This window comes from Nonomuraea recticatena (assembly GCF_039533245.1).
In the GTDB taxonomy this organism is placed as follows: Bacteria; Actinomycetota; Actinomycetes; order Streptosporangiales; family Streptosporangiaceae; genus Nonomuraea; species Nonomuraea roseola.
In genome coordinates, this window is record NZ_BAAATE010000010.1 from 225359 (window position 1) to 267104 (window position 41746).

Genomic DNA, 41746 nt, shown 5'->3' on the forward strand with positions numbered 1-41746 from the left:
GAGATCAACGAGGCGTTCGCCTCGGTCGTGCTGGCCTGGCTCAAGGCGACGGGCGCCGACCCCGCGGTGGTCAACCCCAACGGGGGCGCCATCGCCCTCGGGCACCCTCTCGGCGCGACGGGCGCGGTGCTGGCGGTGAAGCTGATCCACGAGTTGGAGCGCGTGGGCGGGCGCTACGGGCTGCAGACCATGTGCGAGGGCGGCGGCCAGGCCAACGTGACCATCATCGAGCGCCTCTGACTTGTGCCAGGCGGAGAAGAACGTTTTAATCCGCTGACGTCACACTTCGACGCAGAGGAGCTCACGTGATCGTCTACGGCGGCGACTGGAACCCCGAGCAGTGGCCGGAGGAGACCTGGTCCGAGGATGTCGTCCTCATGCGCGAGGCGGGGGTCACCCGGGTGAGCGTCGGCATCTTCGCCTGGTCGCACCTGGAGCCCGAGGAGGGCAGGTACGACTTCGCCTGGTTCGACAGGATCCTCGACCTGCTGGGCGAGCACGGCATCGAGGCCTGCCTCGCCACCCCCACCGCCGCCCCTCCTCCGTGGTTCGGCCACACCTATCCCGAGGCGCTGCCCGTGGACAGGGACGGGCGCAGGGTTCACCACGGCAGCAGGCAGGGCTTCTGCCCGAGCTCGCCGATCTACAGGGACAGGGCGCTGCGCATCGCGGAGAAGGTCGCCGACCGCTACCGCGACCACGAGGCCGTGGTCATGTGGCACGTGCACAACGAGTACGGCTGCCACAACGCGCGCTGCTACTGCGACGCCTCGGCGGAGGCCTTCCGCGCCTGGCTGTGTGAACGCTATCAATCGCTGGACGCGCTCAACGACGCGTGGGGCACCGCGTTCTGGTCGCAGCGCTACTCCGACTGGGCGCAGATCCTGCCGCCGAGGATCACGTCCTTCCTCACCAACCCCGCGCACGAGCTCGACTTCAAGCGCTTCTCCTCCGACGCCCTCGTCAGCCTCTACCGGGCCGAGCGCGCCCTGCTCGGTCCCAAGCCGGCCACCACGAACCTGATGGCGGGCGCGCACTGGGACATGGACTGCTGGAGCTTCGCCGAGGCCGTGGACGTCGTCGCCACCGACCACTACCTCATCGGCGAGCACCCCCACGAGGACCTCGCCTTCGCCGCCGACTACGCCCGCTCGCTCAACGGCGGCAGGCCGTGGCTGCTGATGGAGCACTCGACGAGCGCGGTCAACTGGCAGGGCCTCAACCTGGCCAAGGACCCTGGGGAGCTGCGCCGCAACTCCCTCGCGCACCTGGCGAGGGGCGCCGACGCGATCATGTTCTTCCAGTGGCGGCAGTCGAGGGCGGGCGCGGAGAAGTGGCACTCGGCGATGCTGCCCCACGCGGGCACCGACACCAAGATCTGGCGCGAGACCGTCGCCCTCGGCGCGGAGCTCAAGTCGCTGCGCGACGTCTCGGGCAGTACGGTCGCCGCCGACGTCGCCATCCTGCTCGACCACGACAGCGTCTGGGCCCAGGACCACCCCGCCCAGCCGACGGACCGCCTGAAGCCCGTCGAGGTGATCAAGGAGTGGCACGCCGCGCTCTGGCGTGCGGGGATCACCTGCGACATCGCCAGGCCCGAGCACGATCTGTCCGGCTACCGGCTGGTCGTGGCGCCCTCGCTCTACCTGGTCTCCGACGAGGGCGCGGCCAACCTGGAGAACTTCGTCGCGGCGGGCGGCGTGGCGCTGGTCGGGCCGTACTCGGGGATCGTCGACCCCCATGACCGCGTCAGGCTCGGCGGCTACCCCGGCGCCTTCCGCGACCTGCTCGGGGTGAGCGTCGAGGAGTTCTTCCCCCTGACCGAGCCGATCGCGCTGGCGGGGGGAGGCGTGGGCAGGATCTGGAGCGAGCAGGCCCGCCTGACCACCGCCAAGGCCCTGGACACCTACCGCGACGGCCGGCCCGCCTGGACCCGCAACGAGTGGGGCGGCGGCACCGCCCACTACCTCACCACCCTGCCCGCCGACCTGTCCCCGATCATGGCCAGGGTCTGCGAGGAGGCGGGCGTCACCCCTGCGGCGCAGGCCCCTCCGGGGGTCGAGGTCGTCCGCCGCACCCACCCCGACGGCCGCTCCTACCTGTTCGCCATCAACCACACCGACGAGGACGCCGTGGTCGAAGGGGTAGCCGTCCCCGCGGGCGACGTGGTGGTGACAGGCCCCTGACCGCTACTGGGTCCAGGGCCGACGGGGTAGGACCAGCCCGGCCCGATGCCGTCATCCAGGATGTTGCTGATGCCCCAGCCGTGTCCGTTGACGTGCTCGGTCATGGACTTCTGGAAACGGCTCAGCGGACGTCGACGGGCCGGCAGATGACGCACAGGCAGGGGAGGCTCAGTCACCCGCGTCAGTATGCCGGGCGCTCAGGGGCTCGCCGGAGCGCATGGCCTCTTGGGCCTTGTGCATGGCCGAGGCCATGGTCGTCAGCTCCTGCCTGGAGAGGAGGTCGATCAGGAATCTGCGGACCACCTCGACGTGCCCGGGGGCCGTCTTCTCGAGGTGGCGCATGCCTTCGGCGGTGAGCACCGCGAGCACGCCCCTGTCGTCGCCGGGGCAGGTGGTGCGCTCGACCAGGCCCCGCTTCTCCAGCTGGGTGACCTGGTAGGTGAGCCCGCTCTTGGAGACCACCACCCTGCGCGCCAGCTCGGTCATCCGCAGCCGGCGCTCGGGTGAGGCCGACAGGATGGCCAGGATCTCGAACTGCGGGTGCGTCAGCCCCGCCGCGCTCTTCAGCTGCTCCTCGATGCGTCTGTCCAGCAGGTGTGAGGCGGTGAGGAACGCCTGCCACGCCGACATCTCCTCGGCGTCCAGCCATCGCGACTCGCTCACCTTGTCAGTGTATGACTTGTTCGAAGTTGAACGACCGCTTATGGTTGTTGTTCAAACTCGAACGAAATTGTGAGGAACCAATGGCTCGATCCATCACGCTGCTGCTCGCCAGAGTGGCTGTGGGAGTGACCTTCCTCGTCCACGGCTGGATGAAGTTCACGTCCATGGGGATCTCGGGGACGACGGCCTTCTTCGAGCAGGTCGGCATCCCGCTGCCGGGTCTGGCCGCGCCCGCCGTCGCCGTGCTGGAGGTGGTCGGCGGCATCGCGCTCATCGTCGGCGCGGCGCTGCCCGTCTTCGGTGTCCTGCTCGCCCTGAACATGGTCGGCGCCATCGTCTTCGTCCACCTCGCCAACGGCTTCCTGGCCGACAAGGGCGGCATCGAGTTCCCGATGGCCCTCGCGGCGGCCTGCCTCGCTCTGGCGTTCACGGGCGGCGGCGCGCTCGCCGTCGACCGTCTCTGGCAGAAGAGCAGGGCCGACGTCGCCGCCTGACTAGCATCGGAGGATGCCGAATCCGTTCACTCTGGGGGTCGCGTCAGGCGAACCCCTACCGGATGGCGTGATCCTCTGGACCAGGCTGACCGGTCTGTCCCGCCCCGCCGACGTGCGGTGGCAGGTGGCAGAGGACGACCGCTTCGCCAAAGTCATCAGGCAGGGTGTCGCGAGGGCGCAGCCCGCATGGGCGCACAGCGTCCACGTGAAGGTCGAGGGGCTGCGGGCCGCGACCGACTACTTCTACAGGTTCAGGTCCGGCGGCGAGCTCAGCCCCGCCGGACGTACCAGAACGGCCCCCGGCCCGACATCCACGCAGCCGGTCAGGTTCGCCGCCGCGAACTGCCAGCGCTTCGAGCACGGCTGGTACACCGCCTACAGGCACCTGGCCGACGAGCGTCCCGACGTGGTCTTCCATCTCGGCGACTACATCTACGAGTACGCCAGACCCGCCCACGGCGTGCGCCGCGTCGACCCCGCAGACGAGACCACCACGCTGGCCGGCTACCGCGCCCGCTACGCCGGCTACAGGAGCGACCCCGACCTGCGGGCCGCCCACGCCGCCGCCCCCTGGGTGCCGGTCTGGGACGACCACGAGGTCATGGACAACTACCACGGCAGGGGCGACGGCTCCGACCGCTTCCTCAGGCGCAGGGCCGCGGCCTACCAGGCCTACTACGAGCACATGCCGCTGCGGGTGCGCCCACGCGACGGCGGCCTGCAGATGTACCGCAGGCGCACCTACGGCGTGATCGCCGACTTCATGGCCCTGGACGTGCGGCAGTTCCGTGGCCCTGCCACCATGCTCGGCGCCGAGCAGGAGGCGTGGCTGGTGGCCAGGCTGGCCGCCACGCCCGTCAGGTGGCGGGTCCTGGTCCAGCCGCTCTTCTTCACCAGGAGGTTCGTGCCAGGCCCCGCGCCCAACCTGCGCAAGGAGTCGTGGGACGGCCAGCCCGAGCAGCGCGCCCGCCTGCTCGCCGCCGTCTCGCAGAACCTCGTGGTGCTCAGCGGCGACGTGCACAACGCGTGGGCGGGCGACATCGTGACCGGCGCGGGCGTGACGGTCGGCGCGGAGTTCGTCGGCTCGGCGATCAGCAGCAACCCGCCGGTCACCGACGGCCCGGGGGTCCTGGCGGCCAACCCGCACCTGCGCTACTTCGACGCCCACCGCGGCTACCTGTCAGGTACGGCGAGCGCCACCGACTTCCGGGTCGCCTTCCGAGGGGTGGACCACGTCGACAGGAAGGGCGCCCCCGTCCGCACACTCGCCGAGTTCGTCACGGAGGGACGTGGAATCAGACGCGTTGACGTCTGAAAATGCCTCTAGAAAATAGGAAACTTTCCTATTAGATTTCGGTCATGCCCAAGCCTGGCCGCGACTTGCTTCGCCTTGCCGACTCCGTCATCCTTCCGGGTTTCGTCGGGACGGCGCCCCCCGACTGGCTCCGCCGCCGACTGTCAGAAGGGCTGGCGGGGGTGGTGCTCTTCTCCCGCAACATCACAGGGCCCGCCCAGGTGGCCGAGTTGACGGCGGCGCTGCGCGCGGAGAACCCCTCGGCGCTGGTGGGCGTGGACGAGGAGTCGGGCGAGGTGACCAGGCTGGAGGTCGCCAAGGGCAGCAGCCGCCCCGGCAACTACGCGCTGGGCGTGGTGGACGACGTCGCGCTCACCGAGGAGCTCGCCCGCGACCTCGGCAGGGACCTGGCGGCCGCGGGGATCAGCATCGACTTCGCGCCCTCGGCCGACGTGAACTCCAATCCGGGAAACCCCGTCATCGGGCTGCGCGCGTTCGGTGCCGACCCCGAGCTGGTGGCCAGGCACACCAGGGCCTTCATCAGAGGCATGCAGGCGACGGGCGTGGCGGCGTGCGCCAAGCACTTTCCCGGCCACGGCGACACCTCCGTCGACTCCCACCACGGGGTGCCGGTGGTGGCGGGGGAGATCGAGGAGCATCTGCGCCCTTTCCGCGCGGCCATCGAGGAGGGTGTCAGATCGATCATGACGGGACACCTTCTCGTGCCCCGCTACGACCCCTCGACCCCCGCCACGCTCAGCCCGCACGTGCTGACCGCGCTGCTCCGTGACGAGCTGGGCTTCGAGGGCGTGGTCATCACCGACGGGATCGAGATGGCCGCCGTCTCCGGCGCGTACGGCGTCGGCGGCGCCTCGGCGATGGCCGTCACGGCAGGGGCAGACGCGATCTGCGTGGGGGGCGAGCGGTCGGACGAGGCGACGGCCGCCGAGGTGCGCGACGCGATCGCGCTGGCGGTGATGGAGGGCAGACTGCCCGAGGAGCGCCTGGCCGAGGCCGCCGGCCGGGTGACAGGGCTCGGCGCGTGGTCGGCCGCGGCCCGCGCCGCCCACGCCCAGGCCGCCCGCGAAGGCGACGGACGCGTGGAGGGCGAGATCGGGCTCATCGCCGCCAGACGGGCGGTCAAGGTCACCCGCAGGTCCTCCGCGCCCGTCCTGCCGATCACCGTCGCCGCCCAGGTCGTGGAGTTCGCCCCCGAGATGAACCTGGCCATCGACAAGGGCACCCCGTGGGGCGTCGGCGAGCCGCTGGGCAAGCTGCTGCCGGGCACGACCGTCGCCCGCCTCACCGCCGAGGAGTCACGCGCCGCCGTACTGGAGGATCTGCTGCGGTCCTCTGCCGACCGCCCGCTGGTGATCGTCGCGCGCGACGCGCACCGCTACCCGTGGCAGGCCGAGGCGATCGGCCACCTGCTCAGCGCCCGCGGCGACGCCGTGGTGGTGGAGATGGGCCTGCCCGAGCGCTCCGACCTCGGCGCGGTGCACATCGCCACGTACGGCTCGGCCCGCGTCTGCGGGCAGGCCGCCGCCGAGGTGATCACGGGTACGCTCTGACGTCGTGAACTTCGACGGCGAGGACCTCTCCGGCACATCACTGACCGAGCGGCTGAAGGGCGACGAGCCACACGTCTTCCGCGAGTGCGACCTCACCGAGACCGACCTGTGGGGAGCGTCGCTCGCGGGGGCCAGGTTCGAGTCGTGCGTGCTGGAGCAGACTGACTTCCGCAAGGCCGACCTCGACGGCGCGGTGTTCACGGGCGGCGGCGGGCTGCGCACCAGGTTCACCGACGCCGACCTGCTCGACGCCGCCTTCACCGACGTCGACCTGTCCTCGGCGCACTTCGGCGGCGCGCTGATGACCGACGCCTCGTTCACCGGCTGCCGGATGATCGGCGCCTCGCTCACCGGATCGAGGGGCACGGGCTTCCGTCTCTCCCGCTCCAACCTGATCATGGCCAACCTCGGCGGCTGCACGCTGCGCGGTCAGCTGCTCGAAGGCATCAGGTTCGACGACGCCGACCTGTCGGGCTGCGACTTCACCGAGGCGGTCTTCAGCGACTGCCGCCTGACCGGCACCAAGGTGCTGAGGGCGGTGTTCGCCAAGGCCGACCTGCGCGGCGCCGACCTCGGCGAGCCCGACGACGCCAAGGTGCGCGCCCTGGCAGGCGCGGTCATCAACCAGGCGCAGGCCAACGCCATCCTCGGGGCGCGCGGCCTCACGGTCGTGTGATGCGCCCCAGCGTCGCCTCCGCCTCGGCCATGATCCTGGTGATCAGCTCCTCGCACGAGGGCAGGTCGTCGAGCACGCCGACCACCTGACCCGAGGCCATGACGCCGAGATCGGTTCGGCCCTCGACCATGGCGGCCCTGAGCAGCACGGGGGTGTTGGCGGCCTGCAGCACCTGGGCCCAGGTCAGCTCCCTGCCCCGCCGCATCCTGCGGCCCTCGCCGATCAGCTGCGCCCAGGTCAGCCCGGACAGCCGTTTGAAGCGGGCCCCGTTGACCACCGCGCGCAGCAGCCTCGTGCGTTCGAGCGAGGCGACGAACGGAGTGGCGAGCACCCGGTGCGGCACGCCGTCCACCTTGCGGGTCACCAGGGTGTCGGTGGAGTCGAGGTAGAGCCGCTTGACCGCGTCGGGGACGGGGGAGTCCCGGGTGAGCAGGAAGCGGGTGCCCATGGCGATGCCCGCCGCGCCGTACGCCATGGCCGCCACAAGGCCGCGGCCGTCGAAGAAGCCGCCCGCCGCGATGACGGGGATGTCGACGGAGTCGACGACCTGGGGCAGCAGCAGCGTGGTGGGGATCGGCCCGGTGTGCCCGCCGCCCTCGCCGCCCTGCACGATCACCGCGTCCACGCCCCATGCGGCGACCTTCTCCGCGTGGCGGCGCGCGCCGACGGACGGGATGGTGACCACGCCCGCCTCCTTCAGCCGCGCGATGAGCTCCCTTCGCGGGGCCAGGGCGAAGGAGGCCACGCGGACGCCCTCGCGGATCAGCACCTCGACCCGCTCGGCCGCGTCGGCGGCGTCGGAGCGCAGGTTGACGCCGAAGGGCTGGTCGGTGCGGTGCTTCACCTCGCGGATCGCCGTCGTCATCTGCTCGAGCGACATGGTCGCGGCGGCGATGACGCCGAGCCCTCCCGCGCGGGAGGTGGCCGCGGCCAGGCGGGCGCCCGCGACGTAGCCCATGCCGGTCTGGACGATCGGATGGCGGCAGCCGACGAGGTCGGTGAGCGCGGTCCTCACATCGCCTCGCGCAGGTTGCCGGGGTCGAGCGCCTCCAGGACGCGCAGCTCCTCCTCGGTGGGGCCGCGGGTGGTGGGCACGTCGGGCGGGATCACCAGCTCGAAGCCCGTCGCGTCGACCACCTCCTCGACGCTCACCCCCGGATGGACCGAGACCAGCCGCATCGAGCCGTCGGGCGTGCGCAGGTCGAGCACCGCCAGGTTCGTCACCACCCTGCGCAGCAGCGGCCCTCCCACGCCCGAGACCATGTCCACCCTCTCGACGAAGACGCGGGGGGAGTGGCGGGGGATCCAGTAGCTCGTGGGACAGCACACCGTGTTGCCCGGCGCCCCCCGCACGCCGAGGAGCTGCGCCTTCGGGCGCTCCCACGCGCCGATGCAGGAGATGTTGGTGTTGCCGGACCTGTCGATCTGCGAGGCGCCCATGAACACGTGCCGCCTGCCGGTCAGCACCAGCCACAGATGGTCGCGGAAGGGCAGCCAGCCCTCCGTCACCTGGGGATCGTCGCCCGTCAGGTGGCAGACCCCGTCGGTGGTCAGCAGGTCGGGCTCGAACGTCATCCTGGCCAGCCGCGCCCCCAGCGTCGTGATCGGCCCGCCGATCCCCGCCGCGAGGATCTCCCCGTCGCCCCTGAACGCCTCCGCGCAGGCGACGACGCACACATCAGCCCTGCTCATCGTGGTACTCCAGCCATGGGGTCGTCGCGTAACGCCGCTGTTCGGCCTCGTCCCTGCCGTAGTCGGGCTCGCACGAGGTGAACCCGGCCCCTCCGGGCGCCTCGACCACCCCCGTGACGAACGTCCTGCTGATGAGCAGCGACTGGACGGGCCCCTCCTTCAGCAGGTCCGCGCTGTCCACGACCCGCTCGCAGGAGACGTAACAGCTCGTGGCTGCCTTGGCGTACAGATCGTCGAAGTAGGGGTCGGGGCCGAGGTACTGCGCGTTGCCCCGCCGGTCCGCCCTGTTGAGGTGCACCAGCGCCACGTCCATGGTCAGCGCGGGCACCGCCACCAGGTCCTCCTCCGTGTACGGCGAGCGCACCGTTCTCAGCCCCCGGTTGACCCGCATGACGTCGGAGCCGAGCCCTGCCCTCGTCGGCAGGAACGGCAGCCGGTGCGCCGCGGCGAGCAGGCCGAACATGAACATGCCCTCGTCGTACTCCACGAACTCGATCGAGCCCTGCTGCCGTGCGGCTCTGAAGTGGGGCTCCAGCGGGATGGTGTCGAGGGTGACGAAGGGGGCGACGACCCTGCGGACCCTGCCCGCCGCGCACAGCATGCCGACGTCGGCGCCGCCGTACGAGATGATCGTCAGGTCGGTCACGGGGGTGTCGAGCAGCGCTCTGACCAGGGCCATCGGCTTGCGGCGCGAGCCCCAGCCGCCGACGCCGACGGTCATCCCGCTCTCGATCCGCGCCGCCACCTCGGCGGCCGTCATGACCTTGCTCACCCGAGGAACCTCTCCCTGTGCTCGTCGCCCGCGCCCACGAGGTTGAGCTCGAAGGTGAGGCCCTGCTCGAATCGGTAGCTGCGCTTGACGTCCACAGGGTCGATGCCGTTGAGCGACTCCTTGGCCCGGCGGATCACGTAGGGGTCCTTCTCGGCGATGACCCGCGCGACGGCCAGAGCCGCCTCGCGAAGTCTGTCGCGCGGGGTCACCTCGAGCACCGAGCCGAAGGCGTGCAGTTCATGGGCGGTGACGTTCCTGCACGTGTAGACCATGGCGCGCATGAGGTGCTGCGGCACCAGCCTGGCAAGGTGCGTCGCCGCGCCCAGCGCGCCCCTGTCCACCTCGGGCAGCCCGAAGTAGGCGTCCTCGCTGGCCAGCACGATGTCGGCGTTGCCCGCCAGGCCGACCCCGCCGCCCAGGCAGAAGCCGTGCACCGCGGCCACCACCGGCACCTCGCAGTCGTAGACGGCGGCGAAGGCCCGGTAGCAGCCCCTGTTCGCCTCGACCAGCGCGGTGTGGCCCCGCGTCGCCTGCATCTCCTTGATGTCGACGCCCGCGTTGAACCCGCGTCCCTCCGCCCGCAGCACCACGACTCTGGTCGAGGGGTCCTGCCCCGCCGTCTGTACGGCACGGGCCAGGTCGTTCCAGTCGCGCACGCGCAGGGCGTTGACCGGGGGGACGTCGACGACCACCTCGGCGATCGGCCCGGAGTGCGTCGTGATGGCCATGGCGCTCCTGTCGATACCTAACGCTTGCTTGGTACCGTAGCATCCGTGATCGCCTTCGACTACACCGGCAAGGTCGTCCTGGTGACGGGTGGGACCAAGGGGCTCGGCAGGGGGATCGCCCGCGCCTTTCTGTCCGCGGGGGCCACCGTGATCGTCTGCGCCCGTACCCCGCCCGACGCGCCCGTCACCGCCCCACTGCATCCGCGGGCCCCGGCTCCCGCGTCGGACGACCGCACCGGCGTGGCCCGGTTCGTGCGGGCGGACGTACGCGATCCCGAGGACCTCGAACAGCTCTTCACGGGCCTGGACCGCCTCGACGTGGTGGTCAACAACGCGGGCGGCGCGCCGTACGCGATGGTCGCGGGGACCTCGCCCCGCCTGCACGCCCGCGTCATCGAGCTCAACCTCATCGCCCCCCTGCTGGTCGCCCAGCGCGCCCACCCGCTCCTGGCCGCCACCCGGGGCACGGTGATCATGATCGGCAGCACCAGCGGCACCCGCCCCTCTCCCGGCACCTCCGCGTACGGCGCGGCCAAGGCGGGCCTGCACCACCTGGCCGCCTGCCTGGCCGCCGAGTGGGCCCCCGACGTCAGGGTGAACACGGTCGTCGTCGGCCTGGCCGAGACGGAGAACGCGGCCGAGCACTACGGGGGCAGGTCGGAGCTGATGAGCGCGACCATTCCCGCAGGGCGGATGGCCGGGCCGTCCGACGTGGGTGAGGTCTGCCTGTGGCTGGCGGGCTCCGGTTACGTGACGGGCGCGCAGATCCTCGTGCACGGAGGCGGCGAGACCCCTGCCTGGAAGTGGGTCGCATCTGATGGAATCTCCCGATAACCAAGGCGCAGGAGGCCGTGTGACAAGGATCTGCGAAGGCCGGGTCGTGATCGTGACGGGCGCGGGCCGCGGCATCGGAAGAGAGCACGCGCTGGAGTTCGCCAGGCAGGGCGCCAAGGTGGTCGTCAACGACCTCGGCACGGGCCGCGACGGCGGAGGGCGCTCGGGCGCGCCCGCGCTCGCCGTGGTCGAGGAGATCCAGGCGCTCGGCGGGTACGCGGTGGCCAACTGCGACGACGTGGCCGACTGGGACGGCGCCGCGAGGCTGGTGAAGATGGCCGTCAGCGCCTACGGAAGGCTCGACGTCCTGGTCAACAACGCCGGCTTCCTGCGCGACAGGATGCTCGTCTCGATGACCGAGCACGAGTGGGACGAGGTCATCAGGGTCCACCTGAAGGGCCACTTCCTGCCGTTACGCCACGCCGCCGCCCACTGGCGCGAGCGCTCGAAGGCGGGGGAGCGGGTCGAGGCGAGAGTGATCAACACCTCCTCGGGCGCGGGCCTGCTCGGCAGCGTGGGCCAGGGCAACTACTCGGCGGCCAAGGGCGGCATCGCCACGCTCACCCAGGTCGCCGCCGCGGAGCTGGCGCGCTACGGCGTGACGGTCAACGCGATCGCCCCCGCCGCCAGGACCCGGATGACCGAGGAGGTGTTCGCGGGCGAGATGGCCAGACCTGATACCGGCTTCGACCCCATGGACCCCGCCAACGTGGCCCCGCTGGTCGCCTGGCTCGGCTCGACGGAGTCCGGGCACGTGACGGGAAGGGTCTTCGAGGTGGAGGGCGGCAGGATCTCCCTCGCCACGGGCTGGGCCCACGGTCCCGGCGTCGACCGCGGCGCCCGCTGGGACGCCGCCGAGGTGGGCGAAGCGGTGTCGAGACTCATGGCCGAGGCTCCGGACCCGGAGCCGGTGTACGGAGCGTCAGGAGGGCCAGGAGGGCCAGGCGCAGAATAATCTTCTGATTACTCACTGCTACCTTTTCCCTACCCTCAGTTATATGCTCGCTTTGGCTTTGACCCCACCGGGTCAAGCGGAGTCAAAAGGGCAGTCGCGCGCAGGGCCCCACGCGCGCCTCTGCCCGCGACGCCACACTGGCGAAGGAGCTGAAGTGATCAAGAAGCTGTGCGCGACCGGTGCCGTACTGGCAGCGGCCACGGGCGTCACCCTGGTGGGGACCCCGGCACACGCCGACGACTGGACCAGCAACTGGAGCCGCAACATCGGCTCCTCGCAGTCCGGCAACAACTTCGGGAACGTGGCCGCCGTCAACCGCGGCGCCAGCGGTTCCACCAACGTCAACAACATCAACGGCATCGCGACGACTGCTTCCGACAGCAGCATCTCGGTGACCTACATCTTCTACTAAGCCGCCACGCCTTCCCCATACCTTCCCCGCCCGCCGGCTCCGCCGTGCGGGAACGCTCCACCACCCGTGATCTGGAAGGAAGTCGAGATGCTCAAGAAGCTCTGCGTCACCGGAATCGTCGTCGCCGCCGCCGGCGCCACCCTCATGAGCGCTCCCGCGAGTGCCGACACCGACACGCGCAACGCGAGCCGCAACAGCGAGGCGTCGCAGTCCGGAAACAACTTCGGCAACGTGTTCGCCGGCAACGTGGGCACGAGCCGTTCGACCAACGTCAACAACATCAACGGCAACGCCGTCACCGGCACCAACCGGAGCTGGGTCGGCGTCAGGGTCGCGATTGACGACTGACCGATCCCGATGAGCGTGCGAGCCGGGTCGTCCCAGGCCCGGCTCGCGCCGTTTGTCCGGCCCCGTACCATCCGTTGAGTGACTATCTGTGCATACGTAACCTTTGATGACCCTGATGGCAACGACGACGAGCGGGAGCTCGTCCTCGCCTCCTGGCGGGAGGCGGGCATCGAGGGCAGGGCGGTCAGGTGGGACGACCCCGAGGCCGACTGGAGCGCGTTCGACGCCGCCGTGGTCCGCTCGGTGTGGGACTACGTCGAGAGGCGGGCGGAGTTCGTCGCCTGGGCCCATCGGGCCGGCAGTGTGACGAAGCTGCTCAACCCGGCGGCGGTGATCGAGGCCAACACCGACAAGACCTACCTGCGTGACATGGGCGTGCCGATCGTGCCGACCCACTGGTCCTCGGGCGACTTTCCGCAGTGGGACGAGTACGTGGTCAAGCCCGCGATCTCCGCCGGCGCCAAGGCGACGATCAGGACGAGCGACAGGGCCGCCGCGAAGGCGCATGCCGCCAAGCTCGAGGCCGAGGGTCGCACGCCGATGATCCAGCCGTACCTCGACATGGTGGAGGCCGAGGGCGAGACCTCGCTGCTCTACTTCAACCGCGTCCTCAGCCACGCCGTACGGCGCAACCCCATGCTCGCTCCCGGGCAGACCCAGGCCGACCTGGCCCGCGCCGAACTGCGCACGCCCGCTCCCGACCAGCTCGAACTGGCCGAGAAGGTGCTCGCCGAGGTGCCGGGCGACCTGCTCTACGCCAGGGTGGACCTGGTCAGGCTCCCCGACGGCAGGCCCGTGCTGATCGAGCTGGAGCTGACCGAGCCCTACCTGTTCCTGAGCCACAGCGAAGCCGCGGTGGGCAACCTGACCAGGGCCCTGGGCGAGCTCCTCTGAGAAAACCCGTTGCGGCGGGCGGGCTCCGGTTGGTTGACTGCGGGCGAGCCTTCGAAGGGGGAATGTTGATGACCGCGCGCCACGAGGTCGCCGTCACGCGCCCTCGAGCGGAGCCGCACCCCCGCCGGAGCATCCGGCGGGGCTGAGCCCGCCTGGCGTGGTGACGGCACGCGTCGTCCCGTCCGTCATCGCCCGAAGGTGTTACTCCGTTGCCTCGTCAGAGCTCGTTCCGCTGTGTCAACTGCCGCCTCGACGTCTCCATGGACGCTCCAGGCACCCGCCACCGCAACCACTGCCCGACCTGCCTGTGGTCGCGCCATGTCGACCGCACGCCGGGCGACCGCGCCGCCGACTGCTCCGCGGGGATGGCCCCCATCGCCATCCACGTACGGCAGGGCGGCGAATGGCAGCTCATCCATCGCTGCACCTTCTGCGGCGAGCTGGACGCCAACCGCATCGCCGGTGACGACAACCCGCTCACCCTGATGCGCCTGGCGGTCGCCCCGCTCGCCCAGCCGCCCTTCCCCCTCGACTGGTTCGCCAGCCTGTGAGAGCCGTTCAGGCGGTGATCCCGCCGTCGACCGGGATCACCGTGCCCGTCAGGTAGGCGCCCGCCCGCGAGGACAGGAAGATCGCCGCCCCGGCCATGTCGTCGGGGCGGCCGATCCTGCCGAGCGGCACGCCACCCGCGACCAGCTCGCGGGTGGCGGGGTCGTCCAGCGCGAAGGCCATCATCTTCGACTCGAACGGCCCTGGCGCGATCGCGTTGACCGTGATGTGCTCGGGCGCGAGCTGCCTGGCCAGGTGCCTGGTCAGCATGTGCACCCCGGCTTTGGTCGCCGAGTAGGCGTAGCTCTCCAGCGCGGGCACCCTGATGCCGTCCACGGAGCCGATGTTGATCACTCTGGCGGGATCGTCAGGGGTGGCCGCGGCGCGCAGGCGGGGGAGCAGGCGCTGCGTCAGGTGGAACACGCCCTTCACGTTGATGCCCCACAGCTTGTCGAAGGCGTGCCCTGGGTACTCCTCCAGCGGCGCGCCCCAGGTCGCGCCCGCGTTGTTGACCAGCACGTGCACGGGCCCCTCGACCGCCTCGGCCAGCGCGTCGACGCCCTCGGGCGTCGACAGGTCGGCGGGCACGGCGGTGCAGCCGAGTTCGGCGGCGGCCTTGTCGACCTCGGCCGTCTTGCGGGCGGAGATGTAGACCGTGGCGCCCGCCGCGACGAACCCGGCCGCGATCATTCGCCCGATGCCCCTGGAGCCGCCGGTGACGACGACCGTCTTGCCTTCCACGGAGAACAGAGTCATGTTCTGGGAGCATGCCATACCGACCGGTCGGTCGCCAGAGTCGGCATCTGTCAGAGCCCGGGGATGCGACCGTTCCTGAACAGGTCGACGAAGGTCTGGTGGTCCTGGCGAGCCTGCGCGCCGTACCGGTGGGCGAAGTCCACCAGCATCCCGACGAAGCCCGGCCTGTCGCCGTCGACGACCGCCACGATCGCTTCCTCGGTCGAGAAGTCGACCAGGTCGTGGCTGGACTCGTCGTCGGCGACCGAGTGCATGCGGGCCACCGCCCTTCCGAGGTCCAGCATGATCGAGCGCAGCTCGCCTGGCTCGTTGACGTCCTCCCAGTCCAGGTCGGCGGAGTACGGCGAGACCTCCGCCACCAACTGCCCCACCCCTTCGAGGGTCGTGTAGCCGAGCCAGGGATCGGCGTAGGCCTGCAGGGCCCGCTGCGACTCGGCCGTCCTGTGGCCCTGGTGCCTGAAGTAGGCCGCCACCCTGGCGTCGTCGATGTGCCTGGCCACGGCGGGCACCTGGGCCTGCTTCATGTAGAGGATGACGTCGTTCTCCAGCGCCTGCGAGCGTCCCTCCAGGAGCAGGTTGTAGGAGGGCAGCCCCGCCGAGCCGATGCCCACGCCCTTGCGCAGCGCCACGTCCTTGATGAGGTGCCCCATGGGATCGGCCTGTCCCGGCAGCGTGCCGAGGTAGTCCTCGAAGGCGTCGAGCACCGCGGCGCGCGTCCTGGCCGAGACCGGTTCGCGTCCGTCCATGAACGCGAACCGCCGGTCGTAGTCGTCGATCACGGTCTCGACGTCGAGCATGGCCACGCGGGTGTTGAGCCTGGCCGTCTGCAGCACCCTGTGCAGCACGCCCGAGGTGGTGGCCAGCGTCAGGGAGCCGATCGCGTCGTCGCCGCCCTTCGCGATGCCCGTCAGCTCGGTCAGGTAGGCGTCGCCGAAGTCGGTCACGAGGCGGGTGATCGCCTCGTCCGAGAGCGCCTTGCCGTAGCCGATCAGCGCCACGCTGGCGGCGAAGCGCTTGAGGTCCCAGGTGTAGGGGCCGACGTAGGCCTCGTCGAAGTCGTTGACGTTGAAGACCAGGACGCCCGAGGCGTTCATGTAGGTGCCGAAGTTCTCCGCGTGCAGGTCGCCGTGGATCCACACCCTGCTGGTCGGCCCGTCGAGGAAGGAGTCGTCGGCGTGGTCGCCGGTCAGGTCGGCGTAGAAGAGGGCTGCGCTGCCCCGGTAGAAGGCGAAGGCCGAGCCCGCCATCTTCCTGAACTTGCGCTGGAAGGAGAGCGGGTCGCGCTCGATCGAGGGGCCGAACTCGGTCAGCAGGACATCGAGCAGGTGGGACGCGCGGCTCTGTGACGCCATACCTCGCACAGTAGGCCGCGCGTCCCCGCTCTGACTAGGCGGAACGTCCCTGACCGACCCCTGGGACGCCCTCGACGCGCGGGAGGGCGCGCATGGCCGCGACGGTGAGCGCCACGGCCAGGACGGCGAGCACGGCGGCCTGGGCGAACATGGTGAGGGCCATCGCCTGGACCCAGGCTCCTTGGGCGCCGAGGTAGTCGAAGGGAGCCCTCAGCACGATCATCGGTACCGCGGCGATGGCCAGGGCCAGCAGGAGGGAGGGGTGGGCGCGCCTGGTCAGGCACACCATCCCCGCCACCAGGAGCGCGGCGATGGCCACGCCCTGCGGGTCCAGCCACGGCGCCAGCCATCCCATGGTTTCGACGGGTGAGTCCGCGACGCGCGGCCCGACGGTCAGGGCGAGCGCCTGGTAGAGGACGGCCACCCCCAGAGGCGCCGCGGTCAGCGGCACGGAGGGCCGCACCGGCGGCGCGTCCGCGTGGTAGGCGGTCAGCAGGGCCACGACGGGCAGCGCGGTGGCGAACAGGAACGCCAGGAGGCTCCAGTCGAGGGTCTCGGGCGTCATCATGCCGAGGACGGCGTACATGAGCACCGAGGCGGCAAGGCCCGTCACCGCGAGCACCTTGGCGGGCCGCACCCTGGCGAGCGCGAGCATGGCGAACGCCGCCGCCCACACCAGGCCCTGCGCGACCGACAGGAGGGCCCATACCCACTGCCCCGCGCCGCTGTAGACGTAGTCGGGCTCCGAGCCGACCAGACCGAAGGCGGCGAGCCGCGCGGCCAGGCTGTCCCAGGCCAGCGCGGCGTGGTGGCCGAGCCCGAGCAGCGCGAACAGTCGGACGGCGTCGCCCGTCGCCCTGGCGCGGGGCGGGGCGCCGAGGCCGCCGATCCTGGTCCTGACCGCCAGCCCGGCGACGGAGGCGACCTCCGGCAGACCGGGCCTGAGGTTGTCCTCGTCGCGGACGTCTCCAGCGGCGTCGAGGAAGGCGTCGACCATCTCCTCCTCGCGCTCTGCCCTGTAGGAGGCGGGCAGCATGCGCAGGACGAAGCGGTAGCGCTGTTCGAGCAGGCTCATGCGGCGCCTCCGGCGATCGAGGGGCGGACGGCGACGGCGCCCCTGCGGGCGCTCAGTCGTTCGGTGGCGGTCTGCAGGGTTCCCGCCAGCCTGGACACCTCCGACTGCAGGGCGTGCTCGCCCGAGTCGGTGAGGCGGTAGTAGCGGCGCAGCCGGCCCGACTGCACCTCCTCGCGGTCGAGTTCGACGAGGCCTTCGGCGGCCAGCCGGTCGAGGACGCCGTAGAGAGTGCCGATCTTGAGCTGCACCTTGCCCTCCGACAGCCGCTCGACCTCCTGGACGATGCCGTAGCCGTGGCGCGGCTCGTCCACCAGGGCGGTCAGAGCCAAGAACATGGGCTCCGTCATATTCATGGCTCCACTATACCCTGCCAAGCAAGATATCAGGCGCGCTGGCTCGAAACGGAGACGACCTCTCCCGTCATGTAGCCCGAGTAGTCGCAGGCCAGGAAGACGATCACATTGGCCACCTCCCACGGCTCCGCCGCCCTGCCGAACGCCTCCCTGGCCGTCAGATCGTCCAGCACCTCCTCGGTGGTGACCTTGGCGAGGAACGGGTGCATGGCCAGCGAGGGCGCGACCGCGTTGATCCTGATCCCGTGCTCGGCCGCCTCCAGCGCGGCGCACCTCGTCAACGCCATGACCCCTGCCTTGGCCGCCGCGTAGTGCGACTGGCCGCGCTGGGCCCGCCAGCCGGCCACCGAGGCGTTGTTGACGATCACGCCGGAGCGCTGCGGCGCCATGTGCCGCAGCGCCGCACGGGTGCAGCGCATCGTGCCCGTCAGCGTCACGTCGAGCACGGCGTGCCACTGCTCGTCGGTCATCTCGCTCAGCTCGGCGGTGCCGCCGAGGCCCGCGTTGTTGACCAGCACGTCCAGGCGTCCGTGGGTTTCGAGCACCGCGTCGAACAGCGCGCGCACCTGCGCCTCGGAGGTGACGTCGCACGGTACGGCCAGCGGCTTGACCCCCGTCAGCTCGGCAAGCGCCTCCGCCGCCTGCGCCAGGCGGCGTTCGTGCCGGTCGGAGACGACGATCGTCGCGCCCTCCTCCGCGCAGCGTCTGGCGGTCGCGTAGCCGATGCCGGTGCCCGCCGCGGCCGTCACGAGCGTGACGCGGCCGTCGAGCAGGCCGTGCGAGCGAGGGTAGGGGGGCTGCGGGGTCATCGGGGCTCCGTCCTCGGCTCTTTCGGCAGTCCGAGCGCGCGCTCGGCGATGATGTTGAGCTGGATCTCGCTCGAGCCCGCGTAGATGGTGTCGGCGCGGCTGAACAGGTAGAGCCGCTGCAGGTCGTTGAGCTCGCCGACCAGGCCCTCCTTGCCGAGCACGTCCTGGGCCAGCTCGCCGAGGCGCTGGTGCCATCGCGACCAGTAGAGCTTGGCGATCGTCGGCTCGGTGTCGGGCCGCAGCGCGTTGAGCCGCATGATCCGCAGCTCCAGCCACGAGCGGGCCAGGCCGTCCCTCACCAGCGGGTCGTCGAGGGCGCCGGTCCTCCTCGCGGTCTCGATCACCTTCGTGAGCTCGCGCTGGAAGCCGAGCTGCTGGCCGAGGGTGGAGACGCCCCGCTCGTAGCCGAGCGTGGCCATCGCCACCCGCCAGCCCTCGCCCGGCGCGCCGAGGATGTTGCCCGCGGCGGTCCTCGCGCCGTCGAAGAAGACCTCGTTGAACTCCGAGGTGCCGGTGAGCTGCCTGATCGGGCGCACCTCGACGCCCGCCTGGCGCATCGGGACCAGCAGGTACGACAGGCCGTGGTGCCGCCTGGAGCCCGGCTCGGTACGGCACAGCACGAAGCACCAGTCGGCCACATGGGCCAGCGACGTCCACACCTTCTGTCCCGTGACCACCCACTCGCCGCCTTCGAGCACCGCCCTGGTCTGGACGCCTGCCAGGTCCGAGCCCGCCTCCGGCTCGGAGTAGCCCTGGCACCACAGCTCGTCGCCGCGCTGGATCGGCGGAAGGAAGCGGTCCTTCTGCGCCTGGGTGCCGAATTCCAGGATGGTCGGGCCGATCAGCCCCTCGCCGATGTGGCCGACGCGAGCAGGGGCGTCGGCCCTGGCGTACTCCTCGTGGAAGGCGATCTGCTCCTCAAGGGAGGCGGCGCGGCCGCCGTACTCCTCGGGCCAGCCGAGGCAGGTCCAGCCCGCCCTGCCGAGATGGCGCTCCCACGCGTGCCGTACGGCGTGCCCCTCGTGCTCGCGGCCGGGGCCGCCGAGCCCCCTGGCGTGCGCGAACTCACCGGCCAGCGCCGACTCCAGCCAGGCCCTCGCCTCCTGCCTGAGCGTCATGGGATGAAGCGCCCGTAACCGCCGCGGTAGAACACCAGCGGGCTGCCGTCGGCGTTCGCGTCGAGCTGGTGGACCCTGGCGACGACGATCACGTGGTCGCCGGCCGGGTGCTCGGCCTCGATCGAGCACTCGAGCCAGGCCAGCGCGCCCTCCAGCAGCGGGTTGCCGCCGGGGGAGCGGGACCATGACAGCCCCGCGAACTTGTCGCCCCCCTTGGCCGCCAGCTGCGCGCACACCGGCTGCTGGTGCTCGGCCAGCACGTTGACCGTCACCGTCTTGGCCGCTCGAAGCCTCGGCCAGCTGGTGCTGGTGTGGGCCACACAGAAGGCGACCAGTGGCGGGTCGAGGGAGACCGAGGTGAAGGAGTTGGCGGCGAGGCCCGCGGGCTCGCCCGTGTCGGGGTCGAGAGCCGTGATGGCCACCACGCCGGTGGCGAACCTGCTCAGCACCGACCTGAAACGCCGCCCGTCCAGATGGCCGTTCCCCTGCATCGCGGCTCCGTTGACGGTGTGGTGCGGCATGACAGGCAGCCTGCCGTCACAGCTGTCCACCGCGATCAGCCGGGCAGCGTGTGTGCTCATGGGCGCCTCCTGTCCACCACTGTAGATTACCAAGCGCTTGCTTGGCGCGGTAGGTGTCTTCTCGAGAACGCGCGTTGACAGTCGCGCGGCGGCCCGCATAGCGTCGAGATTGTGGCCAAGCGCTTGCTTGAATTCCGGAACGCCACCGCCCTCGTGGGCATCGGCTACACACCCTTCTCCAAGGACTCGGGCGTCAGCACGCTCACCCTCGCCTGCAGGGCGGTCATGAGCGCTCTCGACGACGCCGGCCTCACCCCCGACGACGTGGACGGCATCGCCACCCACAGGGTCGGCGACTCGGCGGCGCCCTCGCTGGTCGGCCCCGCGCTCGGGATCCACGCGCCCACCTGGCACCTGGACCAGTTCGGCGGAGGCAGCGTCTCGCACGCGATCGTCGGGCAGGCGGCGCTGGCGGTGGCGGCGGGGATCGCGGACGTGGTCGTGTGCTACCGGGCGATCAACGCGCGCTCGGAGTTCCGCATGGGCACCGCGCCGAACCCGAGCCCGGAGACGCAGTATCTCGCCCCGTACGGCTACGGCGCGCCCGTGCAGCAGTTCGCGATGTACGCCCGCACACACATGCTGAAATATGGCACGAAGGCGGAGGATTTCGGGCGGGTGGCGATCAGGCAGCGCGCCTACGCGGCGAGCAATCCCCGCGCGCTGATGCGCGAGCCGATCACCATGGACGACTACCTCGCCAGCCGTCCGATCGCCGAGCCGTTGCGCCTGCTCGACTGCTGTCTCGAGACCGACGGCGCGTGCGCGGTCGTGGTGACCACCGCCGAGCGCGCGCGAGACCTGCGCCGCCCTCCCGTCCTCGTCTCGGGAGCGGCATGGGGCGGCGGCGACTCCTTCCTGGCGCCGGGCGAGCCCACCGTCACCGCGGCCGCCGCGCTCGCCCCGCGCCTGTACGGCATGGCGGGCGTGGGCCCCACGGACATCGACGTCGCCGAGCTGTACGACTGCTTCACCTACTCGGTGATCGTCCAGCTGGAGGACTACGGCTTCTGCGCCAAGGGGGAGGGCGGCCCCTTCGCGGCCTCGGGAGAGGGCCCGCCGGTCAACACGCACGGGGGGTTCCTGTCGGAGGGATACGTCCACGGGCTCAACCACGTCGCGGAGGCGGTCTCACAGCTGCGCGGCGACGCGGGCGAGCGGCAGGTCGACGGGGCGGAGGTGGCGCTGTCCACCGCCCAGCCCGGTCACATCCTGCCCGCCACGTCGGCGCTGATCCTGCGGAGGGGGTGAGTCGTGGACAGGGACTCGGCCGAGTGGTGGGAGCTGGCGGCCACGGGGGTGCTCGCCGTGCAGCGGTGCGACGCGTGCGGGCTGACGCGCTTCCCCGCGCGGGCGTTCTGCGCCGCCTGCCGTACCGAGGGCTGGTCATGGGCGCCGCTGGCGCCGATGGGAGTGGTGGAGAGCTGGATCGTCAGCCGCTGGCGCGCGCCCGAGCCGTTCACCGTGGTGAGGGTGCGGCCCGCGGAGGCGCGGGGGTGCGTGATGTACGGGACCTGGCGAGGGGAGCGGGAGCCCCGCCAGGGGGAGCGGGTGGTCGCCGTCTTCACCGAGCGGCCGTCGATCGAGTGGCGCCCCGAGGACGCCGGCGGCCACGCCACCTGACGAAGGGGAGAGCGCGCCCTGGCGGGCGTGGGGGACCCGCCAGGACGCGCCTCCGTACCGTGCGCGTCGACCCAGGACCCCGGCGAGGGATGGGGTCCTAAGCCGAGTGCTCGCGCACGGAGTCGGTGAGGGTGTGACCGTCTGCAGTTGGATGCCGATAACGCTCGGCGATGCGGTGCGCCGCGCCTACCGGATCGTCGATCGGGTGGGTGACGGGAGATCCATCCTCATTCCAGATGAATGATCCGTCTTTGCACCACACGGTCACCTCGGTCAGTACGGAAAGCACGGACATGCCATTCCCATTGCTCTGGTAGGTGTGGGTGAACCCCTGGCGGTGCAACGCGTAACGCAGTAAACGTGTTGCCTCGCGGGGATCGTGCCAGGGCAGGTAGCTTCGCAAGCTCGCTTGCGTCGCATACGGCGTGCCCGCGCGGACCGGCGACACCGGCAGTCACCCCCTCGCCCGACCTTTCGATGGATTTGTACCAACGAATGGATGATGGGGCTGTCAAGGCCGTGCGGTCAAGGGGTTGTAGCTAGCCAGAACCAGATCGTCTAAATTGTTGGAACAAAAGGGGTGAAAGTGGCACGGTCGTCGCTGTATCAGCAGGTGGCTTCGGATCTGCGAAGGGCCATCTACTCCGGCGACCTCGGCCCTGGGGCGCAATTGCCCACAGAAGCCACTTTGCAGGACAAGTACGGCGTAAGTCGCAATACCGTCAGACTTGCCCTGGGTGAACTGGTGAACGAGGGCCTCGTCACCCGTGCTCCCCGGCGCGGCACGATCGTGCGCGACCGCAGGCCCCTGCTGATGTACCCCCAGCGGGAACTGGCCCCGCAGCCGACAGGCGAAGTGCGCGAGGCCTTCGCCTACGCCGTCTCCCAGGAGGGACGCGAGCCCAGCCAGCTGATCGAGGTGCAGATCGTCAGCCCGGTCGAGGAGATCGCCAGCCGGTTGGAGCTCGGCGACGCCGACCTGGCCGTCGTGAGGCGGCGGCTGAGGTTCGTCGACGGACAGCCCTACAACACCAACGACTCCTACTTCCCGAGAGACCTCGTCCGCGGCTCGGAGATCGAACGGCCGGGGGACATCGCCCGAGGGGCGAACAGGGTGCTCGAAGAGCTCGGCCACGGGCAGGTGCGCGTGGTCGACGACATCATGGCGCGGATGCCGAACCAGTCCGAGGCCGAGCGCCTCCAGCTGGAGCTCGGGACCCCGGTCGTGGTGTACATCAGGGTCGGCTACGACAGCGGCGACACGCCCGTGCGCGTGGCGGTGTCGGTGCTTCCCGCCGACAAGCACTTGATCCGTTACGAGCTCGCTCTCCGCTAGGAGCGGCTCGCTTGGGGGTGATCCCTGCCATGGGGCGCGGATCGTTCTGCCGCGCTGGGCACTAGGGACTCGTGCATACTCCCCCAAATTGCATTCTTCCCCGAAATATCGCCACGAAAGCCGTGCGCCACCGAGTGGACACGCTCCGTGTTCACTCCGTCACCCATCGGAACGAAGGGTAGAACCATGCACTCCAACACCCTGCTTCACCCGCTGACCCTCCGGCGTGCCGTACCCGCCGACCTCTCAGGGGTCCTCTCCCTCCTCGCCGACACCTCCGAGTGGCTGCACCGGCAGGGCGTGCGGCAGTGGCCGCGCGGCGGCTTCGGCCCCGAGCGCATCGAGCCGCTGATCGAGGAGCAGGTCCTCTACGTGCTGGAAGGCGACTTCGGCGCGACCGTCGCGACCATCGCGCTCGACGGCCACGCCGACGCGGAGTTCTGGACCCCCGCCGACGAGCCGGGCTCGGCCCTGTACGTCCACAAGCTCGCCGTCTCCCGCGCCGCCTCGGGCACGGGGCTCGGCGACGCGCTGCTGGACTGGGCCGGCGCGAGCGTCGCGGCCTCGGGGCTCGACTGGCTCAGGCTCGACTGCTCCAAGGACAACGCGCGCCTGCAGCACTACTACCGGCGCCGCGGATTCCGTCACCTCCGCACCGTCGACCTGCCGCACCGGGCGTCGGGCGCGCTGTTCCAGCGTCCGGCGATGGTACGCACCAGCACGGCGGACGGACTCTTCCGGACAATGGATCTTGTCAACGCCTGACAGGGTTTGTCAGAAATAACCCCTACCCTCCTCTCTGCCGGGAGGAGGGTGAAATAGGCGATAACCTCTGGTTCATGACCGGATCCTTGCTCGAGGTGATCGCGCTCGACGTGCGCGACGCCGTGGCCGCAGAACAGGGCGGCGCCGACCGCCTGGAGGTCGTCGCCGACATGGCGGCCGACGGGCTCAGCCCCGCCACGGAGACGGTCGCCGCGATCGCCAGGGAGTGCCCGCTTCCTCAGATGGTGATGCTGCGCACGGAGGCCAACTTCAGCGCCGGCTCACTGGACAAGCTGAGCTCGCTGGTGAAGGAGCTGGCCGACGCGGGGGCGGCAGGGTTCGTGTTCGGCTTCCTCGACGCCAAGGGGGCCGTGGACCTGGCCGCCACCGAGGCGCTCATCCACGCGGTCTCGCCGCTGCCGTGGACCTTCCACAGGGCCGTCGACCACGCCGCCGACACCCAGGCCTCCTGGCGGGCGGTGCGGCTGCTGCCCAACCTGGCCACCGTCCTGACCTCGGGCTCGCCCAACGGCGTCACCGACGGCCTGCCCGTGCTCAAGGCCCGTGCCGAGGCGGGCGACGCGGGGCTGATCCTCGCCGGCGGCGGCCTGCAGCTGCGCCACATCCCGACCCTGCTCGACTACGGCGTGCGCGCCTTCCACGTCGGCAGCGCGGTGCGCGACTCGTGGACCTCTCCCATCGAGGCCCGCCTGGTCTCGCAGTGGCGCGCCCTGATCGACCGCGACCTCTGACGCGGGTCAGCCGAGCGCGGAGTCGGCGCGGCGGAGCGCGGCGACGAGGGTCCTGATCGTCGCGGGCTCGTCCATCACGCCGCCGACTGCCTCGCGGCTGTCCTCCCACGCCCGCACCCTGGCCGCATAGGAGTCGTAGCGCTCCAGGTGGAAGGCGTAGACGGTGGCGAAGCGGGAGACCAGGTGCGAGGGGTGCATGTCCCATCCCTGGTAGAAGCCGTGCGAGAGCGAGTGCCTCACCAGCTCCGCGTGCCTGCGCCACAGCGCGTGGACGTCCTGCGTGGACGGCGAGGCGGGTGAGGCGGCCAGCGAGCCGTCGGACAGCTCCACTCCCGTTCCCGCGAAGGCGGTCTGCATGACATGGCGGGCGTGGTCGCAGGCCGGATGGTCGAGCCGCTGCTCGTGCGGGGGCAGGCCGATCGCGGCGGTGTAGTCGAAGACGCCGAAGTGGGCGGCGGCGAGCCGTCCGCCCAGCGACTCGGCCAGGTCGGAGCGCAGGAACAGCACGGTCTGCGGCGCCTCGACCTGGATCTCGAACCGCAGCGGGGACGGCAGGCCGAGCGCGCTGTCGAGCTCGGCCAGGACCTGCGCGAACTGCCCCAGATACTCCTCCATGAGCACCTTGGGGAGGGTGACCGTGAAACCGGGCGGCAGCGAGCCCGCCCTGGCTACCAGTTCGGCGAGGAAGAGCTCGAGCGTGCGGACGGAACGGGCGGGGTCGCCGTCGGCGAACGACTTGACGCGCAGCCCCCACCGGCGGGGCAGCCTCCCCTCGGCGTGCAGGTCGGCGAGCGCCGAGGCCGCCGCCACGGCGTCGCCGTCCTCTGCGCCGGGGCGCACGCCGTACCCGTCCTCGAAGTCGACTCTCAGGTCCTCGACGGGCTCGGCGGCCAGCTTCGCGGCGACCCGCGTGTGCACGCCGGCCGCCAGGCCGGAGGGGACGCCGAACACCTCCGCCAGGGCCTCGGCGTCGGGCAGGTGCGTCTTCATCAGGTCGAGGGCCTGGCCGCCCCACGTCGAAGGCGTCGAGGAGGAGAACCTGTCGGCCGGCACGTAGACCGTGTGGACGGGCTGCCAGCCCGGCTCCCGCACGGGGTAGCGGGCCTGCTGGATCCTGTGGACGTCCTCGAAACCGCCGACGGTGATGCGCATCGTCACACGCTATCGAGGGGTGCGGGTCACGGTCACGGCGGTGCAGGGGTGACGCGGCCGCAGGCGGCCAGCATCGCCTCGAGCCCGACCAGCTTGACCCTCTCGCCCCTGCCGAGCGTGCGCGCGAGCGAGGCCTCCGCCTGCTCGATCGCCCTCCAGTCCTCGTAGGTGACGGGCCTGACGCCGCGCGCGGACAGCAGCTCGTCGATCGAGGCCACCCGGCCGTGCGGGTCGTCGGCGAGCAGCGTGCGGACCGTCTCGGCGGCGTCGGACTTGTTGGTGCCGATCACGCCGGTCGGCCCGCGCTTGAGCCAGCCCGCCACGTACTCGCGGTCGCGGACCCTCCCCTCGACGTTCGGCACGGTCATCGTCTCGCTGGAGAACGGCACGCCGGGCAGCGCCACGCTCTGGTAGCCGACCGAGCGCAGCACCATCCCCACGGGCAACGTCTCGAACTCACCCGTGCCCACGACCCTGCCGTCCTGCGACAGCCTGGTGCGCTCCAGCCGCAGCCCCTCCACGCGGGTGGTGCCGAGGATCTCCACGGGGCGCAGCCAGAACCGCACGTCCAGCCGGCGCGGACGGCCGACCGGCGCACGCTCCGACCACGACCTCAGCACCTCGATGTTGCCCTTGACCTGCCGGGGGAAGTCGCCGCCCAGCACCACCGCCTCGTCGGGCCGCACGCACACGTCGGCGTTGGCCAGCTCGCCGAGCTCGCGCAGCTCCTTCAGCGTGAACTTGGCGTGCTCGGGACCGCGCCTGCCGATCATGTGGATCGCCTTGACCTGGCTGTCGGCCAGCCTGGCCAGCACGTCGTCGGGCACGTCCGTGGAGCTCAGCTCCTCGGCGGTCTTGGCGAGCACCCGCACCACGTCGACCGCCACGTTGCCGACGCCGATCACCGCGACCTCGGGGCTGTCGAGGGTGAACCTGTCGGGCGAGACGTCGGGGTGGCCGCAGTACCAGTTCACGAAGTCCGTCGCGGCGACGCTGCCCACCAGGTCCTCGCCCGGGATGCCCATCCTCCTGTCGACCATCGCGCCCGTGCAGTAGACGACGGCGTCGTAACAGGCCAGCAGGTCGTCGACCGACACCTCCGAGCCGAGCGTCACGCCGCCGAGAAAGCGCACCTGCGGCAGCTCCAGCACCCGCTGGAGGTAGTTGGCGATCGACTTGATCGAGGTGTGGTCGGGCGCCACCCCGTATCGCACCAGCCCGTACGGCGTGGGCAGCCGTTCGAGCACGTCCACCTCGACGGGCCCTGCCGACTGCTTCACCAGTGCCTCGGCCGTGTAGATACCGGCGGGACCCGATCCGACGACTGCCACGCGCAATGACACGCTGCCTCCTCGGGGGCGACGCTATGTCCGTGATTGTGTACCCACTAGGTGCAGGCGGCCAAGGTCGTCGAGGAAACCCGTGTCGCCCGTCCTGACGAAACCGTCTCTCGCGAACACTCGTGCGTCGCCGTCTCCGACGTAACCGCTCATGACCGCGTGAGACCTGAGCAGCACCTCCCCTTCCCCGCCCGCCGGCAGCGGGCGCCCCGCCTCGTCGCGGACGGACAGGTCCACGCCCGCGCGCGGCCTGCCGACGGTGAGCTCGGCGGCCTCCGGCGGATCGTCGGGACGGGTGCCGAGGCCGAGACCCGCCTCCGTGCACAGGTAGCGGTTGCAGACGGGCGCGCCGAAGCGCTCCCTGAGCCGTCTGATCAGGCTGGGGGCGGCGGGCCCTCCGCTGGAGAGCACCAGCTCGACCGAGGGCCACTCGCCTCGCGGCTCCAGCAGGGCGGCCAGCTGCTCGGGCGTGCCCTGCAGGACGCGCAGCCGCTTGTCGCACACCAGCCGCAGCGCCGACTCGGGGTCCCAGCGCGGCAGCAGGTAGGTCGTCCTGCCGGTCTGCAGGATCACCGGCAGTCTCGTGGCGAAGGCCATGTGGCTCATCGGGTGCGACAGCAGCCGCGCGTCGCCCCTGCCCCACCTGACGCCGGCCCCGTGCGCCCTGATGGCCTCCAGCTGCCTTTCGCCGAACAGCACCGCCTTGGGCGGGCCCGTCCTGCCGGAGGTGTGGGTGATCACGACGGGCCGACCGGGGTCGGGAGGCAGCGGAGGAGGAGGGGGCTCGTTCCTGGCGAGGGAGCCCAGCCAGGAGGCGGGTGGAGGCACGCCGGGCGCGTCCGTGGTCATCCGCGGCGACGCCGGCAGGGTGACGACCTCGCGGCCGGGCAGCGAGGGGAGCAGGCGAGGGGCGGTGACGACGAGAGCGGGATCGAGCCTGGTCAGCAGGCCCAGCCTGGCCGGGTGTCGCGCGTCGATCCCCGCCGTCACGGCGCCGATCTTGGCCGCGGCGAGGTAGCAGACGACGAACTCGGGCCCGTCGGGCAGGACGAGGGCGACCACGTCGCCGACGCGCACGCCGCGATGGGCCAGTCCCGCGGCCACCCGGTCGGACAGGTGGTCGAGATCGGTGAACGACAGGCGGGAGGTGCCGGACTCGACCGCAGCGCGCGCCCCGAACCTGCGTGCGGCCTCTCCGGCCAGCAGGCGCAACATGGCTGGCTCCTGACGAAAGGCGCACTGTCTGTCTACCCGCCCCGCGCGGCCTCACGCAGGGCGTTCTTGTCGAGCTTGCCGTTGGCGTTCAGGGGGAGCTCCTCGACCACGCGCACGCGCAGCGGCACCTTGTAGTCGGACATGTTCGCCTTCGCCCACGCGCGCAGGCCCTCCTCGGTGACCTCGGCGCCCGCTCTCGGCACCACGAAGGCCCAGCCCGCCTCGCCCGAGCGCGCGTCGGGCATCCCTATCACCGCCGCCTGCGCCAGCGATCCCTCCCTGAGCAGCAGCGACTCGACCTCCGCGGGCGAGACGTTGAAGCCGTTGACGATGAACAGCTCCTTCTTCCTGTCGACGACGGACAGGTTGCCGGCCAGGTCGAGCAGGCCGATGTCGCCGGTGTGCAGCCAGCCGTCGCCGTCGATCACCTCGGCGGTCATGGCGGGTTCGCCCCAGTAGCCGCGCATGACGCCGTAGCCGCGCTGGAGGATCTCGCCCCGCTCGCCCCTCGGCACCTCCTTGCCCGCCGCGTCGACGATCTTGACCTCGATGCCGGGCACGGGACGTCCCGCCGAGCTCGCGATCACCTCGACCGGATCTTCCGCCCTGGTCATCGAGACGACGGTGCCCTCCATGAGGCCGTAGGCGTTGACCATGCGCTCCAGCCCCACCCGTTCGACCAGCCGGGTGACGAGCGAGGCGGGCACCGCCGCCGCCCCGCAGATGGCGACCCTGAGCGAGGAGACGTCGCGCGGACGCCTGTCGAGCTCGTCGAGGAGGCGGACGAAGAGGGTGGGCGGCCCCGCCAGGATGGTGATCCTGCCGTTCTCGATGAGGTCCATGAGGCCGTCGGGGGAGAAGGAGGCGACGGGCATCATCGTCGCGCCGCGTAACACACAGGCCAGCAGCCCCGCGTTCAGCCCGAAGCCGTGGGCGAAGGGCGCGATCACCGGGTACCTGTCGCCTTCGCGCAGGGTGACGATCTCCGCCCAGTCCCCGTAGCCCCGCAGGATCTGGGCATGGTCCAGCATGACGCCCTTGGGGGTGCCCGTCGTGCCGGAGGTCGACATGATCTCGCACAGGTCCTCGCCCCGTACGGCCAGCGCCCTCTCCTCGGCCTCATCGACACTCGCCAGCGTGTGCCGTACGCCCTCGAAGGGCCGGACAGAGGGCAGACGCCGCTCGCTGACCAGCAGGCGGGCGCCCGTCCTGCCGGCCAGTTCGGCGGCCTCGAGCTCCTTGGCGCGGGCGGAGATCGGCACGAGCACCGCGCCCGCGTCCCAGACCCCGAAGGCGTTGACCACCCAGGACAGGTCGTTGGGGCCCCAGATCGCGACCCTGTCGCCCGGACGGACGCCCTGCGCGATGAGCGCCCGCGCCACCGTCTGGGCCCGCTCCCGCAGGGAGGCCAGGTCGAAGTCGAGCGTGACGGCGGCGCGCGGAAGGCGCTCGGCCTGCTCCCGCAGCATCCGGGGGATCGTTTCCCACTGCATGACGGGCTCCTAGACGAGAGCGCGGTCCCTGCCGAGGTGGTGGCCGCGATGGTCGGTGACGACGCCGGGGGTGGAGCTCTCCGCGGCGTCGGGGGAGATCTCCACGGCGATCGAGATCGGCGTGAGCGCGGCGAGCGCCTGCTGGATGCGCGATCTCCACATCGGGTTCTTGACCAGGCTCTGCCTGGCGAAGGTCACGGTGAGCGCGGCGGCGTCGAGCGTGCCCTGCCTGCTGATCGCCAGCTCCCACCCCGACACGCCGTCGATCTTCGACAGCGCCTTCTCCATCCTGGGCAGCGAGAGCCACACCCCGCGCACCAGCACGTGCTCGCCGACGGTGTGCGCGAGCCGTCCTTCGACCGTGACCTGCCCCGTGCGCAGGACGGCGTCGCCGTACGGGATGACCAGCTCGCCGCGCCCCTCGTCGATCATGGTGTCCTTGTCGATGGAGGCCAGCCCGAGCACGCCCTCGGCCAGCGGCGTCAGCGGCTCGCTCTCGGCCGGCCGCCACGCCAGCGCGCCGCCGGAGAAGGGGCTGGAGTAGACCTCGGTGACCCGCGCCTCGAACTCCGAGGCCAGGTGGCCGAGGGTTCTCCTCGAGGCGATCTCGCCGGTCAGCACGATGTGCCGCAGGCCGAGGTCGAGAGGGTCCAGCAGGAACTCCAGGTGCAGCCTCGCCAGGAAGTCCATGGCGCCCGTGGGGGTCGCGACCAGCGCCGTGGCGCCCATCTCCTGGAGCGAGTGGTGCAGGCGCATCCTGCCGCGCGGCCCGACCGAGGCGGCGGCCTCGGCCACGGACGCGGCCGCCGCCGCCCACAGCCCGCCGACCGGCTCGGCCAGCGCCACCACCACCCTGTCGCCCTCGCCGACGCCCGCCTGCCGCAGCGCCTCGGCCGTCAGCTCGGGACGCAGGGGCAGGCCGCCCGTGAGGTTGAGCAGGCCGATGGCGCTCCTGGTCGTCAGATCGTCGCGGGTCAGCCACCGGGTCACTGCATCACCTCGGTCATGAAGAGGTTCATGGAGTCGCAGACCAGGTCGTGGGCGAGCCCGCCCACCTGGCACTGCAGGATCAGGTCCGTCGCGCCCGCCTCGGTGATACGGGCCACCGCCTTGCGCGAGCCCTCCACGTCGTCCACGACGACCATCAGGTGCTCGCGCAGCGTGGCCATGGCCTCCTCCGGCGGCATCCCCGCGGCGAGCTGGCCGAGCACGCGGTGGGTGGCGTGGCGGGCGTCGTAGTAGTCGGGCGGGGTGACCAGGTTCACCTGGCGGCGGATGTACCAGAGGACCGCGTCGGCGGCCTCGTCCCTGGCCTGCCCGACGTACCAGGGGATCATCAGCGCGACGCGGCGGGTGGCGGGGTCGAAGCCGTTGTCGGCCAGGCACTGCTTGTAGCCTGCGATGTCCTCGGCCACGTCGTCGATGCCCTTGAGCATGGTCATGCCGAGCAGGTTGTAGCCGTGCCTGGCGGCGGCCAGGTAGCCCTCGAGAGAGGTCGAGGCGACCCAGACGGGTGGGTGCGGCACCTGCGTGGGACGCGGGTAGACGGCCACGTCGGGGATCTCGAAGAACTCGTTCGACCTGCTCACCGGCTCGCCGTCGGCGCGCCAGATCTCCAGCGTCGCCTCCAGGCTGTCCTCCCAGATCTGGCGGGACTTCTCGAACGGCCGCTGGAAGGCCTGGTACTCCAGGGGGGAGGCGCCGCGTCCGGTGCCGAACTCCACCCTGCCGCCGCTCAGCACGTCGAGGGTGGCCACCCGCTCGGCCGTCCGGATCGGGGACTGGAAGGGCAGCAGCACCACGCCAAGACCCAGGTGGATGCGGCTGGTGCGCTGGGAGATCGCGGCCAGGACGAGGTCGGGCGCCGAGGAGTGTGAGAAGCCGCGGGTGAAGTGGTGCTCGACGAACCACGCGGTGTCGAAGCCCAGCCGGTCGCCGAGGACGACCTGGTCGATCACGTTCTGGAACGCCTGCCGTTCGACCTCGCGGGTCCTGCCGCGGACCTCCAGCTCGTATCCCAGGCTGATCCGCATCCACGCCTCCCGTTGATAAACCAAGCGCTCGCTTGGTTGAGCGTATCAGGCCATACGGACTTGCGGGAAGGGCGCGGGGAGATCAGAGTGAGTGTCCGTGAGCGCGGAGAAGCGGCGAAAGCAGGGGCTGAGGCGGCCGAAAGATGGCACGCTCGCAGACATGAGATTGCGTCGCGCCAGGGAGGCTCAGGACGAGCCGGTGCCGGCCAGCGCCCGCAGGTTCGAGGCGTTCGGCAGGGTGATGGCCGCGCTGGCGAGCGAGGCGGAGTTCATCGAGTCCTGCCGCGACCTCACCTGGTGGCGAGGGGCCGACCACAGCTGGCACATCTCGTGGCGCGACGGGCCCTACGCCTCCGAGGTGGTCACGCTGCTGGCCAGGCAGGTGCGCGAGCCGGGTCTCGACGCGGGCCTGGTCACCGTCGCAGGGTCGTGCAGCCCCTCCTCCGCGGTGCTCGACGTGATGGGGGTGCGCTTCGAGCTGCTGGCCATCGACCCGATGGGAAGGGCCAGGGTCGGCACGAGGCCCGGCTTCTGGCGCCTGGCCGAGGCGCTCGACACCACGCGCCGCACCAACGCCAGGCAGCCGTGGGAGGAACTGCTCGGCGGTTAGCCGATCTCCAGGCGCGCCCTGTGCGAGCGGGGCGGGCCGAACAGCCGCGCGTCCGAGGTGGCCCGTTTGAAGTAGCGGTGCGCCTCGTGCTCCCAGGTGATGCCGATGCCGCCGTGGATCTGGATGCTGTCGCCCGCCGCCTTCAGATAGGCCTCGCCGCAGTAGGAGCCGGCGATCGCCGCGGCCTGCGCAGAGGGGTCGCCGACCGCTCCCCACGCCGCCGACCTGGCCGACTCCACCACCACCAGCAGCTCGGCCAGCCTGTGCTTGATCGCTTGGAAGGAGCCGATCGGCCTGCCGAACTGGTGGCGCAGCCTGGCGTGGGCGGTGGCCGCCTCCAGGCACCTGGCCGCGCCGCCCACCTGCTCGGCGGCCAGCGCGATCACCGCCAGGTCGCGGACCCGCTCCCAGGCGGCGCCGTCCCCCGCGGGCCGCGCCACGGCCCCGTCGAAACTCAGCGCGGTGAGCGGACGGCTGGCGTCCATCGTCTCGTACGGCACGCGCGCCGAAGGCTCGGCCGCCACCAGCGATCCGCCGACGTAGAGGAGGACCGCCTCGGCGTCCAGCACGTAGGGGGCCGAGCCGGTCAGGCGGTCGCCGTCCAGGACGCAGGAGTGCTCGCCCGGCAGGACGACGGTCGCGGTGAGCGCGCCCTCGGCGATGGCCCCGAGCAGTTCGGGGTCGTCGGTCGCGGCCGTGGCCATGACGGCGGTCTGGAGAAAGGGGTGAGGCGACAGCGCCCTGCCGATCTCCTCGGCCACGACGGCCAGTTCGGGAAGGCCGCAGCCGGCTCCGCCGTACCTCTCGTCGACCGCCAGGCCGGCGACTCCGAGTTCGCCCGAGAAACGCGCCCATGACGCGGCCGGATGGGCGGCGAGAAAGGACCTCACGACGGTCCGCAGCTCGGAGAGGCTCACGACCGACGATGTTAACCAAGCGATTGCTCAAGTGGCCAGCCTGACTGGGGGTTGACCGAAGTTTACTTTTCCTGTATGTGCACATAGTCTGATTAGTGAACTATGGAGAAGATTGCTATCGAGTATGCCGATTTCGCCGAATATGATCGGCGACAGCGCGGCATCCAACGTCACGTGCTGGCCGCCTTCCTCGGGGGACTGGTCGTCGGCCTCGTCGGGGTGGCCGCGTCCCAACTCCCCACGGACGTCCACTACGACCCCTACATCTACCTCGCGCTGGCCGTGGCCGTCGGCGCGACGGCGTCGGGCATCGGCTGGGCGCTGCTGACCACCTTCCTCGCCTCCGCCTCCACCGTGGTGGCCGCCATGGGCGGCAGCGCGCTGCGCGGCGACCTGAACTTCGAGGCCATCGGTGGCACCAGCACGGGGTTGAACCTGGTCGTCGGCCAGCTCGTCGCCCTCGGACTGCTGGCCTACGTCAGCAGGAGGCTCGACGGCTGGGGCGATCTGGGCGCGGGCGTCGTCTCGGGCCTGCTCCTCGCCGACGTCATCGACAGGGCCACCCCCGGCGGCATCGACTGGGAACCCGCCTTCTGGCCGCTCGCCGCCGTCGCCGTCACCGTCCTCTCCGTCTTCGTGATCTTTCTCCTCAGGCGCACCACGGCGGGCAGGGTCAGGGCCGCCGCCGTCGCGGTCGTGGTCGCGGGGCTGCTCACGCTCGCGCTCCACGCCCTGTGACCGGGGAAAGTCGGTAGCCTGTATGTCCTCACATCCGGGCCCTAACTAGGAGTAGCCGTGTTGCTGCGCATGTCGTCGTTGTTGCTTCGCACCCTGCGGGACGACCCGGCAGACGCGGAAGTCCCGAGCCACAAGCTCCTGGTCCGCGCCGGCTACGTCCGCCGCGTCGCGCCCGGTATCTACTCATGGCTGCCGCTGGGCAAGATCGCCCTCGAGAACGTCACCCGCGTCGTGCGCGAGGAGATGAACAGGATGGGCGGACAGGAGGTGCTCTTCCCCGCCCTGCTGCCCCGCGAGTACTACGAGACCACGGGCCGCTGGACCGAGTACGGCGACAACATCTTCCGCCTCAAGGACCGCAAGGGCGGCGACTACCTGCTCGGCCCCACCCACGAGGAGCTGTTCGCCGACATGGTGAAGGGCGAGTACTCCTCCTACAAGGACTACCCCGTCACGCTCTACCAGATCCAGAACAAGTACCGTGACGAGGCGCGGCCCAGGGCGGGCATCCTGCGCGGCCGCGAGTTCCTGATGAAGGACTCCTACTCCTTCGACCTCGACGACGACGGCCTCAAGCGCTCCTACGAGCAGCACCGCGAGGCCTACATCAGGACCTTCGACAGGCTCGGCCTCAACTACAAGATCTGCTTCGCCACCTCGGGCGCCATGGGCGGCTCGGCCTCGGAGGAGTTCCTCGCCCCCACGCCCACCGGCGAGGACGCCTTCGTCAACTGCCACCACTGCGGCTACGCGGCCAACGCCGAGGCCGTCGTCACCCCGGCGCCCGCCGCCCGCCCGCTGGAAGGGCTCGCGGCCCAGCGGGTGCTCGACACCCCCGACACCCCGACCATCGAGTCGCTGGTGTCGCTGGTCAACGCCCGGTACGGCCTGAACATCACCGCCGCCGACACCCTCAAGAACGTCGTGGTCAAGGTCACCACCCCTGGCTCCGACAAGGAGGAGACGCTGGTCATCGGCGTCCCCGGCGACCGCGAGGTCGACTTCAAGCGCCTCGAGGCCGCTCTGGCGCCCGGCGAGCCCGCCATCTTCGAGGACTTCCACAAGCACCCCGGCCTGGTGCGCGGCTACATCGGCCCGCAGGTGCTGAAGGACCTCGGCATCCGCTACCTCGTCGACCCCCGCGTCTCCACCGGCACCTCATGGGTGACCGGCGCCAACGAGAAGGGCAAGCACGCCGTCGACGTCGTCGCCGGCCGTGACTTCGTGCCCGACGGCACGATCGAGGCCGCCGAGGTGCGCGCGGGCGACGCCTGCCCCCGCTGCGGCAACGAACTGTCCATCGACAGGGGCATCGAGATCGGCCACATCTTCCAGCTCGGCCGCAAGTACGCCGACGCCGCCGGGCTCGACGCCCTCGGCCCCGACGGCAAGCCGATCAGGATCACGATGGGCTCCTACGGCATCGGCGTCTCCAGGGCGCTCGCGGTGATCGCCGAGCAGAAGCACGACGCGCTCGGGCTCGTGTGGCCGCGCGAGGTGGCCCCCGCCGACGTGCACATCGTCGGCACCGGCAAGGAGAACCAGGTCGAGGTGGCCGTCCAGCTCGCCGAGGAGCTCGAGTCGCGGGGGCTTCGCGTCCTGGTCGACGACCGCCCCTCGGTCTCGCCCGGCGTGAAGTTCAAGGACGCCGAGCTGCTGGGCATGCCCACCATCGTGGTGATCGGCCGCGGTCTCGGCCAGGGCGTCATCGAGCTGCGCGACCGCGCGACGGGCGTCAAGGAGGAGATCCCGCTCGCCGAGGCCGCCGAGCGCGTGCTCGCCGCCTGCCGCGACTGACCCCGCGTCCGGGGGGCGGCGGGTCGGCCTCCGCCCCCTGGCCGTACGGCCAAGCGCCGTTACATCGCCCGCTCGCGGGAAGCAGTGTCGCTGTGAAGCATCGACACATCGACGTAGACGGAGTGCGGACCTTCTACAGGGAGGCGGGCCCCGAGGGGGCGCCCGTCGTGCTCCTGCCGCACGGCTACCCGTCGTCCTCGTTCCAGTTCCGCCACTTCATGCCCGCCATGGCCGATCGCTGGCGACTGGTCGCGCCCGACTACCCGGGTTTCGGCTACAGCGCGACCCCCGAGGACTTCCCCTACACCTTCGACGGCTACGCCGCCTTCCTCGACAGGTTCACCTCGGTGTTGGGCCTGCGGCACTACGCCCTGTACCTGCACGACTACGGCTCGCAGATCGGCCTGCGGCTGGCGATGAAGGCGCCGGAGCGCGTCACCGCCCTGATCATCCAGAACGGCGACATCTACGAGGACGAGCTCGGCCCCAAGTACAAGCCGCTCAAGGACTACTGGGCCGACCCCACCCCCTCGGGCCGCGAACGGCTGAGCCAGGCGGTGTCGGAGGAGGGGTTCAGGGACGAGTTCGTCGGCGAGGTGGCCGAGCATCTCGCCGAGCGGATCAGCCCCGACCTGTGGGAGCTGTCGTGGCCGCTGATGGACACCCCCGCGCGCCGCGAGATCGCCGTGGGCCTGATGGAGGGGCTGAGGGAGAACCTCGGCTGGTTCCCTCGCTACCAGCGCTATCTCAGGGAGCACAGGCCGCCGACGCTGATCGTCTGGGGCCCCCAGGACGGGTACATGCCCGAGGGCGCCGCCCGCGCCTATCTGCGCGACCTGCCCGACGCCGAGCTCCACCTGCTGGAGGGCGGGCACTGGGCGCTGGAGACGAACCTGGACGAGATCGTCGCACTCACCCGCGACTTCCTCGGCCGCCTCGCGCCCGGTACCCCGCTTCAGCGGTAGTAGCGGTGGCGGCGACCGCCGAGAGACTTGCTGAGGTGGAAGCCGCCGGGGAGCCTCACCGTGACGTGGCGGCGGCCGTCGGGGGCGGTGCTGACGTGGAAGCGGCGACCGCCGAAGCTGTGGCCGACTCCGTGGCGGGACAGGTTGATCCTGAACGGGCCCACCTTGATCGACTTACGGTAGTGCCAGCCCATCGAGCCTCCTCGGGAAAAGTCCGTGGTGCCCTGAAAACGAAGGGCACCACGGAGGAGTTCCCTGATCAGCGGCGTGCGCTGCCGCCCAGCGTCTTGCGCCAGTGGAAACCGCCAGGGAGATTGACCGACAGCGTGCGCCGTCCGTCGGCGGTCCTGGTGACGCGGAAGGCCCTGTTGCCCCAGCTGTGCCCGACACCACCGCGGGACAGGTTCAGCCGAAACGGCCCTATCTTGATGGACTTGCGATAACCCCAGCCCATTGATGCCTCCATTGGGGGATTGGCGACGCGTCCCCGCTACCCATCCGAGAAGGCGTGAATCCCGCTGAGGGCGCGTGCGCCGTCAGCCGCCGGGGGTGGCCGACGGCGGGGCCGTGGTCTTGGCGGGCACGGTCTTGGCGGGCATGCCGGGAAAGGCCGTGACCGACGGACGGAAGCCGTACGACCTGATCACCGACTCCTGCATGGCGAGCGCCGCCAGCTTGCGTGTGGCGGCCCCCTGCGCCGCGCTGAGCTCGAGGTAGGCGGCCGTGACGCCCTCCTCCACATGGACGGCCAGACGGACGGCCTCCCTGGCGTTGCCGGGCACCACGGGCAGCGCGTAGGCGGCCTCGGGCTCGACGGGCCTGCCGCCGCCCGAGGAGATGAGCGCGCGCAGCTGGTCGCGCCTGGCCCTGTGGGCGTCGAAGGCCGCCGCCACCTTCGATCGCAGCGACCCCGTCGTGCGGGCGCCCATCAGGCCGTAGGCGTAGACGGCGGCGTGCTCGGCGGCCAGCGCCTTGCCCAGCGCCTCGACGTCGCTCATGACAGTCCTTCCCTCGAAGCCCGGGCAGCCCCCACAGCCGCGCCCCCGCAGGCGCTCCGGTCTCGTCTCTCCGCGGCCTGGCAGGCGTGCGGGTCTCTCACAGCGACCTCGGCAGGGCGAGGGCGTGGAGGGCCTCGCAGGCCCCGATGCTGGCGATCAGCTGCGACAGCGGGGGAGAGGCCTTGCCGAGCTGGCGAGGGCGCAGCGCGGCGGCCTTGCGCTCCAGGTCGCGCAGCCTGTTCAGCGTCACCTTGGGCGGCGAGGGCGTCGGGGAGGGCGCGGCCGACGGCGCGGGGGAGGAGGGGGAGGGGGCGCTCTCGCGCGGCAGCCGTTCGCGCAGCGCGGCCAGGTGCTCCTCGTGACGGGCCAGGAACGGCGCGAGCTTCTCGCCGCCCCCCGCCACCAGTGCGGAGTAGAGGCCGATCGTGCGCTCCTTGTCGGCGATCAGCTCGCGCAGCAGCAGGTGCTCGGGGTCGGGGGCCTTCGAGACGACGGGGTCGGGTTCGCCCGCCGTACAGCCGGACAGCGCCGCCATCGCCGCGCCGCCCGCGAGCACGGCACGCCTGGACAGGGGACGCAAGGACAACCTCCGGTCACGTCGGGAAGGCACATAGCATCGTAAGGGCTGGCGCACGCCGTTGGCGCGTTCCGCCTGACCGTGCCCAGGTACGATATGGTCTCGCTCTCTTGAGACTCAGCCGCCCGACCCTGTCGGGTGGCGCTCTCCCGTGCCCTGGTACGGATAGGGTAAGAGCAGTCGTCGACTGAGCGGCCGCCATGTTCGGCGGCCATGGATCGCAACACAATAGGGAGGTCGATATGGGCAGCGCATCATCCCGCGACCACCTGATGAAGCTCCTGGAGCCCGTCGTCGCCACAGCAGGTCTCGACCTGGAAGACGTCACCGTCACGCGCGCGGGCAAGCGAAGCCTGCTGCGCGTGGTCGTCGACAAGGACGGCGGGGTCACGCTCGACGATATCGCCGAGGTCAGCCAGGGCGTCTCCGACGCGCTCGACGGCGACGACTCGATGGGGCAGTCGCCCTACACGCTGGAGGTCTCCTCTCCTGGAGTCGACCGCCCGCTGACCGAGCCGCGCCACTGGCGCCGCGCAGCCAAACGCCTGGTCAAGGCCGAGCTGCGCGACGGCGGCATGGTGGAGGGCCGCATCCGGGCCGCCGACGAGAGCGGCGTGGAGATCGACGTCGACGGCGCCTCGCGCAGGATCGACTATCAGGACCTGACCCGAGGACGGGTACAGGTGGAATTCCGCCGGTTCGAGGACGAGGAAGACGACCTCGACGACACCGGCGACGAGGGCTAAGGGGGAAGCCTCGTGGACATCGACATGAGCGTCCTGCGCAGCCTTGAGCGGGAGAAGGACATCTCCTTCGACCTGGTCGTGAAAGCGATCGAGGATGCGCTGCTGATCGCCTACTTCCGCACGGAGGGCGCCGCGGCCAAGGCCAGGGCGGAGCTCGACCGCGCCACAGGGCACGTCACGATCTACGCGGCGGAGCTCGACGACGAGGGTGAGATCGTCAGGGAGTTCGACGACACCCCTGGCAACTTCAGCCGCATCGCGGCCACCACCGCCAAGCAGGTCATCCTGCAGCAGCTGCGCGACGCCGAGGACGAGATCAACTTCGGTGAGTTCGCCAGCCGCGAGGGCGAGCTGGTCTCCGGCGTCATCCAGCAGGGCCAGGACCCCCGCGTGGTGCTCGTCGACCTCGGCAAGATCGAGGCCGTGCTGCCCCACAACGAGCAGGTGCCCGGCGAGGACTACGTCCACGGCGAGCGCATCCGCGCCTACGTCGTCCAGGTGAAGAAGGGCCACAAGGGTCCTTCCGTCACGCTGTCGCGCACCCACCCCGGCCTGGTGAAGAAGCTCTTCGCGCTCGAGGTGCCCGAGATCGCCGACGGCACCGTCGAGATCGCGGCGGTCGCGCGCGAGGCGGGTCACCGCACCAAGATCGCGGTCGCCTCCCGCAAGGCAGGCGTCAACGCCAAGGGCGCGTGCATCGGCCCGATGGGCGCACGCGTGCGCAGCGTCATGACCGAGCTGCACGGCGAGAAGATCGACATCATCGACTGGTCCGAGGACCCCGCCGAGTTCGTGGGGAATGCGCTGTCGCCCGCACGCGTTTCGCATGTGGAGGTCCTCGACCTCGCCGGCAGGGTGGCGCGCGTCACCGTGCCCGACTACCAGCTCTCCCTCGCCATCGGCAAGGAGGGGCAGAACGCGAGGCTCGCGGCCAGGCTCACCGGATGGCGGATCGACATCCGTCCGGACACCCAGGCCGACGATCCCGCCGGTTCCGTAGATGCGTCCAAGCGGTAAGCTGGAATATGGTGGCCAGGCGGCCCCGCTGAGAACATGCGTGGGCTGCAGGGTTCGCACGGCTAAGTCCGAGCTGCTCCATCTGGTGCTCGTCGGGGATCTCGTGATCCCTGACCTGCGAGGACAGCTCCCTGGCCGGGGTGCTTCGCTGCATCCCGACCTGAGCTGCCTGGAGCTTGCCGAGCGTCGCCGAGCGTTTCCGCGCGCGTTTCGCGTGCCGGGGCCGCTTGACATCTCGCGAGTGCGAGCGCACCTGGAGAAGGAGAACCACGAAATGTCATGTAGGACGCCGAGTTGATGGGCGGAGTCAGATTGCTATGAGCGCCTGATGAGCACGCGGCGATGAAGACGTCAAGTTAACGACGGTCCGGACGGCACTGCCAGCCTCCCGGGCCAAGTAAGGGAGTGCAGTGGCGAAGGTCCGGGTATACGAGCTCGCTAAGGAGTTCGGCGTCGAGAGCAAGGTCGTCATGGCCAAGCTCCAGGAGATGGGAGAGTTCGTCCGTTCGGCGTCCTCCACCATCGAAGCGCCGGTGGTCCGCAGGCTCACCGAAGCTTTGGGCGTATCCAAGCCCACGAAGGGCGGCGGTTCGTCGTCCAAGCCGCAGCCGCCGAGGGCTGCGCCCCGGCCGGCTGACAGCAGCCAGGCCGGCAATGGCGTCGCGGAGGCGCCCGTTTCCTCAGGCCCGCGTCCGGGTCCTGTTCCGAAGCCGGGGCCCCGCCCCGGTCCCGCAGCCGGTGGCACTCCGCGCCCGCCGGTTCCGATGCCCCACCAGCAGCCTCAGCCCGAGGCCGCCAAGGCCGAGACTCCTCGCGAGGCTCCGCAGGCCCCTCAGGCTCCGCGTTTCGAGAGCCCCAAGCCCTCCGCGGCTCCGCGTCCTGGGCCGGCTTCCCGCCCCGCGGCTCCCGGCCCTCGTCCTGGCCCCGCCCAGCAGGGTGGTCGCCCCGCGGGTCCCGGTGGTCCCCGTGACGGTGGCGCCCCGCGTCCCGCCGGTGGTCCCGGTGGTCAGCGCGAGGGTGGCGCGCGTCCAGGCCCCAAGCCTGGTCCGCGTCCCGGGCCTCGTCCCGGCAACAACCCGTTCTCGTCCAACGCGACCGGCATGGGTCAGCGTCCGCCGCGTCCCGGCGGCCCGCGTGAGGGCGGTCCCCGCGAGGGTGGCCCGCGTCCCGGCGGTCCCCGTGACGGCGCTCCGCGCGACGGCGCGATGCCGCGTCCGCCCGCGAGCCGTGGTGGTCAGGGCGCTCCCGGCGCCGGTGGCCCCCGTCCCGGCCCCGGTGCCGGCGGTCCGCGTCCCGGTGGCGGCCCAGGTGCGGGCGGTCCCCGTCCCGGTGGTCCGCGTCCCAACCCGATGATGATGCCGCAGGGTCGCCCTGCCGGCCCCGGTGGTGGTGGCGGCGGTGCCCGTCCCGGCGGCGGTGGCGGTGGCGGTCGTTCCGGCGGCGGTGGCGGAGGCGGCCGTGCCGGTGGCGGCGGCGGTTTCGCCGGTCGTCCCGGTGGTGGCGGCGGCGGTTTCGCCGGTCGTCCCGGTGGCGGCGGTGGCGCGGGTCCGCGCACCGGCA

Annotated in this window: 49 protein-coding genes (1 of these 49 only partly in view); 25 read left to right on the top strand and 24 right to left on the bottom strand. The window is 71.1% G+C overall.

Annotation, left to right across the window (positions count from 1 at the left end; all coding sequences use genetic code 11):
* Both ABFX50_RS21535 and ABFX50_RS21540 read left to right on the top strand, forming a co-directional pair.
* A protein-coding gene (locus ABFX50_RS21535) for an acetyl-CoA C-acetyltransferase (RefSeq protein ID WP_346148954.1) crosses the window boundary here: on the top strand, positions 1-240 show its 3' portion. 897 nt of this gene lie to the left of the window's left edge; 240 of the gene's 1137 nt are visible here — the last part of the coding sequence; its start codon lies beyond the left edge, outside the window; the stop codon is at positions 238-240.
* A gap of 65 nt (positions 241-305) precedes the next feature.
* A complete protein-coding gene (locus ABFX50_RS21540; protein ID WP_346148956.1) occupies positions 306-2186 on the top strand; it encodes a beta-galactosidase in 1881 nt (626 codons plus the stop codon).
* Between the two features lie 168 nt (positions 2187-2354).
* On the opposite strand, the gene ABFX50_RS21545 is transcribed toward ABFX50_RS21540, so the two are convergent.
* A complete protein-coding gene (locus ABFX50_RS21545) occupies positions 2355-2849 on the bottom strand; it encodes a MarR family winged helix-turn-helix transcriptional regulator (protein WP_346148958.1) in 495 nt (164 codons plus the stop codon).
* 80 nt (positions 2850-2929) lie between these two features.
* Here ABFX50_RS21545 and ABFX50_RS21550 point away from each other — a divergent pair, with 80 nt between their 5' ends.
* Genes ABFX50_RS21550 through ABFX50_RS21565 form a run of 4 tightly spaced genes read left to right on the top strand, consistent with a single transcriptional unit; the run spans position 2930 to position 6884 of the window.
* Positions 2930-3343: a DoxX family protein gene (locus ABFX50_RS21550; protein ID WP_346148959.1), complete on the top strand. Its 414-nt coding sequence runs from the start codon at positions 2930-2932 to the stop codon at positions 3341-3343.
* Between the two features lie 13 nt (positions 3344-3356).
* Positions 3357-4658 carry an alkaline phosphatase D family protein gene (locus tag ABFX50_RS21555; RefSeq protein WP_346148961.1) on the top strand — a complete coding sequence of 434 codons (1302 nt, stop codon included), beginning with the start codon at positions 3357-3359 and terminating at the stop codon, positions 4656-4658.
* A 44-nt stretch (positions 4659-4702) separates the two neighbouring features.
* Positions 4703-6208 (top strand): glycoside hydrolase family 3 protein, encoded by a 1506-nt coding sequence (locus tag ABFX50_RS21560; protein ID WP_346148963.1) that lies wholly within the window; start codon positions 4703-4705, stop codon positions 6206-6208.
* A gap of 4 nt (positions 6209-6212) precedes the next feature.
* Positions 6213-6884: a pentapeptide repeat-containing protein gene (locus tag ABFX50_RS21565; RefSeq protein ID WP_183657238.1), complete on the top strand. Its 672-nt coding sequence runs from the start codon at positions 6213-6215 to the stop codon at positions 6882-6884.
* Here ABFX50_RS21565 and ABFX50_RS21570 read toward each other — a convergent pair.
* From ABFX50_RS21570 to ABFX50_RS21585, 4 genes are read right to left on the bottom strand one after another with little or no spacing between them, the layout of a single operon-like run.
* Positions 6871-7899, bottom strand: a complete 1029-nt coding sequence (locus ABFX50_RS21570; RefSeq protein WP_346148965.1) for an NAD(P)H-dependent flavin oxidoreductase — start codon at positions 7897-7899, stop codon at positions 6871-6873. The genes ABFX50_RS21565 and ABFX50_RS21570 overlap by 14 nt on opposite strands.
* Positions 7896-8576: a CoA-transferase subunit beta gene (locus tag ABFX50_RS21575; RefSeq protein ID WP_346148967.1), complete on the bottom strand. Its 681-nt coding sequence runs from the start codon at positions 8574-8576 to the stop codon at positions 7896-7898. Before ABFX50_RS21575 ends, ABFX50_RS21570 begins: the two co-directional genes overlap by 4 nt.
* Complete coding sequence (locus tag ABFX50_RS21580; RefSeq protein WP_346149033.1) at positions 8563-9336, bottom strand: CoA transferase subunit A; 774 nt, start codon at positions 9334-9336, stop codon at positions 8563-8565. The genes ABFX50_RS21575 and ABFX50_RS21580 overlap by 14 nt, the downstream gene beginning before the upstream one ends.
* An 8-nt stretch (positions 9337-9344) precedes the next feature.
* A complete protein-coding gene (locus ABFX50_RS21585; RefSeq protein WP_346148969.1) occupies positions 9345-10076 on the bottom strand; it encodes an enoyl-CoA hydratase family protein in 732 nt (243 codons plus the stop codon).
* 45 nt (positions 10077-10121) lie between these two features.
* On the opposite strand from ABFX50_RS21585, the gene ABFX50_RS21590 reads away from it, so the two are divergent.
* The 6 genes from ABFX50_RS21590 to ABFX50_RS21615 all read left to right on the top strand — a co-directional run bounded on the left by ABFX50_RS21590 (position 10122) and on the right by ABFX50_RS21615 (position 14070).
* Positions 10122-10910 (top strand): SDR family oxidoreductase, encoded by a 789-nt coding sequence (locus tag ABFX50_RS21590; RefSeq protein ID WP_346148971.1) that lies wholly within the window; start codon positions 10122-10124, stop codon positions 10908-10910.
* 19 nt (positions 10911-10929) lie between these two features.
* A complete protein-coding gene (locus ABFX50_RS21595; protein ID WP_346148973.1) occupies positions 10930-11865 on the top strand; it encodes an SDR family oxidoreductase in 936 nt (311 codons plus the stop codon).
* A gap of 154 nt (positions 11866-12019) precedes the next feature.
* Positions 12020-12277 carry a hypothetical protein gene (locus ABFX50_RS21600; protein WP_346148975.1) on the top strand — a complete coding sequence of 86 codons (258 nt, stop codon included), beginning with the start codon at positions 12020-12022 and terminating at the stop codon, positions 12275-12277.
* An 87-nt stretch (positions 12278-12364) separates the two neighbouring features.
* Positions 12365-12625 (top strand): hypothetical protein, encoded by a 261-nt coding sequence (locus ABFX50_RS21605; RefSeq protein WP_346148976.1) that lies wholly within the window; start codon positions 12365-12367, stop codon positions 12623-12625.
* Between the two features lie 78 nt (positions 12626-12703).
* The gene (locus tag ABFX50_RS21610; RefSeq protein ID WP_346148978.1) at positions 12704-13519 is read left to right on the top strand and encodes an ATP-grasp domain-containing protein; all 816 of its coding nucleotides are present in this window, start codon (positions 12704-12706) and stop codon (positions 13517-13519) included.
* Between the two features lie 209 nt (positions 13520-13728).
* On the top strand, positions 13729-14070 hold the full coding sequence (locus ABFX50_RS21615; RefSeq protein WP_246452283.1) for an RNHCP domain-containing protein: 342 nt from the start codon (positions 13729-13731) through the stop codon (positions 14068-14070).
* A gap of 7 nt (positions 14071-14077) precedes the next feature.
* On the opposite strand, the gene ABFX50_RS21620 is transcribed toward ABFX50_RS21615, so the two are convergent.
* The 7 genes from ABFX50_RS21620 to ABFX50_RS21650 are packed head-to-tail and all read right to left on the bottom strand — an operon-like array spanning position 14078 to position 20052.
* The gene (locus ABFX50_RS21620; RefSeq protein WP_346148980.1) at positions 14078-14824 is read right to left on the bottom strand and encodes an SDR family oxidoreductase; all 747 of its coding nucleotides are present in this window, start codon (positions 14822-14824) and stop codon (positions 14078-14080) included.
* Positions 14825-14874: 50 nt separating this feature from the next.
* The gene (locus tag ABFX50_RS21625; RefSeq protein ID WP_346148982.1) at positions 14875-16176 is read right to left on the bottom strand and encodes a DUF2252 domain-containing protein; all 1302 of its coding nucleotides are present in this window, start codon (positions 16174-16176) and stop codon (positions 14875-14877) included.
* Between the two features lie 34 nt (positions 16177-16210).
* Positions 16211-17251: a hypothetical protein gene (locus ABFX50_RS21630; RefSeq protein WP_346148984.1), complete on the bottom strand. Its 1041-nt coding sequence runs from the start codon at positions 17249-17251 to the stop codon at positions 16211-16213.
* Positions 17248-17604 carry a PadR family transcriptional regulator gene (locus ABFX50_RS21635; RefSeq protein ID WP_246452284.1) on the bottom strand — a complete coding sequence of 119 codons (357 nt, stop codon included), beginning with the start codon at positions 17602-17604 and terminating at the stop codon, positions 17248-17250. Before ABFX50_RS21635 ends, ABFX50_RS21630 begins: the two co-directional genes overlap by 4 nt.
* 29 nt (positions 17605-17633) lie before the next feature.
* A complete protein-coding gene (locus ABFX50_RS21640; RefSeq protein ID WP_346148986.1) occupies positions 17634-18413 on the bottom strand; it encodes an SDR family oxidoreductase in 780 nt (259 codons plus the stop codon).
* Positions 18410-19531: an acyl-CoA dehydrogenase family protein gene (locus ABFX50_RS21645; RefSeq protein WP_346148988.1), complete on the bottom strand. Its 1122-nt coding sequence runs from the start codon at positions 19529-19531 to the stop codon at positions 18410-18412. The genes ABFX50_RS21640 and ABFX50_RS21645 overlap by 4 nt, the downstream gene beginning before the upstream one ends.
* Positions 19528-20052: a flavin reductase family protein gene (locus ABFX50_RS21650; RefSeq protein ID WP_221242297.1), complete on the bottom strand. Its 525-nt coding sequence runs from the start codon at positions 20050-20052 to the stop codon at positions 19528-19530. Before ABFX50_RS21650 ends, ABFX50_RS21645 begins: the two co-directional genes overlap by 4 nt.
* Before the next feature lie 183 nt (positions 20053-20235).
* Between ABFX50_RS21650 and ABFX50_RS21655 the strand changes: the two genes are divergently transcribed.
* Positions 20236-21363, top strand: a complete 1128-nt coding sequence (locus tag ABFX50_RS21655) for a thiolase C-terminal domain-containing protein (protein WP_346148990.1) — start codon at positions 20236-20238, stop codon at positions 21361-21363.
* Between the two features lie 3 nt (positions 21364-21366).
* Positions 21367-21735, top strand: coding sequence for a Zn-ribbon domain-containing OB-fold protein (locus tag ABFX50_RS21660; protein WP_183657276.1), 369 nt, complete (start codon positions 21367-21369; stop codon positions 21733-21735).
* Between the two features lie 97 nt (positions 21736-21832).
* Here ABFX50_RS21660 and ABFX50_RS21665 read toward each other — a convergent pair whose 3' ends face one another.
* The gene (locus ABFX50_RS21665) at positions 21833-22183 is read right to left on the bottom strand and encodes a hypothetical protein (RefSeq protein WP_183657278.1); all 351 of its coding nucleotides are present in this window, start codon (positions 22181-22183) and stop codon (positions 21833-21835) included.
* Between the two features lie 165 nt (positions 22184-22348).
* Here ABFX50_RS21665 and ABFX50_RS21670 point away from each other — a divergent pair, with 165 nt between their 5' ends.
* From ABFX50_RS21670 to ABFX50_RS21680, 3 genes are all read left to right on the top strand, one after another.
* On the top strand, positions 22349-23071 hold the full coding sequence (locus ABFX50_RS21670; RefSeq protein ID WP_312895861.1) for a GntR family transcriptional regulator: 723 nt from the start codon (positions 22349-22351) through the stop codon (positions 23069-23071).
* A 186-nt stretch (positions 23072-23257) separates the two neighbouring features.
* A complete protein-coding gene (locus ABFX50_RS21675) occupies positions 23258-23836 on the top strand; it encodes a GNAT family N-acetyltransferase (RefSeq protein WP_346148993.1) in 579 nt (192 codons plus the stop codon).
* A gap of 74 nt (positions 23837-23910) precedes the next feature.
* Positions 23911-24588: a copper homeostasis protein CutC gene (locus ABFX50_RS21680; RefSeq protein ID WP_346148995.1), complete on the top strand. Its 678-nt coding sequence runs from the start codon at positions 23911-23913 to the stop codon at positions 24586-24588.
* A gap of 6 nt (positions 24589-24594) precedes the next feature.
* Here the strand turns inward: ABFX50_RS21680 and ABFX50_RS21685 are convergent, their stop codons facing one another.
* Genes ABFX50_RS21685 through ABFX50_RS21710 form a run of 6 tightly spaced genes read right to left on the bottom strand, consistent with a single transcriptional unit; the run spans position 24595 to position 31821 of the window.
* Positions 24595-25740, bottom strand: a complete 1146-nt coding sequence (locus ABFX50_RS21685) for a DUF6986 family protein (protein ID WP_346148998.1) — start codon at positions 25738-25740, stop codon at positions 24595-24597.
* Positions 25741-25772: 32 nt separating this feature from the next.
* Positions 25773-27083, bottom strand: coding sequence for an FAD-dependent oxidoreductase (locus ABFX50_RS21690; protein WP_346149000.1), 1311 nt, complete (start codon positions 27081-27083; stop codon positions 25773-25775).
* A 21-nt stretch (positions 27084-27104) separates the two neighbouring features.
* Positions 27105-28295: a class I adenylate-forming enzyme family protein gene (locus tag ABFX50_RS21695; protein WP_346149002.1), complete on the bottom strand. Its 1191-nt coding sequence runs from the start codon at positions 28293-28295 to the stop codon at positions 27105-27107.
* A 32-nt stretch (positions 28296-28327) separates the two neighbouring features.
* A complete protein-coding gene (locus tag ABFX50_RS21700; RefSeq protein WP_346149004.1) occupies positions 28328-29788 on the bottom strand; it encodes an AMP-binding protein in 1461 nt (486 codons plus the stop codon).
* Positions 29789-29797: 9 nt separating this feature from the next.
* Positions 29798-30778: a phenylacetate--CoA ligase family protein gene (locus ABFX50_RS21705; protein WP_346149006.1), complete on the bottom strand. Its 981-nt coding sequence runs from the start codon at positions 30776-30778 to the stop codon at positions 29798-29800.
* Entirely contained in the window at positions 30775-31821 is a 1047-nt protein-coding gene (locus tag ABFX50_RS21710; RefSeq protein WP_183657301.1) for an LLM class flavin-dependent oxidoreductase, read from the bottom strand. The genes ABFX50_RS21705 and ABFX50_RS21710 overlap by 4 nt, the downstream gene beginning before the upstream one ends.
* A gap of 160 nt (positions 31822-31981) precedes the next feature.
* Here ABFX50_RS21710 and ABFX50_RS21715 point away from each other — a divergent pair, with 160 nt between their 5' ends.
* Positions 31982-32431 carry a hypothetical protein gene (locus ABFX50_RS21715; protein ID WP_246452286.1) on the top strand — a complete coding sequence of 150 codons (450 nt, stop codon included), beginning with the start codon at positions 31982-31984 and terminating at the stop codon, positions 32429-32431.
* Here the strand turns inward: ABFX50_RS21715 and ABFX50_RS21720 are convergent.
* Positions 32428-33348 carry an acyl-CoA dehydrogenase family protein gene (locus tag ABFX50_RS21720; RefSeq protein ID WP_346149009.1) on the bottom strand — a complete coding sequence of 307 codons (921 nt, stop codon included), beginning with the start codon at positions 33346-33348 and terminating at the stop codon, positions 32428-32430. The two genes, ABFX50_RS21715 and ABFX50_RS21720, sit on opposite strands and share 4 nt — an antisense overlap.
* A gap of 102 nt (positions 33349-33450) precedes the next feature.
* Here ABFX50_RS21720 and ABFX50_RS21725 point away from each other — a divergent pair, with 102 nt between their 5' ends.
* The 3 genes from ABFX50_RS21725 (at position 33451) to ABFX50_RS21735 (ending at position 36848) form a co-directional block, all read left to right on the top strand.
* Positions 33451-34086: a hypothetical protein gene (locus tag ABFX50_RS21725; protein ID WP_346149011.1), complete on the top strand. Its 636-nt coding sequence runs from the start codon at positions 33451-33453 to the stop codon at positions 34084-34086.
* 57 nt (positions 34087-34143) lie between these two features.
* Positions 34144-35883 (top strand): proline--tRNA ligase, encoded by a 1740-nt coding sequence (locus ABFX50_RS21730; RefSeq protein WP_183657310.1) that lies wholly within the window; start codon positions 34144-34146, stop codon positions 35881-35883.
* Between the two features lie 92 nt (positions 35884-35975).
* The gene (locus ABFX50_RS21735) at positions 35976-36848 is read left to right on the top strand and encodes an alpha/beta fold hydrolase (protein WP_346149013.1); all 873 of its coding nucleotides are present in this window, start codon (positions 35976-35978) and stop codon (positions 36846-36848) included.
* Here the strand turns inward: ABFX50_RS21735 and ABFX50_RS21740 are convergent.
* The 4 genes from ABFX50_RS21740 to ABFX50_RS21755 all read right to left on the bottom strand — a co-directional run bounded on the left by ABFX50_RS21740 (position 36839) and on the right by ABFX50_RS21755 (position 38432).
* Positions 36839-37042: a DUF4236 domain-containing protein gene (locus tag ABFX50_RS21740; protein WP_346149015.1), complete on the bottom strand. Its 204-nt coding sequence runs from the start codon at positions 37040-37042 to the stop codon at positions 36839-36841. The genes ABFX50_RS21735 and ABFX50_RS21740 overlap by 10 nt on opposite strands.
* A gap of 65 nt (positions 37043-37107) precedes the next feature.
* Positions 37108-37302, bottom strand: coding sequence for a DUF4236 domain-containing protein (locus ABFX50_RS21745; protein WP_183657318.1), 195 nt, complete (start codon positions 37300-37302; stop codon positions 37108-37110).
* An 82-nt stretch (positions 37303-37384) separates the two neighbouring features.
* Entirely contained in the window at positions 37385-37846 is a 462-nt protein-coding gene (locus tag ABFX50_RS21750) for a ferritin-like domain-containing protein (protein WP_346149018.1), read from the bottom strand.
* A gap of 97 nt (positions 37847-37943) precedes the next feature.
* Positions 37944-38432, bottom strand: coding sequence for a hypothetical protein (locus tag ABFX50_RS21755; RefSeq protein ID WP_346149020.1), 489 nt, complete (start codon positions 38430-38432; stop codon positions 37944-37946).
* A gap of 233 nt (positions 38433-38665) precedes the next feature.
* On the opposite strand from ABFX50_RS21755, the gene rimP reads away from it, so the two are divergent.
* The 4 genes from rimP to ABFX50_RS21775 form a co-directional block, all read left to right on the top strand.
* Complete coding sequence (gene rimP, locus ABFX50_RS21760) at positions 38666-39169, top strand: ribosome maturation factor RimP (protein WP_183657327.1); 504 nt, start codon at positions 38666-38668, stop codon at positions 39167-39169.
* A 12-nt stretch (positions 39170-39181) separates the two neighbouring features.
* Positions 39182-40186, top strand: coding sequence for a transcription termination factor NusA (gene nusA / locus ABFX50_RS21765; RefSeq protein ID WP_183657330.1), 1005 nt, complete (start codon positions 39182-39184; stop codon positions 40184-40186).
* Entirely contained in the window at positions 40170-40484 is a 315-nt protein-coding gene (locus tag ABFX50_RS21770; RefSeq protein WP_183657333.1) for a YlxR family protein, read from the top strand. The genes nusA and ABFX50_RS21770 overlap by 17 nt, the downstream gene beginning before the upstream one ends.
* 112 nt (positions 40485-40596) lie before the next feature.
* Positions 40597-41746, top strand: a 1150-nt coding sequence (locus tag ABFX50_RS21775) for a translation initiation factor IF-2 N-terminal domain-containing protein (protein WP_346149023.1), incomplete at its 3' end; no start/stop codon positions are given.

What these genes read in the sequence shown, in the direction of transcription:
- ABFX50_RS21550 (WP_346148959.1), top strand. Translation starts at nt 2,930, where the DNA reads ATGGCTCGATCCATCACGCTGCTGCTCGCCAGAGTGGCTGTGGGAGTG.
- ABFX50_RS21555 (WP_346148961.1), top strand. Translation starts at nt 3,357, where the DNA reads ATGCCGAATCCGTTCACTCTGGGGGTCGCGTCAGGCGAACCCCTACCG.
- ABFX50_RS21560 (WP_346148963.1), top strand. Translation starts at nt 4,703, where the DNA reads ATGCCCAAGCCTGGCCGCGACTTGCTTCGCCTTGCCGACTCCGTCATC.
- ABFX50_RS21575 (WP_346148967.1), bottom strand. Translation starts at nt 8,576, where the DNA reads ATGAGCAGGGCTGATGTGTGCGTCGTCGCCTGCGCGGAGGCGTTCAGG.
- ABFX50_RS21580 (WP_346149033.1), bottom strand. Translation starts at nt 9,336, where the DNA reads ATGACGGCCGCCGAGGTGGCGGCGCGGATCGAGAGCGGGATGACCGTC.
- ABFX50_RS21585 (WP_346148969.1), bottom strand. Translation starts at nt 10,076, where the DNA reads ATGGCCATCACGACGCACTCCGGGCCGATCGCCGAGGTGGTCGTCGAC.
- ABFX50_RS21605 (WP_346148976.1), top strand. Translation starts at nt 12,365, where the DNA reads ATGCTCAAGAAGCTCTGCGTCACCGGAATCGTCGTCGCCGCCGCCGGC.
- ABFX50_RS21620 (WP_346148980.1), bottom strand. Translation starts at nt 14,824, where the DNA reads ATGACTCTGTTCTCCGTGGAAGGCAAGACGGTCGTCGTCACCGGCGGC.
- ABFX50_RS21625 (WP_346148982.1), bottom strand. Translation starts at nt 16,176, where the DNA reads ATGGCGTCACAGAGCCGCGCGTCCCACCTGCTCGATGTCCTGCTGACC.
- ABFX50_RS21630 (WP_346148984.1), bottom strand. Translation starts at nt 17,251, where the DNA reads ATGAGCCTGCTCGAACAGCGCTACCGCTTCGTCCTGCGCATGCTGCCC.
- ABFX50_RS21635 (WP_246452284.1), bottom strand. Translation starts at nt 17,604, where the DNA reads ATGAATATGACGGAGCCCATGTTCTTGGCTCTGACCGCCCTGGTGGAC.
- ABFX50_RS21640 (WP_346148986.1), bottom strand. Translation starts at nt 18,413, where the DNA reads ATGACCCCGCAGCCCCCCTACCCTCGCTCGCACGGCCTGCTCGACGGC.
- ABFX50_RS21645 (WP_346148988.1), bottom strand. Translation starts at nt 19,531, where the DNA reads ATGACGCTCAGGCAGGAGGCGAGGGCCTGGCTGGAGTCGGCGCTGGCC.
- ABFX50_RS21650 (WP_221242297.1), bottom strand. Translation starts at nt 20,052, where the DNA reads ATGCCGCACCACACCGTCAACGGAGCCGCGATGCAGGGGAACGGCCAT.
- ABFX50_RS21675 (WP_346148993.1), top strand. Translation starts at nt 23,258, where the DNA reads ATGCACTCCAACACCCTGCTTCACCCGCTGACCCTCCGGCGTGCCGTA.
- ABFX50_RS21680 (WP_346148995.1), top strand. Translation starts at nt 23,911, where the DNA reads ATGACCGGATCCTTGCTCGAGGTGATCGCGCTCGACGTGCGCGACGCC.
- ABFX50_RS21685 (WP_346148998.1), bottom strand. Translation starts at nt 25,740, where the DNA reads ATGCGCATCACCGTCGGCGGTTTCGAGGACGTCCACAGGATCCAGCAG.
- ABFX50_RS21695 (WP_346149002.1), bottom strand. Translation starts at nt 28,295, where the DNA reads ATGTTGCGCCTGCTGGCCGGAGAGGCCGCACGCAGGTTCGGGGCGCGC.
- ABFX50_RS21700 (WP_346149004.1), bottom strand. Translation starts at nt 29,788, where the DNA reads ATGCAGTGGGAAACGATCCCCCGGATGCTGCGGGAGCAGGCCGAGCGC.
- ABFX50_RS21710 (WP_183657301.1), bottom strand. Translation starts at nt 31,821, where the DNA reads ATGCGGATCAGCCTGGGATACGAGCTGGAGGTCCGCGGCAGGACCCGC.
- ABFX50_RS21715 (WP_246452286.1), top strand. Translation starts at nt 31,982, where the DNA reads ATGAGATTGCGTCGCGCCAGGGAGGCTCAGGACGAGCCGGTGCCGGCC.
- ABFX50_RS21725 (WP_346149011.1), top strand. Translation starts at nt 33,451, where the DNA reads ATGGAGAAGATTGCTATCGAGTATGCCGATTTCGCCGAATATGATCGG.
- ABFX50_RS21740 (WP_346149015.1), bottom strand. Translation starts at nt 37,042, where the DNA reads ATGGGCTGGCACTACCGTAAGTCGATCAAGGTGGGCCCGTTCAGGATC.
- ABFX50_RS21745 (WP_183657318.1), bottom strand. Translation starts at nt 37,302, where the DNA reads ATGGGCTGGGGTTATCGCAAGTCCATCAAGATAGGGCCGTTTCGGCTG.
- ABFX50_RS21750 (WP_346149018.1), bottom strand. Translation starts at nt 37,846, where the DNA reads ATGAGCGACGTCGAGGCGCTGGGCAAGGCGCTGGCCGCCGAGCACGCC.
- rimP (WP_183657327.1), top strand. Translation starts at nt 38,666, where the DNA reads ATGGGCAGCGCATCATCCCGCGACCACCTGATGAAGCTCCTGGAGCCC.
- ABFX50_RS21770 (WP_183657333.1), top strand. Translation starts at nt 40,170, where the DNA reads ATGCGTCCAAGCGGTAAGCTGGAATATGGTGGCCAGGCGGCCCCGCTG.